The sequence below is a fragment of the Sphingobium sp. TomMM35A genome, from assembly GCF_054771735.1.
The window spans coordinates 1,867,271-1,917,958 of record NZ_BSRC01000001.1 but is presented as its reverse complement, the minus strand read 5'-3'; the positions used below and the strand labels follow the sequence as shown (position 1 = coordinate 1,917,958).

Sequence of the window (50,688 nt, the reverse complement as noted above, 5' to 3'; positions counted from 1 at the left end):
CTGGAGCGCCGTTGTTGAATGGAGAGGGAGTGCCGCTGGGCTCGCTCTGCGTCATCGATGACAAGCCAAGGGAGGACCTGACGCCGGTTCAGCGGCAGGGCCTGTTCCTGCTGGCACGCCAGGTGATGGTGGAGCTGGAGGGGCGGCGGCGCGATCAGGACATCATCGCCCGCCAGGTCAAGGATGCGGAGGCTGTGGCGGAAAGCGACCGGCTCTTCCGCACCCTGGCCGATACCATGCCGCAAATGGTCTGGTCGACGCTGCCGGACGGCTATCATGATTATTATAACGCCCGTTGGTATGAATATACCGGCGTGTCCGATGGCGCGACGGATGGCGATGGCTGGAACGGCACCTTCCACCCGGACGATCAGGAGCGGGCATGGCAGCGGTGGCGGCATTCGCTGAAAACCGGCGAGCCCTATGAGATAGAATATCGGCTGCTCCATCATAGCGGCGAATATCGGTGGACCTTGGGCCGGGCGCTGCCCATCCGCGATGGTGAAGGCAGGATCACGCGCTGGATCGGCACCTGCACCGAAATTCACGAACAAAAGCTGATGATGGAAGAGCGCGAGATCATCGCGCACGAACTTTCCCATCGGATCAAGAATATCTTTTCCGTGATCGCGGGCCTGATCGGTTTGTCGGCGCGTCAGAACCCCGCAATCCGGGTGGCGGCGGATGATCTGCGGGACCGGATCATGGCTCTTGGCCGGGCGCATGATTTCATCAGGCCGCACAGCATCGAAACCGGCGAAGACATGCAGCATGGGCGGCTGCACGGCATATTGGAGCAGATCTTCGCCCCTTATAATGACGCTGGCGGAAACCGCATCATCCTGTCCGGTGAGAATCCGGCGATCGATGATCGATCCGCTACGCCGCTTGCGCTCCTGTTCCACGAACTCGCGACCAATGCGGCCAAATATGGCGCGCTGTCGGTGTCGCAGGGGCAGGTGCGCATCGATGTCCAGCGCGAGGGCGCAGACATCTGCATCGAATGGCGGGAAGAAGGCGGTCCCCCGGTAAAGCCGTCAGACCGCGAGGGCTTTGGCAGCCGCCTCATGCAGCTAAGCGCTGAGCGGCAACTGGGCGGACGCATGGAGCGCGACTGGCGGCCCGAGGGCCTTCGTATCAGCCTGCGGATTCCATTCCGCTCCATGAGCCGGGCGAAAGTCGAAATGGCGTAAAGCCGAAAATCTCGGCTGTTTCGAGATCCCTTTGTCCCGACGCGGCAAGGCGTAACGTCTCGGCAATGCTATGCGCGCGGAAAGGCTTGGTTATCACGCCAAGGGCCGCTTCGGCAGCGGCGCCGATCTGAGCCGGATTGGCGGTGACGTAGATCACCTGGACGCCATATTGAGCGGCAAGTTCCAACCCGATGCCGGGGCCGGTCGGCCCGTCGCGCAGGTTGAGATCGACGAGCGCGATGTCGCAATCATTGGCGGCAATGAGCGCGCTTTCGCGATCAGCGGCAATCGCGCTGACCGCAAAACCTGCGTCTTCGACGATCTGCTCGATCTCGAGTGCGACGAAAATTTCGTCTTCGACGATTAAGACCTTCTTACTCATGCCTCAGCCCGCGGAACTGGAGCCGACAATGTCCAAACCGACATCTGGTTCCCAAAATCCGAAAATTTTCAGGCCGTCTCGTCAGGCTGATTGGTCCAGAGCGTCTCGAACTTGGTCCCCTGCATCAGCAGCACGCTGGCGGTATAGCCACCGTCGCCAGCCTTTCGCGCCGTATCGGTGGCGTTTTCGACTGCGGCTTCACGGGTGGCGAATGGGCCATAATAGCGGTTGTCGAGATTGATCTTCCAGACGCCCTGATGTTCCAGGACGATGTAGCGGGCATGGGGCAGGGACATGAGCTTAGAGAACCTCCGTATTATAATGATGCCAGGCCATGATCGCGGCAGCGCCCCTGTGGGGCCGCCACGCTTCGGCAAGAGCGCGGGTCTGTCGCTCGCTCGGCCGCTCGGGCAGGCCGAGGATGCGGCCCACCTCGATCTGCACGGCAAGATCGCCAGCGGGCCAGACATCGGGTCGCCCTTCGGCGAACAGCAGGTAGATTTCGGCTGACCAGCGCCCGATGCCCTTGACCTGAGTAAGGAGCGCGATCGCCTCCTCGTCATCCTCCGGCAGGGCATGCAGGTCGATCTGCCCGCTCGTGACCAGTTCAGCGAGGCTCCGGGCATAGCCCTGTTTCTGGCGCGACAGGCCGCAGGCGCGCAGTGCGTCGAAATCGCGGGAGAGCAGCTGGTCCGGCGCGCACCCCTCGCCAAGCTCCGCCTCCAGCTTGCGCCAGACGGCTGCCGCCGCCGCGACGCTCACCTGCTGGCCGACGATGGTGCGCAGCAGCGTCTCATAGCCGGGCTCCCGCACGCGGGGCAGGGGATAGCCGACGCGCGCCAGGGCAGCGGCAAAGCCGGGTTCGAGGACGGCGATCGCGTCCAGGCTGTCGCGCAGCTGCTCAGGGGTGGTGACCATGCTCTGCTTGTTTCCGGCTCTTGATTTATCGGCTCCCCCGCCTATGAGCGGCGGTGGAAATTTTAGGATCGAGGTACATGCCTAAACTGATAGTGGTCAACCGTGCGGGTGAAGAGCAGGCTGTCGAGGGCGACAGCGGCCTGTCCGTGATGGAAGTCATCCGCGACAATGGCTTTGACGAGCTGCTGGCGCTGTGCGGCGGTTGCTGCTCCTGCGCGACCTGCCATGTCTATGTCGATCCCGCCTTCGCGGACAAGCTGCCGGCGCTGAGCGAAGACGAAAACGACCTGCTCGACAGTTCGGATCATCGCAACGAAAGCAGCCGCCTGTCGTGCCAGCTGGTGATGAACGAGGATCTGGACGGTCTGCGCGTCACCATCGCGCCGGAAGACTGATCCTTCTCATCCGGGCGCCCATCACTGGTTGACGCGCAGCGTCGCCATGGGTGCCTCGCTGGTGAGCGGCGTGATCCGCCAGACGATCCGCCTGCCGCCTGCGATGGTCTGCGCGCCGTCTTCCTGATTCTGGCTGACGATTTCGGCGTCGGTGGTCAGCGTGAAGTGGCCGTCGAGCGCCTTTGCCGCATCCTCTCCAGGCCCGCTCTGCCCCATCGGCTCACGGCTCTTGTCGAAGCCGTTGGAATAGCCCGGAGCCTTCACCCGCACCCTGTCGCCGCCGCGCAGCTCGACCGCCACGAATGGCAGGACGATTTCCGCGTCGCTGTTGAAGGGGAAGAGGAAGCTGTGGGTCAGCCGCCCGCTGATCGTATAGTCGATCTCGAAGCGATGATTGCCCATATAGCGAGCGAAACGAAATCCCTTCTCCTTGGACAGGGCGGCGGCGATCGCCTGCATCTGCGCCTCGTCGCCGGATGCGCCGCCTGCGCCAAATCCTTCTTCACGGCCCTTCTGCATGGCAGTCTTGTGAAGGGCGCTATCCTTCTTTTCCGGCGCGCCATCGTCAATGGAATCCCCACTCGAGGAGCCGAACCCCTTCATGTCGGACGATATGATCTCGCCCTTATAGGTGAAGCTGAACTGCCGGTCCGCGCGGATGTCAAGGGTGGATTCGAACTTGCCCGGCGTGACCAGGCAGGCGCCCAGCATCAGGCAGCAGGCAAGTGCGCTGGCGGCGCGAAGAAAAACAGCCATGTCGTCCCCCCATTTCCGGCGCTGCCTCATCAGCGCAGCCTTGCCCTGCTACCGACTTGCGGCGGCGTACAGGGCGATGGCAGCCGCGTTGGAGACATTGAGGCTCTCCATGCGCGGGCTGATCGGCAGTTTAGCCAAAATATCGCAATGGGCCATGCTGTTATGACGCAGCCCTTCGCCCTCCGCACCGAGCACCAGCGCGACGCGCGATTCGCCGATCGCCTCGCCCAATATGGTATCCGCTTCGCCATCCAGGCCGATGCGCCAATATCCCGCCTCGGCAATCTCATCGAGCGCGCGGGCGAGGTTCACCACGCGCACCCACGGCACGATTTCCAGCGCGCCCGATGCAGACCGGGCCAACACACCCGATTCCGGCGGCGCATGCCTGTCCTGCGTTACGATGCAAAGCGCATCGAACGCCGCCGCCGACCGCAAGATCGCGCCGACATTATGGGGGTCGGTGACCTGATCGAGAACCAGCACCGGCCGCTTGTCGTCCTGTCCAGCCTCCAAGACATCGCCCAGCCACACATCGTCCAGCGGCTCGACTTCCGCGACGATGCCCTGGTGGGGTGCATCGGAGGGCACCATGCGGCCAAGGTCCGCCACATCGGCATAGACGATGGGCAGCACCGGCGGCAGTTCAAGCGCGTTCAGCGCGTCGCGCGTGCCCCAGATTTTCCGGACCACCCGGTTGGGATTGGCCAGGGCCGCGATGACGGCGTGCCGTCCGTAGAAGCGGGGAAAGTTGCCTTTGGGCTTAGCGCCGCGATGTCCTTTTTTCATGGAAGCGCTCTTTTCACATCCGGCCATTGACAGGCAAGCCTCCATTCGCCATTGAGCGCGCCTCCAGCGCGGTAAAAGGCAGTTTTGCCTGCCGCGTCAGGGCACTGGACAGGTGGCCGAGTGGTTAAAGGCAGCAGACTGTAAATCTGCCCGGGTTTCCCGTACGCTGGTTCGAATCCAGCCCTGTCCACCATATGTTCTTCCAGAACAGCCCAAGAACGTCTATAAGAACCCCGCACTTAGCGGGGTTTTTCATATGTGGGCTGTCTCGGACGTTCTCTCTTTGTTTACGGTCAGTAGGCGCGATTTTGGGGTATCCGTGGGGGTATCCCCCCAATACCCCCGCCACGATACCCCCAAACCGGAGTTTTCGGGGGTATGCTGACCGACGTTCAATGCCGCAAAGCCAAGGGCGCAGAGAAGCCCTACAAGCTGAGTGATTCTCAGGGCCTGTTCCTTTACGTCACCACGAACGGCTATCGCTCCTGGCGGCTGAAATATCGCACCATGGCCGGGAAGGAGAAGCTGCTGACGCTCGGGAGCTATCCCGAGGTGTCGCTCGTCGAGGCTCGAGATGCGCGCGACGAGGCACGAAAGGCGATCCGGTCCGGCCGAGACCCTGCGCTCGAGAAGAAGCAGGCAGCCGTGACAGCGCGCACCGACGCAGAGAACAGCTTCGAGGCTGTCGCTCGCGCATGGCACGCGCTGCATGTTCCGCGCTGGAGCAAGCACCACGCCAAGAATGTGATCGACAGCCTGGAGGATGACCTTTTTCCCGAGATCGGGAAAATGGCTATTCGCGACGTCACCGAGGCGCTGCTGCTCGATGCTCTGCGCAAGGTGGAGCGACGTGGCGCGATCGAGACTGCGCACCGCATCCGACAGCGCGCAGGAGAGGTTTTCGCATATGCCGCGGCGAACGGGATGCGGACGGGAGACCCAGCCGCGGTGATCAAAACGCTGCTGAAGCCGAAGCCGAAAGCGTCAAAGCAGCCGGCGCTGACCACGCTCGCGGAAGTGAAGGAGATGATGGGGGACATCGATAACGAGGAAGCCCAGCCGATCACGAAGCTGGCGAATCGTTTCCTTGCCCTGACAGCGGTCCGCTCGGCCGTGCAGCGCGGCGCGAAATGGTCGCAAATGGAGGATCTCGATGGAGATCAGCCGCTTTGGCGCATTCCGCCATCGGCCATGAAGCTGGCGCTGCGCCTGAAGGACGAAGAAGCCTATGAGCATCTTGTGCCCCTCTCCAAGCAGGCCGTGGATGTGCTGGAGGCCATCAGGCCGCTTACGGGCGCCCGGGAGCACATTTTTCCGAACGCGTGGCGCGGCACGCTGCCGATGTCAGAGAACGCCGTCCGCGCGCTGATCATCCGGGCCAACGGCGGGAAATATCATCGGCGGCATTGCCCGCACGGCTATCGCTCGTCCTTCTCCACCATCATGAACGAATGGCGGCGCGAGCACGGGCGGCCGGATGATCGGGAGGTAATCGATCTCATGCTGGGCCACGTCGCCGTCGACAAGGTGGAAGGGGCCTACAACCGCGCCTCGCATATGGAGCGCCGGCGCGAGCTGGGGCAGATCTGGGCGGACATGCTGCTGGAGGACACGATGCGGGCCAAAGATCTACTGTTCAGGGTGGCCGACTAGTTCATCAATTGGCGGGCGCGGTCGGCTGGGCTAAGCTGCCGCACCATATGGGGACCAGCCGGTCCGGAGTACTTATACCAGGTGAGGAGTACGTGTGCCCGATATACTTCTGAATTACTGCCGGAGCGCGCTAAACGCGCTTACATCTCAGTCAGCAGTCGCATCCTCCGTCACTCACGCTGTCTCGCTCGGTATGGTACGCGAGCAGTTGGTCCGTGAACTTCTCACGAACCATCTACCTGAGCTGGTCACCTTAGTTTCGGGTCAAATTTTCGACACCAACGATGCTCGATCAACCCAGCAAGACGCTGTGCTTGTTCTAAAATCGATGCCCCGACTTCCCTTCGCAAGCGGTATCGATCTCATCTATGCTGAGGGGGTCGTCGCTACGGCTGAGGTCAAAAGCCACTTAGCAGCAACGACAATAAGGAGCGTTGGCGAAGGCATTTCTTCCATTCGCAAGCTTCACATCCCCACGGCGTCCTATGCCGCGATGGGCGTTACACATAAGTGGCCGGTAACTAGGATCCTGAACACAGTAGTGGCCTTTGATGGATCGAGCCTTGCGAATATCGCTGCTGTTCTAGATACCATGCAGGAAGACCATCTCCCTGACATCGTCCTGACGCTTACAAAGGGAATGTTGGTTCGCAATGAGGGGCTACTGCTAAATGCGGGCACCTCGGGGCGCTACGTGCAGATAGATGATCCTGCTAAGGCGTTCATGTACTATCTTACCTTCCTCACCGAGATCACGGGCACTCTTTCGGCCAGAGGAATTAACTGGCGTGCCTACTGGTAAGTTGACGGCTGCCTACTGATTAAAAGTCAGTAGAAAACCCTTATTTTTCAATGCCTGTTTCGACATGTTACACGGTTTGTTCCCTGACGCAATACTGCGGCGTTGCGGAGATTGTCGAAATAGGACCAATGTCAGTATCCTGCCCATGAGCAACTGACAAAGCGGGGAGCGCGACGTGAAATTCGACTACTACAGAGAGATGGTGGAAGTTGTTGCGTCTCGCGACCCAGCCGACGCGCCGCGGCTCGAATGGGTCATGACCGAAGAGCACATCGCAGCGCTCCGCCAACACCTCGCTGAAGACGTAGGAGTGGACGACAGTGCCGACGAGATGTTCGGCATCCCTGTTGTCGTAGGGACCCCCAAGGATGGCGCACCGTTCGAATTGCGGGGTCGTGCTTAGCCAGCCGCTCGTGACGGAAAAATGCCGCAGAACTCATCGGCTGGCGGCCGGGGAGGCGGATCGCGGCGCGGCTTGGGCTTCGGCTCGGGCAGGACAGGGGTACTGCCGTCAAAGGTGATCCGCGCCACGGCCCCGAAGGTATCGGGCCGTTGAAATATAGCGCGAGCGATCGCAACCATGCCCGCGACACGATCAGCCTGGCTCGGCGACACGTACCCGATCTGAACTCCCCGTGGCGAATACACGCCGACTGCCCGCTTGCCACCTCGAGTCCCGCGCTCCCGCCGCAGTTCAAGAGTTTCTCCCGGCCGACACGCCGCAATCTCTGCCAGTCGCGCCGCGCCCCTTGCGGTAGGCAGGGCAGCGCCAACGACGGGAATGGATGCTACGGACGCGAACATTTGGAGAACATAGGATTGGTCTCGCCCTGACGCAACAGGCCCCAGAGTGACGCTCGGCCAGCTGTTCCTATCTGTTGAAATCCGGCAAGGGCGCGGGCATAGCTTCGGACCCTTCGATCGATATTGTCATTCAGGATGCCGATGCTGTTTCGTTTGCTCCCGCTGGTAGCCCTTCTGTCCGCGTGCAATGTCGCCACAGCGAAAGACGATATCTCCCGCAGCTTCAGCCTTTGCCACACCGGCGGCGGCACGAATTGCGTCGTCGATGGCGATACCATCTGGCTCGATGGCGAGAAGATCCGAGTTGCGGATATCGATACGCCCGAGACGCATGGCCCGAAATGCGCGGCCGAAGGTGAGCTCGGGGAAGAGGCAACCCGCCGCCTGCATCAGCTGGTCAACGCTGGACCGTTTTCTGTCAGCCCGATCGGCAACAAGGACGCCGATCGGTACGGGCGGAAGCTGCGGGTTCTCACGCGAGAGGGTCAATCTCTTGGTGATGTGCTGGTGAGCGAAGGGCTTGCCAGAACGTGGACGGGTCGGCGGGAGCCTTGGTGTTGAGGCGCGCCGTCTTCCTCATCGAAACAATCTTAATCGGCGCCATGCTGCTGATCAGCTTTGGTATGATGCTGTGGAATGCGGGGAAGTGGCTGGTGGGCGCCGGGAACTGAGGTTACGCTGGCGCGCTTGATGGCTATGGAAAGCGCACCGATGATAGCTGAGTTCACCCTCAACGACGGGAACCCCGTCAGCATCAACCTGGAGCACATCGACTATTTCCAGCCGAGTGACGATGGGACGTTGGTAGTGTTCGCCGACGGACGCCAGCTCGAGCTTCAGGAAAGCTACGATGCCGTGGCCGAGGTGATGAACCCGGAGCGGCAGGCGGGCTGCTAGAGCAGCGTTGGCCCCTCGATCGGAGCCGCCTTCCTCTGGAACCAGGGCGTGGCGGTATGCTCGACGCGCAGCCGATCGGCAGGACAGGGCCGGTCAAACCGGTATAGCTCCTCAAGCGGCGCGGTGAGCCAAAAATCCCAATCCTCTGGATCGATGATCACGGGCGAGCGATCGTGGATGTCGATCAGGTCGGGGGCGTTGTCCGTCATCACGCCGGTGAAGACGCTGCCCCACTCGTCGCTGTTTGCCCAAAGCCCGGCCCAGGCGAAGATGGGCTGATCCTTCACAGATAGCCAGGTCTCGGTCATGCAGCCGGGCTCGCCACAGGCTTCGCAATAGCGCGCCGTCGGAATGAGGCAGCGGTTCTCGGGCTTTTCGGCAGCCCACCTCCAGAAATAGGTATGCAGCTTGTCGAAGCGGGCGTTGTTCACAGGCTTGGGCTTCAGCGGCTTACCCGTCTTCTTGCTCTTCTGGATGAGCGGAAAGCCCCAGGTCATCTGCTCCAGCACCCGCTCTCCATTCTCGACGCGGATCACGGTACCGGGCTGGGCAGGATGCATCTGGAGAGGGCCTTCATTGAACCGCGCGCCACGCTTGGCCTTGAAAAGGTTCAGCACCTTCTGCGTGTCGCCGCGTTCCGCTCGATTGCACATGACCAGAAGGTGAGAAGCGGCGAGCCGAGAGTCAACCGGACTCCCGTTTGTTCTCATTTTGTTCTACAATCGGGCATCGAATCGGAGGACGGAAAATGCAGCAGGAACGGCAACCCCAATTCATCGGCTCATCGCATCCGGACGTGGATCTGGAGTTTGGCGACGGTAAATGGTTCGTGGCCGTGCGGCGGGCTGAGCCTCAATCCCACTCGACCCATGAGCGGCAAGGTGAGGGGTTTTTCTCGCACGTCGACGCTGCCCGCGCGGCGGTCGACCTCGCGATATCGCGCGGGCTGACCGTTCCTACCGAGGCCGAGATGATTGAGGCAGCGGAAGAGTTTCGCAGCTTCGTTGATGGCGAAGACCGCGCCTTTGTCATGTGAGGGCGCAAGCCGATGGACCAGATTGAGATCGCGCGGCGCGGCCGAGACCCTGTCCTGCGCGAATATAATGCCATGATGAAGCAGATCGAACGCGGAGATCCGATGCACCCTCGAGAAGTTCAGGACATGATCAATGACCTGGTCTCAGAGGGGTACAACACCCAAGCTGCCGCGCTCGCTCGGGCGAACGTGAATTGGGATCAGTGAGCGCCGAAGTTGGGTGCCAGCATGCAGAGTGGAGGGATGAGTGTCCCGCTATTTCGATGGCCTGAAGGTTCCCACCTGTCTGTTTGAAGCGGCAGCCTGGCGCTATGCCGTCAAGGTGGGGTGCGGCTGCGGTCATTTCGCTGCGTTCCAGCCGCACGGTATCTGGTGGCATTTTCACCGCAAGGGCTGGCCTGACGATTTCAGAAGTGCTCGATCGAGGATGTGGTGCTGCGTCTGCCGACAATACACTGGGAAAAAGGTGAGGCCGCGAAGGTTGGATGCGATCAGGCCGTACACGGGCAGGCTGATCGATCTGCCGATGCCCGACGAACGCGAATGGAAGCGGATCGTCAATCGCTTCCGGGGGTGATTGGCACCGGCTCCACCTTCACCGCCGCCTGCTCTTGGACCCATTTGCGCAGCGCGACCAGGTTCCAAGCCTGCCGCTCCGCTACTCGGAGCTTGGCAAGAAGTCCGTCACAATCTGTCCCTGCATAAGCTCGGCAGGTGGCGTCGCTGGCGATGGACACTGGAGCTGCGTCGGAACTGCGGAGATCGGTGCGGGCGGCGAGTTGCGCGCGCACGCGCTCATAGCGAGCATCAACAGCGGCAAGGCGAGCCTGATAGTCATTGACGGTCCTTTCGGTAATTGCGGCCTGGTCGGCCTTCACGCGGGCGACATTGGCCTGTGCCTGGCGCTGGGCTTCAGCGGAGGCGGCCCGATAGTTGGCGACGGTCTGCTTATGGGCACGTTCTTCAGCCGTAGCCCGATCTCGCCATTGATCGCGATCGGCGGTGCGGGAGTTCAACACCAGGAACAGGATGGAGTTGGCCGCAAGCAGCACGATGATGGGGATAGCCCACCAGTAGCGGCCGAGGAGTGACGTCTCGGTCATGCCTCGTTCCCCGACACTGGCACGCCAGAGGCGTTGAGATAGACCGGGCGACCAAGAACCGGCACGCCACGGGGCCAGCGGCGGGCAATGCAGCGCCCCTTCGCCAGCCGCATGACACTCACCTTGTCACCCTGATTGCCGCCAAGCACATGGTAGTGAGTGGCATCCTCTCCGACGTAGAAGGCAACGTGCCCGCCGCCCTCGCGATCGAAGACGAGGATTGCCCCAGGAGCGAGCACGCTGGCGCCGAGGTTCGCTCCCCAGGTCGCCCAAGCCTTCGCCCGCACCGCAACCTTCATATTCGACAGGTCGATGCCCGCGGCCTTCAAGCAGTGCGCAACGAACAGGCCGCACCAGGGCACGCTGTCGGCGTTGTAGGCGATGCCCAGCACCTTTAGGCCGAGCAGCTTTGCCCATCCAAGGATTGTGCCGTTGTTGGCTACCCCAGTCGCTTCACGCGTGCCAAGCAGCCGCCGCGCGGCAAGCAGCCACGCAGGTTCGGTCGAACCCATATCATTCTCCCATGAAAAAGGGCGCCCGCAAGCGCCCTGTCGATCGTCAATTCCCAGAAATGGGGATGGTCAGCGCTGAGCCGGTGGGCCCTTATCCCCGCCGCCGATCAGCGTTTCACCAAAGGCCTGCATCGCTGCCTTGATGCGCCCGGCTACAAAGCCCTTGGCCATGCCGATGATACTCGCCCCGATCGCCGCGATGCCGATGCCAGTGATCCCGGCCGCCAGCATGTCCAGTTGATGCGCCTGCACCCAAAGGACGGTGATCAGCAGGCAGAGCGCGGTAATGGAGAGATCCAGCGCCCATTGCGCTTTGCCCTTCGCCTGCAGGCCGATGACCACGCGCGTGATGATGACGGCACAGATGCAGACCACCATGGGTCCAGCCGGAAATGGATAGCCCGCGATCCACCAGACGACGGGCTGCTGCGAGAAAAGTGTGCCGGTCACGGCTGCCGAAGCCCCCCCATATCAGTCTCACCGGAGACATACTGCTGCCAGAGCGGCGATGAAGCTCAGCCCTATGATTGCCGTGGCCCGCGCAAGCGCTGGCCAGCGGGACCACATGTCCACCGGCAGCGGAGCCTTGCGCAGCTGATGCTCAATTCCCGGCTCACCAAGGATAGCGAGACCCATCCACAAGAAGCCGCATCCAACGCCGATCGGATCAAGCCAGCGCTTCGCCATCAGCACGCGGGCGGTGGTCGAAGGATCATCCGGGTTCCAGCCCCAAAGCTCCATCGCAGCGGCACCGCAGCGAATGGTGAGCCCGAACGCCGCCAGAAGGGTAATCGTGCGGAAGAGCGTCACGGGATCCAGCGGGTGATCGTGGAAGCGTTGCCCCCAGATGCGCCCCGCCTGCTTGCCCACCATCATCGCGCCAAGGAACGTCGCTGCCGTCATGATGAACAGGTTGAAGAGGAACAGCGACGGGTCTTCGTTGAAGCTGGGCGGGGCGGTCGTACCCGGTCCAGAGCGGACTGCCTCGGCGGCGGCGCTGGTCGCGGCCGACATGATGATGGTGCTGATCATAGGCTATGCCTCGGCCGGGGGGCTCGCCGCCTCGATACTAGCAATCTCGCGATCGAAATAATCAGTCACGCCCCGCATGATGCTGATGACGTTGTTGGCCTGACTGAAGCGCGAACCGATTTCATTCGCAGGCGCGAGCTGGGGTAACAACGCCTCCAGATCGGCGGCAAGCGTCCCCGCCTTACCAGACTTCAGCGCATCGCGGATGGCCTTCATGCCTGCGAGGTTGGCCTGGGCGATCTGACGATCGAGTTCCTGCCGCTGGACGAGCAGTTCGGAGGGTGTAGGGCTTGCAGTCGTCATGGTCATTCTCCCTGAGTGAGGACGGGCATTGCAACCGGCGTGGCGGGTTCAGCCTCCACCCCGTCCAATTCATCGAGCGTGTCAGCGATGCTGATCGCCGTCGGCTTGCCGAGCAGATCCACGAACAGCTTGGCGCAGATGCCGTTGGCGCTATCCTTCACCTCGCGCCGTCCGACGATCCGATCGCGCGAGAAGAACATGCGGCCTTCGCGATAGCCGACCTGCTCGCCATCGATCGCCACCAGCTCCAAGATGCGCACCTCGACCGGGTTCACCATCGCCTGCGCATCGTTCACCAGCTTCTTCACGAAGCCATATTGATCGCCCAGCTGATCGATCTGTGGGCCTTCGCCCATGTCGAAGATGATCGCGGACGGATTCACGCCATCGCAGGGCTTCATCACGGCGATGATGGCATAGGCAGGGACTTCCAACCGCTCGCCTGCGGCTGTTTTCAGATGCAGCATGTGCTTCTCCAGTTTTGAGTGATTATCGCCGCGCGAAGGGGCGCGGATTACCGTCGTCAGAGATTCGTGACGTCCAAGACCACCAGATTGTAGTCGCGTCGATCGATGAATGCGGTGGTGATGTAGTTCGCCCCGAAGCCGCCATCCTTATAAAGATTGGCTGTGGACAGCGCGCTGCCAGCGATCTTCACGCCGAGGCAGTAAGCTTCCCACCCCTGTCCCGTACCTTCGTTCCAGACGTAATGCGCGGTGCGAGAGCAAAGGACGCAATATGAGCGTCCCGCTGTCATGGTGAGGCTCGGTAAATTGCCGTCACCGTAAGGCGCACCATTAAAGGCCCCCGGAGGGTTCGCCGTCCCATAGCTTCCGGTGAGAACGCTGTGAACCTTCATATACTTAAAGCGGCTATCGAAAGTGACGCGGCCCGACGCGTCGCGCACCCTCATCCCCCAACCCGGAGCTACGGAGCCTTGGGGGCGACCGAACACATAAATGGTGAAGGTGCGATCTGGATATCCGGATGTGCCGCCCACGCCGATCCGAAATGTCCAGTCATTCCCTGACCTGGTCACACCATCGAAAAAGGCGAAATCATCCGAGCAACTGAATCCGACGACTGGCGCTTCGTCGTCGGGCATTGAAACCAAGAACGTGGCGACGCGCCCTATGCCGGAATAGCCAGCAGCATTGGTCGTAATTGTGAATTTGGAAAGCAGGCCGAGGTTTCGATAGCTATTGTCGATCTGGACAGACCCGGTCGAAGCATTGCTGACACGTGCGCCCCACGGCATTACCGCACTCCATAGAGGATGATGGTCGAAAGCCGGTTCCCGGCGGGTATGCCCGCTTCCCAGCTCCACGAGAGCGTGTTGCCTGAGATCGCGTGCTTAGGCGACACGAGACTGCTAAACATGAATCCTACGGGTATGGGCAGCGCAAATTTCACCCCCTGAGCCGACCAATCAGTAACTGTGATGCTGCCGTCGCTTGTTCCGGTAGACACCTGGCCAAGCGCGCGACCAAGATTGTCTGTCGTGTCCACCATCAGGTTACCGCTCGAGTCCCGAACGCGGATGCCATAGGGCATTAGCTTAGCCAGCCCAGCTCTACGACACGCACTGACCCGCTGCGGATGTACTGCGTCGTTCGATTGCTTCCGTCGATGTCGATATAGAAGCCGTCAGTAGTGCCGCTCGGCGGCAGGACACGGAAACGATCGGAGCGGATGGTGAAGCTGCCCACCGTCCCGTTATTGTTGATCTCGTACCCCGTGATGCGCCCGTTCACGTCCACGGTCAGCGCGGCCCGGCCGAACAGCGTCGTGATATTCCCGTTGATCGTGGTGATCGCCGTCTGCTGGCTGGTGATCGTGACGCCCTGCGTGCTGACGGTGCTGCTGAGCGAGGCATATTGGGTGGTTAGGGTGGAGAGAGCACTGAACGTCTGCGCAATACTGGCTTCCGACGAATAGAACGTCGGAGACCCGCCATATTCCAGCTTTACCTGACGCCAGAAGATGAGTGAAAGCGTCCCACTATCCTTCCGGCAAACAAGAGATGCACGAATATAAGCAGTGTTAGCCGGGCTGGTTGCCGTGACCTTCATTGCCGCTCGGCCTTCGCCGGTCACGTCAAAATCCTTGCTGAAGGATCGAATAGCTCCCTGCGCTTGCGAAATGAGATTGTCGCCGGAGTCATAGAAGTTGAGCTCGGTGTAGGCGATTGCCGAACCTCCAGAGAAGATCAGTGCACAGTCAGAAGCAAGCGTAAACTGTACACCAGCGAAGGCAGGCACGCGCGAAGACTGGAGGTAGATGTATGCGCCATTGGCCGGAGAAGTGACGGTCCCCGCCATGCTGCCCCATCCGCCATTAACAGTACTAAACCAGCCCGCGCCAACAGCACCCCAATCCGCCAAGCCGTTCTCAAAGGTTGGGTTTTTCAGAAGATTAGGCTGAATTCCCGCCGAAACTTTCGTCGTCAACGTTCCCAGGTTCCCCTGAAGGTCGGTGATGGCGGTCGCATTCGAGGTGATCGATGCGCCCTGCGTTGCGACGGTGCTTTGAAGGGCCGCGATATTGGCTTGCGCAGTCGTCATGGACGATTGCAGGGTCGTAATGCTCGATCCTTGCGTCGATACAGTGGTGGACAGCGTGGCGTACTGCCCCGCAACTGTTGTAACCGCTTGGGCCGTCTGCGCTACCTGGGCTTCTGGCGTGTATGCGGTTGCGGCGCCGCCCGCCTCGAACTTCACCTGACGCCATGCAATCAACGATAGGGTTCCGCTGTCTTTGCGGGCGACGAGATTGACCTTGGCGAAGCTTGCGCCTGATGGTGGAGAAGCGGTCAGCTTATGAAGCGAACGACCTTCGCCATGAAGTGTAAAATCATATCCTTGCGGGCGCGCCGGGCCAGAGCTTTGCCCCACAAGGGTAACGCCATCCGACCCAATCCAATTGATCTCGACGTACGCGACGCCAGCGCCGCCAGCGACGGAAAAGGCGCTGTCTGCAGTAAGTGTATGCTCCATCAACCATACCGGGATGTTGTTGCTCTGGAGCATGGTGTAAGAGCCATTGCCGATGTTAGTGGTCGAATAGGCTGTGCTCCCCCAGCTGTTGGAAAGATGCTTGGAATACACCCCATTCGAGCCAGTCCATCCAGCCAGGCCGTTTTCAAATCCGCCGTTCGGCAGGAGGTTGGGGCTCCCAGCTGAAACCAGCGTAGCCAGGCTGGCGACGCTCCCCTGCAGTGTCGTAATCGCGGTGCTGTTAAAGGTGATCGACGCGCTCTGCGTACTGACGGTGCTGGCGAGCGCTGCAAGTTGCCCCGCCTGATTGCTGGCGGTGGTTTGCAGGCTGGTAATTGCGGCGCCGTGCTGGCCAAGCGTCGTTTCGATCGTCTCTATATCTTCCCCGTTCGCGAGGATGTCTTCCTGCGCTGAGAGGATATCAGCATGAGCCTGGGTAAGCGCCGCCTGCACCGCAGCGGCGTCCGCCTGCATGTTCGTGATGGTGGTTTCAGCAGCGGCAATGGCGAGAGCGGCGGCGGCGGTGTCGACTTCTAGTTGCGCCAGTTCCGCGTCGATATCCGTCTGCTGCTGCTCGATGATCGTCAGCTTGCCTAGGCCGGTTATGACATTGGTGAAAATCGTCGTGTTGCCGTGGATTGTGCCGACACGGTAAGCGATCCGGACATCATAGGCGGTCTCGCTGGCCAAAGGCGCGATAGTGTGACTGACCGGCCCTACAGCTGAGAGGATAGCAGAGCTGATCCATGCCTCATCGCCAGTCTTGCGATAGCCGATGATGACGCTATCCGCCGACGGCATCTCGCTTTGCCCTGCAACCAGCAGGGCCGGAAAACCTTCACCTGACGTCGCCCCAGACACGCTCCAGTTTGCCACCTCGGGAGCGGCAGGCTTCAGGTCCGGCGCGGTCAGGCTGAACGGTGCTGGCGGTGTGGTGGACTGCCCCAGCGCATAGGCATGCTTGGAATAGGTTTCCGTCTCGCCAGCGAACGACACCTTGCCGGTCGCCGGATCTGGCGCGCGCCGGGTGATGAGAACCGGCTGATTCACCAGTCCTTCCTCGGGCACATTGAGATAGACGACGTCGCCCGTCTTCAGCCCAATCCATTCGGGCCCGGTCGTCCAGGTGAAGGGGCCTGCTTCGCGGCTGTTGACGATTGCATAGGCGGCGAGCTGGCCAGGCTGCGTAGCTTCCTCGCCGCTGAACACCTGCACCAGCGGGAAGTCGATTTCTTTGGTCCGCTGGCCACCGTCATCCGTGACATAGACGGGCTCGGTGACGGCGGTGCCGCTGATGACAGCCCAGTCGCTATCCTCATCGACATAGCGGGGAATGACGGTGTTGAAGCGGTCGCGGCGGCTCTTCGTCGCAGCGAGCGATAGGCCGTCGAGCAGATGGCGGCTTTCGATCGTCGCGATGGCGGTGCGCGGCGTAGACGTGAGGCAGCCGATCATCGCGCCGGTCTGGGTGGGGATTGCGCCGCCAGCCTGCAGGATGCGCTTCAGCGTGTCCCACTTGCTGTCCGTCGTCCACTCGGCACCGCCGACTTTCCAGCCATTGGCATCACAGACGTTGGCGCATTCGACGAACTCAGCCACCCGGATGTTGGCGACCGGCGCGCCGATACCGCAAACCCGCTTTCCATTCTGCCAACGGCCGAGCGCCCAGGTGAGGGCGTGCAGTCCGGGATTGTCGGACCACTCATAGGTTGCTTCGTTCAGCGCACGGTGAGGGCCGGAGCCGCCCGGATAGGTGCTGTCTTTGCGCGGGTCGTAGACTTTGACCCACTTCCCCACCCAGGCTGGTTCAGGTGCTCCGGCGCCGTATAGGTTGCCATCGGTGTCGAAGCGCAGTGCCCATTGCGCATGCGTGATTCCGTTCAGCCTGTGGTTTGCGCCCCATTCAGGGAAAGGTTTGCCGCCAAATTGCAGCGCTAAGGCGGAGCCTGGCGAATTGCCGAGGGACAGACTCTGCGCCATGTAGCGGTAGAACCGCCCGTTGGCATCACCGTTGGGCGCGAACGTCACCAGCTCATTGTCGGCCGTGAACTTCTCTATCGAATGGATCGGCCCAGCGATCGACAGCAGCGCGACGAAGGCGAGGATGTCATCCTTCGACTGCTGCTTGAACCCGTCATAGGTGCGGGCATAGACGCGCAGGCCCGACATGCGGGTGCGACCCATGGCATAGGGAAGGCCGGATTGCGGATTGGTTTGGAATGTGGTGGCGCTGCCTTCCGCGGAAAAGCCGGGCGCTGTAGCCTGGGCCGCCATGGACAGAACGCCGGCGGCGAGGCTGCCATATGTGCCGATGGCTGCCAAGGTAGCAGCAGAGACGCCCAGGACGCCGCCTGCGCTAGCTGCTGTAGTCGCAGTCGCCGCGACAGCTGGAGCAGCGAGTCCAGCGGTGGCCGCCACAAGGGCAACCGCGCCGACCACCATGCCGACGGTCCGAAGCGCCTTGCTCATAGAACGCTCCAGGCGCGCAGGATCTTGTTCGGCGTCATCGTCACCAGGCCTGGATGATCCTCATGGAAGCAGAAGAGGTTGCCGTTGCCCGCATAGAGGCCGATGGCGCCGATCGCGGTGTCGCCCTCGACTTCCGCGATGTCGCCCAGCAGCATGCGGGAATAGGGAATACGGGTGAGACCGATGCCATCCGCCATCTCTGCCAAGTTGGAATAGCCCAGACGTTTCAGGGCGCGGGCGGCACCCAAAGGCGACTGGTATGCGCCTGCCTTGCTGATGCTGATCTTGTGCCCGAGCTTCTTCAGGTGGAACGCGGCGACCTTGGCGCAGTCCACCTTGCCCCACTGGAACGGCTTGTCGCGGTACCGCGCCATGGTCGCCTCGATCGCGGCGTGGCGGCGCTCAAGCGGGGTCATCGCTGAAGCCTCGTTTGCGCCTTCTGCGCAGCGCCAAACCATCCAGCGATGCCGCTCTTCTGATTGCTGCCCTGGGGCGGCTTTGCGCCCCAGTACAAATTGACGTCGGTGCCGGTCATATGCTCGAGCCCGAGATCGCCGGGCCAGATTGATTGCAGCCACCCATTACTGGCGCGCTGCCCTTCCTCGACCTCAAACAGGCGCTCGAACACGCTGACGATGGTATATTCCACCTTGCGCGCACCGCTCGGCTCGATGCTGATGGTCGGCACGTCGATCTCGCCCAGGAACAGGACTTCGGGCGTGCCGATGGCGAGGCCTGAGATGGGATCGGCAGCCCCCACCATCAGCGTGGCGCGGCTGCCCTGCATGTTCGGGTGCGAGAGCGTGGCGGTTGCCGACACATCTGGCGGGTAGAGCGCGACGGTGATTTCCGGAGCATTGTCGCCGATCTCTTCGGTCATCTGCGACATTTCCGCGATGGTGCCGAAGGTCGCGTCCTGACCGACATAGGTTTCCCCGCCGATCACGATGGTGGCCGAGCCGTCGACCAGCCGTAGCGTGTAGCTGGGCAGTTCGATCTTGAGCGCGCCGAAGAGCAGCACGCTGGGCTGCGCCAGCGCACTTTTGAGTGCTGGATCCAAGGGAAACCCCCGATGTCAGAAAGGATTAAGCGCCCTCGGAGAGGGTAAAGGAAAAGGACGCCAGCCGATCGACAGAGATCTGCCACGACAGTTCGTCACCGGGCGATACGAGCCCTTCGATATTGGGCGAGGCGATCTCAACCACATCATTGTTGGAAAGCGGCGTCCGGAGCATGGGCCAGATCGATGCAGAGGCGGTGCCGCCGCCCGCAACGGTAACGTCCGCAGCGATCATATGCATGTAGCGTCGCCCGCCATGGACGATCGCGAGCATCTGCCCCTCTTTCAGAGCATAGCCTGCGGTCATCCCCTTCAGTGGCAGCGCTGTTCCCGATGCCACTGCCGCCGAAACCAGCGGAGCCCCCGGTGACCCTGGGTCGAAATCCGGCTGCGGCCATTCCATGCGCAGGCGATCCTCGCGCGCACGCAAAAGGCGGGATTGAATCAGCAACGCTTTGTCACGGGTGGGCATGGCGGGCAGCGTGATGCGAAGGCCGAACCTTGTACCCAATCGGTTGATACGCTGTTCCGGCCCTCCGAGGAAGGGCGTCAGGACCGCGCCGAAGTCACGCAGAAAAGGCTCCGCACCATTCGGCACGACCCAATCGGGCAGGGCGATGACGGCCATTACGGCAGCACGCCCATGAGCGCCAGAAAGGCCCCGCTGCCGAACGCAATTACAGATCCGATCGCTGCGACGATGCCGGTAGCATAAACCTTTCCGCCCGCGATGATCTCAGCTCGTTCCCGTTCGGCCGCACCCTCCATCTCATAGTGGCAGGCGAGCGTATAATGGTGCTGCGAGAGGAACGCGCAGGCGAAGGCTGACAGCGCCGCGACTAGTCCGATGATGAAGGCTGCAAAACTCCACCAAACGCGGGCCGTGTCGATGGTGAGTGTGTCGCCTGCGTTGCCGATGAAGGTGAACAGGCCGACAATGGCGCCGCCATTCACCAGCATAAGCGCAGCGAGTAGCTTTTCGGCAATGAGAGCCTGCACCCGGATGCGCTCGATATACTCAGCTTCGGCCTTGGTGTTCATATCATCTCCCCGGAATGCGACGGCGAGCGGATCGTGCCGCATCCGCACCGGCTGCGCTACGGGCCTGCACTCCCGAGGCGACGGCCATGGGAGCGGCGATGCCAGCTGCGCGTTGCTCGACGATCACGTCGAAATAAGGCGAAGGCACAATTTCAAAGCGACTGCGCCCACCGTTGTCGTTCGTGCCATTCGGGTGGATGTAGCCAGAACGAGACGCCGTGAAGAGTTCAGGCCCTCGCTCGCCCACAATGTAGGATTTACCGCCGCTCACCGGACCGCCATTTGCCCGGAAGCCAGAGATCGGCGTGAAGTTCTTGAAGCTGTTGCCCAAGCCCTTGCCCAGCACCCCTGTACCAGCGATGGCTCCGAACGCGTTGAAGGCACTGGAGAGGATATCCAGTACCCCGCCGCCCTTGATGGCGCTGGCGAGATTAGACAGGGCGTTGAGCGACTTGTTCGCCATGTCCACGAATGCCTCGCCGGCCGCTGCCGTACTTACGGCTATGCGGGAGGCAGCATCTGCTGTTGTCGCCTTCACGGCTTCCCATGCCTCATCAAGCGCGCCCGGCACTTGCTGCAGTTGCGGGAACATCTCGTCGGTCGCCGCCTGACGAGCATCATTGACCCGCGCAGATTGGCGAGAAATGGCGATGGTGCGGAGTTCAGGCGACAGGGTGGTGTCTGCTTCAAGCGCGGCGAGCTTGGCCAATTCCTCACGCAGCGCTGCAGCTTTGGGGAATAGTTCGTCAAGAATGCCGCCGATCCGCTGCGCCATGGCGCTGAACTGGTCGCCGGTCGATTGCGTCGTGGACCGTGCCGGATCAACCATCAGCTTTTGCAGCCGAGCCATATTCTCCCCGATCTCGTCCACCATGTCGGGAACATATGAATGGCCGACTACAGCATCGTAGAGTTCGAAGAACCACTGACCGACAGCCTTGATCTTGCCTTGGAGCCAATCCCAAACTCGGCCGAGCTTATCGACGAGCCATGTCTTTACTCCATTGTAGAGGCGCGCGAGGATCGGACCGATGGTGTCCCAATTTTTCCAGACATAGTAGACGGCTCCTACCGCAGCCGCGACCGCCGCAAGCGGGATAAGGATGGGCGAGAGCGCTACGGCAATACTGGCGAGAGCAGGTATAAGGGACGCCACGACGAAGCCAGCAATGGTTGTGAGAATGGGCAGTAGGGCAGCAAAGCCAGACATGATTCCGCCGATGCCGAGAGCGATAGGGCCAACCACTGCGGCTATGGCGCCCACTGCAAGCGCTGTGTTCTGAACTGGCTGGGGCAGGGTGGTGAACCAATTAAGCGCTTCGGCCAGCTTCGTGATTAGCGGCGTTAGGACTGGCAGAAGTTTCGTGCCAACCGTGACCTGAAGTTCCTCAAACGCCGCTTGAGCCGCCCGCATCTGGTTTGCCGTGCCGTCGCTGGTTCGGGCCACGTCGCCCTGCGCGTTCTTCGTGGCCTCCAAGATCAACTGGTAGCGGGCAAGGATCTTCTCTTGTTCCGTCAGTTCATTGCCGACGCCGGTCAGACCCATCTCCATAGCCTTGGCCTGGACAGTTGCCTCGGTCAGGAAGACGCCAAAATCGCGCAGCGGCTCGCTTTCGCCTGACAGGCCCGAACGCAGCTTCTCAATCGCCGTTTCCGTGTCCGTATTGTAGAAGCTGCCGAGGTCCTGTGCGAGCTTGGCGAACTCCTGCGACATGGCGGCCGCCTTCGATGGGTCAGCCGTGTTGAAGAATATGCCGAAGGTGTTCGCTGCCTTCTGCATCTCCTGCGTGGACCGACCCATCGCGTCGCCAGTTTGTTCGGCCCACTTGTTCATGGACTCTGCCATCTTGCCGAACGTCTGGTCGAAAGCGGATTGGAGCTCCACCGCATCGGTTGCAGCGCTGAACGACTTGGCGGCGAAGGCTGCCAGGGGAGCAGTCACCGCTAGCGACAGCTTAGCGCCAATGTTCTTGAAGCCGTCCGCCGTCTTGCTGATCGACTTCTGCGCTGCCTTCAGCCGCTTTTCAGCATCGCCAACACCTTCCTGAAAGGCGAGGCTGTCGAAGCCCAGCACATAGCGAAGATAGCCGAGAACGACGCCTTGGCCTTGACCTGAAGCCATGAAGCCTCCCAATAAAAAAGGCGGCCCGAAGACCGCCCTGTAACTTTAGATGTGCCGCTTTTCAGCTATTGCCCTCGTTCGCCAGTATTGTGGCGTCGCAAGTTTCCGGGTTCACCATTGCCACAGTGCGCCCCACGTTCATTCCACCAAAGCCGTTCTGAGCGCGGTACTCCATGGTGAGAGGGTGCTTTCCATCCTTGTTGGCGGGAGCGATTCTCGTCTCCACATGCTCAAAAGAATCGGGGTTCCGAAGATTGCGGGTGATCTGCTCGACAGTGCTGCGGTTTGAACCATCCCAGGAGCTGAGGCAATGGAAGCCTTTGCGCCGTTCGTCCGCCTTCTTCGTCTCTTCCGCCTTAGCTTCCGCCGCCTGCTTGGCTTTGTCTTCCTCGCTTGGAGCGAGCGCGCATTTTCCAAGGGCGAAAAGCGCCACGACCAGCACGATGCAACCGATGGTGCCGTTGCGTTTCGCGTCGGCATCCGCTTTTTTATAGCCATTGATTTCGGCGGACGAAAATTCATGCCCGCAGTGCTTACAAACCTGCGCTTCCTTCTTTACGATCTCAGCGCACTTCGAGCACTTTCGCTCGTCGGACTTCATGACAGACACTATCCCCCTGATATCGCGCCCATCTTAGCGCCATACCAGATCGCACCATAGCGCAGGAGAGGTCAACACCCCGCACCGTCTTGCACCATGCGGCCGTCCGCGAACCGCGCCCATTACCTTCAGAGAGGCAACTAAGCGGTGCAGCCTTTACCAGGACATGGCCTTCCGGCCGTCTGCCGATCGGCTTACCAATCAGAGACGCAAGGTGATTCCTTGCTTCTACCGCGCCTGCCTTCGGGCAGGGCTGGTTAGATCGACAGGTGCCGTCCATCTCCCGCGCGGCGATGCCCGCCAGCCGTATCTTCGGTCCCTCCGCGCACCAGATCGGTCCATCGCCGTCATAAATAGCGGTGGGCGTGCAGGTGAAGGAGACGCCAGAGGCCACGACGGCGGCAAGAAAGGAAATCATTCCTACGGCTTAGCACCGCTCTGCTGTTCCTGCATCCTTTTCATCATCGCCAGCACGGCCGATGCCCCGTTTCGCTTCGTCGCTTCCTGCGACTTGGGCAGATAGTGCTTCACGGGCCGCAGGCTCTTCTGGCGCGCCATGATTTCGATCTGGTGCGCCAGAACGATGATGCGCTCCTGGTTTCCTTTCGCGCGGCCGCGCATGACGTTGCTGTAGCTTCGAAAGGTTTGGCGCCAGAAAGCGCATGGCTCTAGCCTTTCTGCCGACCAGTCCTGCTGGGCTTCGTCCCAGTCCCAGGGCCTAGCACTTCCGCCTTTCCCTCCGCACTCGCATCCGCCTTCGGCATCGCACCGTTCAGAGCCTTGGCGATCGCCTCACCTACTGCCTCGCCGCCGTCGTTCATGAGGTTGATAGCGTCGGGAAGGCTGATGTTGGGCTGATGAGCTTTCAGCGCTCCGTAAAGAATGGCGCCCATGTGCTTGATGCGCGGCTTCTTCGTGACGTTGCCTTCGCCGTCCACCTCGGGAGTGATGGCCTTCAGCAGGTCATCAACGCCCATATCGGCTGCATCTTCCGCCTCAGCGAAGGCGTTGAAGTCCATCACCAGCCGGTAGACTTTGCCGCCGGCGGTGAAGGATGCCTCACCTTTTTGGATGTTTGCCATCAGGGCGTCGGCTCCACATAGGCTTCGATCGCCTCGATCGTGACGACGCGAAAAGTGGCGGTCGCCTCCATCAGGCCGTCAGGCGTGACTTCGCCGCGGTCATAATTGATGCACTTCGCAGTCAGGCTGATCTGAGCCACCGGTTCGCCGTTCTCCGGCAGCACCACCAGCATCTCGCGCGTGTCATTCGCGGCGCGAGCAGCTTCCAGTAGCGTGTCCGTCGTCGACAGCGGTCGACTGTTGAGGGTCACTTCGAAGTCGCTGTCAGCGTAGAAGGTGCTTACATATTCGCGGCGCCAGCCGGGAGACTTCAGGTGTGTCGTTTCGACCTGGTCGCGCTCGCCACCGCCGGGGATCTGGAACGACTTGACCTGGTTCAATTCATAGAGGGCGGTGCCGTTGTAGAGCCAGACCTCCCCCATGTAGCCAACGGTGGCTTCCTGCGTTTCCGCCATCTTAGTCTCCTACGTGCCAGATGATGAGATCCACCGACTGACGGTGAATGGTTGAGCCGTCAGCGACGGGTTCCGAGAGGTCACGCTGGCCTTCCACCAGTGCGTTGCCAAATTTCTTGCCTAAGATCGCAGCCGGGCCGGCAAGCGCTGCTATGGCCGCGCGAGCGAGCTGAAGTGCGGCGCCGTAAGACGTGGCCCAGCAATCCATCTGCACGCGAGTGCTGCGCGCTCCGTCAAACCCTTTGAGGTGCGAAGACCGAGGGTCGCTGATGACCTGCAACGTGATTGCAGGATAAGCGGATCCTTTTGTCCGTTCGACCCAGTAGACGCGCGCAGCGGCGATTGCGGCGACCGCCTCGTCTGCGATCAGCCGCGCCCGAAGGGCAGTCTGGAAATCCATATCTAACCCCTGCCGAGCTTCCGCGCGTCGCGCGCCGCCTTGCGGATCACAGCGTCATTCGTCTCAATCATGAGCGCATCAGCGAACGCCTGGTCGCGCCCGGCTCGCCCAGCATCCACTTCCGGCCGGAAGAAGGGTGTGGCCGCCTGATCGCTGTTGCCGAACTCCAGCTGCACGGAAGCAATATCTTCAACGACCACCTGGACTGCGACGCCCTTGCGTTGCTTGGCAGGCAACACGTCGACGCTCTCATAGGTGTCGCCGCTGAGTACGGGCACCCGGCGGCGCACACCGCGCGCCAGCAGTTCGGCCGGCACCATCAAAGACTTGCGCCCAACGCCGCGGGCCATGGCCTTGCTCATCTCGTTAAGCTGACGCGACGTTTCCCTGAAGCCTTCCAGCCGAGATCCGCCGCGAGCCATCACGCTGCAGCCCTAATCGCAGTGATCCGCCGGCCGCCGTTGTCCAGGTCGTGCACGCCCGTGATGTTCCAGATGCCGCCGTCGAACGCGATCCGGTGATCGGTCACGCTGATGGCGCGGGTCTTGCTGTTGCTCAGCACCTCGAACGATGCCGCCTGCGATCCACCTTGCTGCGCGGCCTCCCGCTGCTCCGAACCGCTGCCATAATAGACTGCGGCATATTCGGGCGCGAACGGTGCCCATGTTTCCTGTTCACCGCCGTACCCATCTTCAACGGTGGTGCGCGCCTCGATCACGATGCGCTCGTTGCGTGGGCCGGCCTTCATACCAGATGAGCCCGATAAGGATCAGCGAGGACGGTCGATCCGAACGGGATTTCGGATAGCGGGGAACCGGGTGCCACCGTTTCGCGGTTGGCGTATAGATGCCCCACCAGCAGGAGGATCGCTGCCTGCAGGTCCTCTGGCAGATCGTCATCCTCATAGCCTGCGGTGAGCGTGACAGTGATGCCGGCTGGGCTGCCGACAGCGGGCCAGCTCGCGCCCACCGCCGGCAGCACGACAGGATTCTGCATCGCCACCAAGCGATAGTCGCTCCACGTCTGCGAGAGCCCAGCCGCATCGAGGTAAGAGATCGACGAGACGTCGGGATCAGGACCATCAAGGATGGCAATCCCGCGCCCGAACGCGGCAAAGTGCCGGACGACTTCGCGCCGGTCGATCAGCTGCCCAGTATAGTTCTCCGCCCAACGCTTTGCAGCATCCAGGTAGGTCTGGATCAGATCATCGTCATCGCTGTGCAACACGCGCAGGTGCTGCTTGGCGCGGGCGAGATCGAGCATGGTTTACTCGGCAGCCTTGTTCTTCGGCGCGGGTGCCCGCTTGTTCGACGGAGCGGGTTCCTTCTTCTCTTCAGGCGCTTTCTCGGCAGGTGCCGCCGTGACAGCGCCTAGCCGCTCCAGCCGGTCAAAATCTGCTTGGTTGAATTCGCGCTCCGTGCCTTCCGGCTCTCCGTCGAGCGGCTTCGTGAGGATTGCTTTCACCATCGTGCTTCTCCTTCGCTTTCAAGAGAGCCGCGGGCGGCGCTCATGAAAACGGGGCAGCCGAAGCCGCCCCGAGACCATTCATCAGGCTACGCGGCCAAGATCGCCATAGACCAGGGCTTCCGGGCGGTAGATGGCGAGTGCAAGGCGCTCTTCCGCACGGATGGTGACCTTGTTCTTGACGAAATTGTCCTGATCTTCGGTCGACACTTCAACGGTGGCGTCCTGCCGGTCGAAGATCTGCGCGGCCAAGTTGAACGCGCCGACCAGCGACTTATCGACGCCCATCGCCTGGGTTTCGACAACGGGCAGGCCCCACAGGCGCTTGTCGATGGTGCCCTGCGGATTGCCGATCAGGTAACGGCCGTCGCCGTCCTTCTCCATCTCGATCGCCGCCATGTCGATCGGGTTCAGGACGATGCCGTTCGCTGGGTATTCAGCGAGGGCAACCTGAAGGATCATCAGGCGAATGATGTCGATCGGGCTGGTGGCCGTCAGGCCGCCCGGAGCGGCGTACGGCGTTGCCTCCGTCACCATGCCTGGCAGGTTCTGACCGGTGCCGGAGCCGTTGAGCAACTGAAGCTCTTCGGCATAGGACAGGCCATAACGCAGCCGCTGGTCGATCATCGAACGCAGCCCGGCGGCATCCGCCAGCACCTGCACGCTCGCACGCATCCAGTGCGCGATTGTGCGTACGACAGCAGTGGCTTCTTCAAACTGGATTTCCGACTGCGGCTTCAGGGCACCTTCGGCCACCGGGGCGGCATTATTGGTGAAGCCCTTCTCCTTGTCGTATTCGATCGAGTTCGAAGTCGTCTGCCCGGGCGCGATCAGGGCGCGGATCGTCATGCGCCGCTGGGGCAGCATGACGGGCGATGCACGGTCCGGCTGGATCAGTGTACCGACAGAGCCAGCGGCGTCGGTGGTCAGCGATGTGATGTCCTTCACGTCGATAATCACGCGGCCGCGGGGGCGGGTTTCGCCGGCGAAGGACTTGAACCGCTCGTCAGAGACAAAGCGTTCACCGGCTGTCATCGGGGCGTCATCGCCCTGCTGCATGCCGTCCATCTTCTGTTCGATGTCGGTCAGCCGCTGCTTGGCTTCGTTCATCGCCGTGATGGCTTCGTCCGCCAGTTCCTTGACGGTTCCGGTCATTTCGACGCCCTTCTGGGCTTCGGCTAGCGCCTTTTCGGCGATCTCCTTCACTGCGTCATGCTTCTGCTCGAAGGCACTCTTCAGTTCGGTCGCCATTTCGGAAACGCTCTTGCCCTGCGGGTGCCCGTCCGGCGCGCGGAGGTAGCGACCCTTGCGCCTTTCGGTTGGGGTCATGGCACCAAGCCCGACCATGCCGAGGGCAGCCGCACTGCTGATATCGCCCAGGTTCGCGGGTGCGTGGAAGGAGAGGAGGGTGGCCGCGTGCGCGGCGTCGGGAAGCACCATGGTGACGCACAGCGCAAGCGCCATGAGCCCCATCATGAGATAGGATCGCTGCATTGTTTGCCCTTTCTAGGCAGAGAGGAAAGATCAGCCCCGGAGAGCTTGAAGGAACTCCACGAGCTCTTCATTCGCCTTGCCCTCGGGCTCCCCCCGAAGATGCGGCGCGCAGGACGATGCCAGAGCAGTCGCCTTGCTGTTCGAGAAGCCGCCTACATCCCGCAGGAACTTCTCAAATTCTCTAACCGAAGGCACTTCGCCATCGGCCCATGATTTCACTGAGGTAACCAGCGAGCGACGGTTCGCCGGAAAATTCACGACGCTTACCTCCCAAAGGTCCACAGCTTTGAGGAATTGCACACCGGAGCGCTTCGGATCCGGTTCGCTGGAAAGCGTCTGATACCCGATGGAGAGACCACGGACCGCGCGGCGCTTAAGCGCACGATGGACCCGTTGGCCGACAGGATCATCCAGATCCAGTTGCCCCTTCATCCAAAGACCCTTGCCATCCTCGGCCATGTCTTCCCAGTTGCCGATCGGCAATTCGTTGGACTGGTGGCCCCAAAGCATGAGCGGCATCGTGCCCTCACGCTTGTGCTTCACGAGCGTGTCTGCGAAGCATCCGGCGACCATGATGTCACCGTAGCTGTCAGGCTGTCCGCCAAAGGTGCTGCCATATCCTTCGAAGGATCCGGCGTCGGACACATCCTTCACGTCCAGCGCGAATTCGCTCTTGTTCATGGCGTCACTTCCTGCGTGATCGGGACATTTTGCATCTGCATGCGGGGCACATCGCCGCCCGTAACCGGCGGCAGGTTCTCCAAGGCGCGAACCTCGTTGATTGTCATCGCGCCAATGCCGGTCATTTCGCGGTAGAACTGGGCCCGCGCCGCGCTGTCACCGCGCAGCAGCCCTTCCAGGTTGAACTCAATCGTCACCCCCGCCGCGCGGTCTTGGGGTGTTAACAGTTGCTTGGCGAGGGCCTGTTCGATGCGCTCTAGCCGCGGTCGCAGAGCAAACTTCTGAAAACCCAGCGTTTGCTGCTCGAGGCCAGTTCCCCAGCTGGTGCTGCTCTCGGTGTGTCCTACCATGTGGGGAGGCACGCCAAAGATGCGGCAAATCTCCTCAACTGAGAATCGGCGGCTCTCCAGCATCTGCGCATCGTGCGGGTTGATCGCCAACTGCTCCCACTTCATGCCGTTATCCAGCAGCATCGGGCGGCCGTCGTTCATGGCGCCAACGAATTTTTCCTGCAGCAAGGTTTCCGCGAGCAGGCGCTGATCCTTCGTGAGCGGCTTGTCGATTGAGAGAACGCCAGATGGGCGTGCGCCGTTGCGGAACATCGAACTGGCAGAACCCTCGACATTCAAACCGGCGCTGAATGCGCGGCCGCAAACAGCAAGTGTCGACGCGCCACCTAGTGGACCGCCACCAAAACCCCTGATGTGCAAAACGCGACTTTCGTCAGCGATGGAGCGGATACCATTATCCATCCACTCATATTCGAGACCCTCGCGAGAGATGCGCCGGACGGTCATGGCCTCTGGCGGGATAGGAATTAGGGAGCTGATCCCGGTGCCCAGCGTCCGCTTCTCCGCATATGCGTTTCCGTAAAGCTCGAGCGAGCCCTGAATGAAGCCCCAGAAGTCGACGGCAGTTTGCCACCGGTTCGGTGTGTCGTGAAGGATCGGGTAGAGCCGATGCCCCTTGTCAACTTCGCGCCGGCCGTTCCGTTCACGGTAGACCATGAGCGGCAGAGAGCCGATGGTCCCTGCGAGCAAGTTTACGCACGCCCAAGTGGCGGAGATGCCCAGCGCCGCATTGCCGCACCTGGCATCATTCCAGTCCGCCACTGTGACGCGGTTCGTCACGAAATTATCGCGGTCGTGAAAGCCCGAGCGCCCAGTGTCAGGCGTCCACGTTTTCCGCAGCGTGGCAAGCACGCGCTGGACGACGTTCACGCGGCGAGCCCCTCAATCCAGCCATCCAAGTTCACCGAAGAATCTGGCAGTAGCATCGGGGCAGTTGCGTTGATCATGCCGTCCACCCCGTCGATCTTGTTAGGACTGTTGGCCGTCTCCTTCTTCGGAAGGAGGCTCCCATCGGTTCGGCGATCGACAACGGCGTTGCCGATCATCCAGGTCATCACCGGATTATCGTCATGCTGCAGGCGGTGCGGCCCTGCCTTCACGCGTGCCTCGATCGCCTTCGCCGGATCCGTCGCGTTGCGCGCGTTCTTCGCAAGCTGGACGGCGAAAGGCTGATCGGGTTCGCCGAAATCTTCGTTGAGGCGGCTCGCCATCGCGAGACCGCTGTTCCACTGGTCGAAGGTCGCCTTCTTGGCGGCCAGCCGTTCCTTAAGTTCGCGGATCAGATCCTCAATCCGGCGATGGTCGATGAAGTCACCCTCGGTCGTCGTGAGGTGGCCTTCCTTCGCCCAGCGCCGATACAACTCGGTGATTTGCTTGACGTTCGTGTCTTCGCTCTTCAGCCGCGCTTCCGGCACGAAGAACCATGTCTTCACGAGCAGCCGATCCTCGCCATCGACAGCGGCAAGCACTACCGCCGAAAGGTCATCGACGTTGGAAAGGTCGGCACCGATCCAGCAATCCAGCCCCTCGAAGTCGTCCAGAGACAGGTTCGAATCGCCGCACTTCTGCCATTGTGTTACATTCAGCCAGGCGGAGAGCGCGCCGGTCCATACGTTCAGACGCTTTGTCTTGAATTCCCCTTCCGCTGCCGGGTTGTTCTTCGCCTCGATCGCATAGGCCCGAAGCTCTTCCAGTTGCACGGCAGCCCCGAGCAGGGGGTTTGCCTTGCACCAGTTTCGCTCGTCGAAGGGGTCGTCTCCCTCCTTGCGATCGTCGCCATAGTCCTCAGCCCGGTCGAGCGTGAAGATGATGGCGAAATAGTGCTCGGCGATAACGCTGCCGTTCAGCACCTTCGCCGCGAATGTCCGCTCCTCATAGCAGGGGCCGTTGATGTCTGACCCGGCCGTGGTGATCGCCCACATCAGCGGCTGCTTGCGAGCGCCGAAAGCGGAGCGCAGCACGTTGAAAAGGTCGCGATCCTTGTGCGCGTGGAACTCGTCGAGCGTGACAAGGTGCGGGTTGTGCCCGTCCTGGCTCTTCGACTTCGCGTGAAGCGGTTGCATGTAACCGCCGTTGTCCGCGCAGGTGATTGACTTCGCCCAAGGCGTGACGCCGAACGCCTCCTGAAGCGCAGGCTGCTTTTCGACCATGCGCTTGGCCGGATGGAAAACCTTCTTTGCCTGATCGAACGTCGTCGCCGCTGTCAGTACCTGCGGGCCGACCTCATTCTCGCAGCAGAGGCAGTAGAGCGAAACGCCAGCCGTCTTGGTCGACTTGGCATTCTTTCTCGCCACCTCCTCATAGACCATCGTGAACCGACGGAGGCCGTTACCCTTGCGCCGCCAGCCGAAAACCGTCGAGAGAATGAAGATCTGGGCCGGTTCAAGGTCGATCAGGCCGCAGCGATCGTCGTGAAATCCGTCCTCCGCCCCAAGGCACTTGCACCAGTTGCCCTCAATATGAGGCAGCTTCTCGATAAAATTGAAACCTTGTAAATTCAGCAGCTTACGACGCCATGCGCAAGCCTTGCGCAACGGAAGAGGGAAGCGCGAGGGGGGAAGGGCTGGATATGAGGCGGTCGGCCATCTGCTGCATCCTATCGACGGCGGCACCAGCCGGCCGGATCGAATGGACATACACCTGCAGCGTGGTGTCGAATTTGGCATGGCCAAGCGCGCCAGCCACCTCGGGCAGCGACCAGCCGTTTTCGACCATCCAGCTACCGGCGAAGTGGCGCAGGGCGTGGAAGTGCAGGCGCTCTCCTTTTGTGTCGAGGCCAGCCGACACCAGCAACGGCCCCCAGTATGCATAATGAAAGCTGTTCGTGTTGATGATCGCCCCATTGCGACTGCGGAAGATCAGCGACCGGTTGTTCGGAATATAGTAGCGTTTCATCCATTGAGCGATCAGCGCGGCGACGTGTGAAGGCATTGGCACGTCGCGGTTTCCCGCCTTAGTTTTCGGCCCTTTCAACTCGTCATAGCGGGTGAGGTTGTGCCGGACGCGGATCATGCACTGCTCTAGGTCCACGTTCTCGACAGTGAGCCCGCCAATCTCGCCGAAGCGCAGGCCACAGAAGGCAGCGAGGTGAACCGAGCATCGCAAGAACAAATGCGCGCGCTCCTGCCCCCTCCATTTCTTTGTCTCAGCCGCCTCAAGCAGCGCCTTAACGTCCTCGATCGAGAACGTCCGTATTTTGGCAGGCTGGATGCCCCGAAGCTCCTGGAGCGCCTCGATCACGGGATTTTCCCGCACCAGCCGCCGCCGCATCCCGAAATCAAAGGCGCGCTTCATCACCGCGATGCGAGACCGGGCGGTTTGCGGCGACAGCTTTCCCTTGCGCGTCATATCTCGGTACATTTCAGCGATATGGTGAGGCGTGAGTTCTGTCACTCGGTAGTGGCCCACTCGGGGGACGATATGCACCCGGATGGCATTGTCGAGGAAGACCCGGGCTCCCCGGCCTATCCGGCCGTCCCTGATGCGATCCTCCTGATATTTCATAAACTCGTTGGAAAGTTCGGCGACCGTCAGGGTTTCGGACCAAGCGATATGCCGCCCGCTCTCGATCTCCGTTTCCACTTTCCGGCAATAGGCGTCCGCTTCCTTTTTGCGCTCGAAGGTGCGCTGACGATGCTTTCCACCTTCCTTGTAGCGGACAACCCACGCTGATTTTGCCTCTCCTTTATGGTTCCATTCCCTTTTCGATACACTCGCCATCTCGGGCACTCCTTGCGCAATGCGCGTTTAGAAAATCTCTGGAAAGGCGCAGAAAACCGTCGAATTTTGGCGGTGTCCATGCGCAAGTGAACCCCGCCCAGCCGCGCCGGGCGGGGAAGTGTGGTCAATCTTTGGTGACGTTGTCGGTCATTCGCTCGATGTCGGACGAGATCCGGCTGAGGTAATCAGCGATACCGCGCAGCCCTCCTTCGCAGGGGTCTCCAGTGCTGAGGCCAGCCGACATTGCCCGCGCTATCTCGGCAATCTGATCAAGCTCGAACTCGATCTTGCCGAGCGCAAACGCTTCCGGGCCGGTCATGCCGCGTAACCTTCGCAAAGCATGCCGTGCCGGCTGGCGTCGAACGCTCCCAAGCTATCGAGATGCCTCCTCCAGCGCGCCGCGCACCAAGCATCGCCCGCCTCTTCGGACATCGCCACGGCTTCGGCCGCCTTATGAAAATCCTCAGCGTGTCGGTAGTTGATCGGGCCAGCCGATTGGTCAGGGCCATATTGGGGCAGGAGGGGCGCATTCTCGCCCTCCGGCAAATCGTCGATGCCGATTTCCTCCTCGGACTCGAGGTCGCAGTCGCCTGCCAGCACGTCGAGTTGTGAGATCAGCGCCTCGATCATGTCGCCCAGCTCGCGGTAAGCGCGGCGCGCGCCAAGGATGGAGGGGAGGTCGCCGGGCGTCACGACGCGCCCGCCTGTGTCGATCTTCATCTGAAGCATGTTTCGTTCTCACTGGTTTTGGCCTGTCACAGCCGCTTGCCAAGGGACCGCCTTGGCGCCGGGAGGGTGACAGCCTGCCAGTGAGACAGGTGGAACGTTTTCCCCTCCGAAAAGGGTCTTGTATGTGCGTCCCACTCCCGACATAAGGGGTCGGTGAGCGGTGGACGCCAATCCACGCTCTTCGAGCAGACGCCAATCTGCTCAACCAGACGGCACCCTCGCCAAAGGGCTCCGTCTGTTCACTGGTCCGGGCTGTCACACCCAATCACCACATTAGAACGATGATCCCCCGACGCGCAAGCGCCGGGTGCATCGTCGTGTCTTATTGACCGGGGATGCGGCGCGATGCCTTCCGCTGCATTGCGATCTGCGCGGCCTGCGATCCGAAGTTCCCGGCCGCTACCGCCATCGGCCGGGCCACTGCTAATGCCTGGTTCCTCACATGCGCATCGAAGTAGGGGCTCGGCACAACATCGACCACCACCCGCGCGGGAGCCATATTCTGATGATTGAGCCCCGGCATTTCACGAAGCCAATCGGATCGATCGGGCAGACGCGGCGGGTTGAAGTCGATGTTGGGGATGATGGTGCCAGACTGCCTGGCTGTGAACAGCTCGGGGCCGTTCTCCCCCACCACATAGGTCTTGCCAGCCGACACCGGACCACCAGCCGCGCGGAAGCCCGCGATAGGCGTGAAGCTCTTGAAGCTGTTCTGGAGGCCTTTGCCAAAGGCGCCAGTGCCCGCCACTGAGCCGAAGGCGTTGAAGGCGCTGGAGAGTATGTCGAGGATGCCGCCGCCCTTTATCGCATTGGCAAGGTTCGACAGGGCGTTGAGCGCCTGGTTCGCCATATTCACGAACGCTTCGCCTGCGGTGCTGGTGCTGACTGCGATCTTCTCTGCCATGCTGGCCGTCGTCGCCTGCACGCTCGCCCACGCCTCATCCAGCGCGCCGGGCACGTTTTCCAGTTCGCCGCCCAACTGCTCCAGCCGTGATTTCTCTGCCGCGTCTGCGACAAGCTGCCGCTGGCGCATAAGCGCAGGGAATGCCGTGTTTGGATCCGCTTCGAGCGCCGCAAGCGCCTCCAGCTCCTTCCGCAAGCCCGCAGTCTCCGGGTACATGGCGTCCATGATCCTGGAGATCTTCTCGGCCATCTCCTTCTGCCTTTTAAGCGCCTTCTCCTGCTCGGTCTCGCCAGCGCGCGGCTTACTTGCGCCACCCTTTTTGCTTCCGCCTCCAGATGCGACCACTGGAGCGGGCCGGTAGCCTGCACCTTTGCGGTTCCCCATCACGTCATAGCCCGACGTCATCTGATCGAAGCGACGCTGCGCCGATTCTCCCTGCAACTTTTGCTCGGTGGTTACGCGCGCGTTCTCGTATGTGCCGCCCCCAAGGACGAACCGGCTGACTGAGTTGAGGGGGTTAAACCAGCCGGCGATATAGTTGAGCTTGGTGATGACGCCGCCCAGCTTGCTATCCACCGTCTGGAACATGGAGCCGATCGACGAAACGGTATCGATCAATTGTTGCGCTACGGCAGTGATGCCAGCCAACTCCGATCGGATGGTGATACCCATCTGCTCAGCAGCGCTGGCCATATTACCGAAGCCGGTGGACCCTTGCAGCACAAAGGACGACAGGGCGGTCGAGAACTGCCCCCCCTGATCGAACGCGCCGAAGGCTGTCACCGCGGCATTGTGGACTTGATCCATGGCCTCGCCGAATGTCACCGGCATCTGCTTGAATTCAGCGTCGATGCCATCCGTGAACTTGCGGTCGGTGAGGGCGCGGAAGAGCCGGTCGGCTGTCAGCTGCCCCTCTTCGGCCATCTTGCGCAGGCTGCCAATAGGAACGCCCAAGCTGTCGGCAAGCAGGCGGGCGAGGCGCGGGGATGCCTCCATGATGCTGTTAAACTCGTCGCCGCGCAGGACGCCCGAAGCAAGCGCCTGGCCAAACTGAAGTGTCGCCGACGCCGCCTCGCTCGCATCGGCGCCGCTGATCTTGAGCGTTTTGGAGAATGTCTCGGTGGCGCGGGCAGCCTGTTGCTGAGTTCCGCCGATCTCGCGGGTCGCCCTCATGAAGTTGGCATAGAGGGAGCCCGTTTCGGTGAGCCCATTACGGGTTTCAGCCGCGATCCGGTTAACGTCCTTTTGCGCCTGGCCGAAGCTGCCGAATTGTGCCGTTGCTAGTTGCAGCTGCGCGGATAGCTGCTTTGCCTGGTCGGCCAGCTTCAGATATGCGCCGCCAGCCGCTACGATCGATGTGGTAGCGAAGGCAGCGGCGAGGCCCTGCGACAGCCTCGCGCCCATTGCGGACATCTTGCTTCCGAATGTTTCGAAATTCTTGCCGGCGCCGTTGAGCTTGCGCTGCACATTCGACATCGCCTTGTCGAATTGAGCGCTGTCCGCCCCAATGTCGATGCGCATCGCGCCGATCTTGGTAGATGCCATGTCCTATTTGCCTTTCGCAGCCAGCCGGGCAGTCCTGCGCGCCTCCCGCGCCGCAGTCTTGTCCAGTTCAGATTTCAATGTTTCGACGAACCGGCGGATCGTGGGCTCGGCCTGGCTGTCGAAAGCGGGGCGCATGAAGGGGTGGGCGATCTGGTTCACAGAGCCAAATTCCTCGAGATGCGCCATCGGGTCGCGAGTGCCGACATAAACCTCGGCAAAGTGCTTCCCCTGCTTTCGGGCCTGCGCAGCTTGGCGCGGCGTGAGCCGCTTGCCGATCTGCACCAGTGCTTTCATCGTGCCCGGTAGCCGGACCCTTCGACTTTCGCCCTTGCCATAGGTGATGACCTCGCCGGGATCGGTGCGGCCGGGGGCCATGTCCTGCGCCATTTGATGCATGGGAGCGGCGGCGCTCAATAGCGCGCGCTCGACCGTGCCCTTGGCAATTGCTTTGGTGCGCAACTGGCCAAGGGCTTGATCCAGTTCCCTAAGGCCCTGGACCTTGATCTTCATTCCGCTGCCGCGCTTTCTTCGCTCGGGGGGACCGCCTCGCTGAAGTACGGACTTGTCTCGAACGCATCCCCAATCAGGTCCGAGGTTCGGCCGAGCCCCACGGCATCCATGATGCGATTGGCTAACTGCTGCTGAAGCGGCCAGATGACCTGAACAACCGGCGAAAGGCCCAGCGCCTTGGACAAGCCAGCCGCAACGCTGGTGTCGCTGGTGGTTTGCGGATGATGCTCTACCAGGCAGGCCGCCAGCATGTCCCGCACCGTCTCAAGGCCCGGCGTGGCGAGTTTGTCTTTCATCTCTGCCAGCGGGACGCCTAGCGCCTTTTCCATGTGCAGCAGCGCCGCCGTTCCCATCAGCAGCGTGTATGTTTCACCCAGCGCCGCGACAGTGACGGCGCGCTTGGTCTTCGTTGTCGGCTTCTTTGCCATGATCTTCTCCAGAAACGAGAGGGGGTGGCCCCGGCGATGGGGAGCAAAGCCGGGGCCGGTGGACAGGCGGAGAAAGGGCTGACCGCCTGTCCTAAAAAGGGCCGTGATGCGCGATTGAGCTGCCATGGATGCCGCCCCAGCATCGCGCTTTCCGTTGTTGGTCGCACGGCATCGACCTCGCTCACCGGGCGGGAAGCTGCTTAGGTGACGTTTCCAAAGTCGCCGTAGATCAGCGCGCCTGGCTGCTTGATTGCTTGCGCCAGCCGCCGCTCCGCCAAGATTGCGACCATATTGCGAACGAAGAAGTCGGCGTGTTCGGTCGAGACCTCGATGCGCGTGCTCCAGCGGTCGTAGATCGTGGCAGCAGCCTGGAAGTCGCCGATCAGGAACTTGTCTGTCGCCATGCTTGCGGTCGGCACCACTGGCAGGCCGAATAGGCGCGGCTCGATCTGTGCCCCTGGCTCGCCAAGTAGGTATTTGCCATCGCCATCCTTCAGCAACCGAATGCGCATCCAGTCGCTCGGATGCATGATGATGCCAGACGGCACGAAGTCAGCAAGGGTGCCCTGCAGAATCGCAACGCCAATCGTGTCGATCATCGTCGGCGAGGACAGGTCGATCGGATCATTGAAGGCGGTTGCGTTCGTAACGAGGCCATCCAGGTTCTCGCCGGTGCCCGAACCATTGACCAGCTGCTCATCCTCTTTGAGATCGAGCCCATGCACCAGTTCGGTATCGATGATACCGCGCAGCTGCGGGCCGTCTTCCAAGGCCTGTTTGGAGGCAGGCACCCAATGCGCGATGACCTTCGGCACGGCTGTTTCCATCGTGAAGCCGTAGGCGCTCTCCGGCTTGATAGTCGTTTCCGGCACCATCGCCGCATTGTTGGTACGCGTGGTCTGCTTCGGATATTCCACAGCGCCGCTGGTGATCCCGATGACCGGGATCAGATTGCGCACCCGCAACTGCCGGCGGGGCATCATCACAGCACCGTCACGGTAGGGCGCCGCGCCGATCGGGCCGCCTGATTCAGCGCCTGTCGTCACTGTAGCCTTGATTTCCATGCCCCAGCTAGCGCGGCGACCCTGCGCCGACGCCCGACCCACTTCCTCAAGCTGATCCAGGCTCTTGACGAACTGATCGCCCCAGCTTTCCTCGTGGCGCGAGGTGCCTGGGCGGTTATCGCCGTCAACCTTCTGCGCAAGCTCCAGTGCGATCGCATCCGCTGCCTTCGCTTGGCGCAACGCGTCCTCAACCTTGTCATCCAGCTTGGCAAATTGCGCCTCGATCGCCTCCGTGAATTCCTTCGTGAGGGCGGGGTGACCATCAGGCGCGCGCAGATAGCGACCCTTGCGCCGCTCAGCTGCGGTCATCGGTCCTAGTCCGACCATCCCCACGGCGGCCGCGCAGGCGATGTCGCCCGCACTGCCGAAAGCGTGAGGCGATAGAACGGTGGCAGCTTGCGCCACATCGGGGAGGAACAGGCTCGCGCACAAAGCGACGGCCATCAGGCTCATCATCACAAAATTACGATGCATCGGTTCAACCTTTCTGCTGTTCATTGTTCAGGGGCGCTTCCCACCGATGGCGCGGATGCGCGCGGCGGAGGCGTTGAAAATGGCTTGGGCCTGCGCCTCTGCCTCATCGTCGTCATTGCTGGTGTTGATGGCCTTCCATGCGGCGGACGCCGCAGCTTTGGCCTGCCGGTGAGACAAACCGCCTTCACGCAGCATGTCCTCGATGTCCCGCGCTCCGGATATGCCCTTCACGTCGGTCACATGAGTGATTGGGTTGGCTGGTATGGTAACCAGGCTTCCTTCAAGCAGGTCAACTTCGATCAACTCGCGCCCGCCTGTCGTCGTGATCGGGTTTCCCTTCTTCTCACGATAGCCGATGGATAACCCGGTGATCGCTCCAGCCGTAGCCAGCGCGTGAGCTTCTTGGGCATCGCGCACCTCCAGGGTGAAGCGGCCTTTTACGAAGAGGCCCTCGGAGGTCTCCTTCGCCTCGCTCCAGACGCCCACCGGCTTGGTCATGTCGTGATGCAGGAGCATCGGCAGCGGTCGTCCGCTGCGAGCCGCAAGTGACTTCGTAAACGCGCCGGGGCGCACAACATCGCCATAGCTATCGATATTGTTGAAGCCGGACAGCAGGCCTTCGATGCGGCCCGTGTCGTTGAGAGATTTAATTTCGAAGGGGGATGCCGCGTATTTCATTCAGGCGCACCTTAGCTGTCATGGGAATTGTCCCGGTTCAGCCAATCGGCGCCCATCGCAGGCGGGATGATTGGTGTCTCGCGTCCATCGCAGACGGTCGACTTCGGGAACATTAGGTGAACTGCGGTGGCTGGTCAATCCGGCTTCGACTGCGCCAGCGACATCGTCAGCGCCGATTGCATTGCGAACCACTCGGACACCTTGGCCGGGCCTGCGCTCACCATGATCGATTGCGCGAGCGCGGCGGACGCGCCGGACAGGATAGAGCGGTAATCGAAGCCCTCTTTCACCAGACGGTCCAGCACGGCGCAAAATTCCTCATGCGCGATAGCCGATTGCTGGATCTGGCTCTCTGTCGGATTGGGATTGATGGGCATATCATTCTCCTTCGTGGGGGTGCGATCTGGCACGCGCACGCGCCCTCTCGGCCCGCTTGCGGCAGGTTTCGGAACAGTAGCGCTGCCCGCGAGCCCGGCTGAAAATGGGCACGGTGAACCAATGGCAGCAGCGCTGGCAGACGCGCTTTCGCATCGGCGGGCCTCCTGCAGGGGTGGGGGTCAGGGGTGGGGGGCTGCGAAATTCGCGGGGGGCCGAAAGTTTAATTTGAGCGCGCGAAAAAAGACCCAGAGGCCGGTTCTCAGGCGCGCCGGCTCTGCACTTTCGACCCGCCCCCGGGGGCTCAGATGCGCCCGGAATTGCGCCTGCGTGCCCGCTGGGCCTCTTTTGCCGTCTTCGCCGCGTGGCAGTCGCGGCAGATCGGCTGCATGTTCTCACGCTCCTTGCTGCCGCCCTCAGCGAGGGGCGTGATATGGTCCAGTATCGTCGCTGCCGTGACGCGTCCGGCTTCTTGGCATGGCCTGCACAACGGCTCCTCGTTCAGCACGATGGAGCGCATCCTCTCATGCTCGCGCCCATAGCCGCGCGCCTGCTTGCTCTTGCGTGTCGTAGCCCATGCCTTGCGCTTGGTCGCGGGCTTCAGTGATGGTGGCTTACTCGGCATTAAGCGCCCGCCTTCAGTTCAGCCAGCCGGGCGAGGCCTTTGGGCGTGACCATTACCTGCTGCACCCACTTGTCAGGATGGCCGCGCCGCTGGATCGTCGTGCCCTTATGCTCCAGCACCTTGGCGTCGAGCCTGTTGCCGAACGCCACGAGGCTGCCCGCGTCGGCCCGGCGATAGACCCACTTGTTCGCTTCCATCCATGCGACCAGCCGACGGGGAGGGACGCCAAGCACCTTGGCCGCGTCCGTCATGCACATCGCGCCACGGGCGTCTGTGAGCCGGTCCAACGCCTCCGCCTTGGGCTCCAGCTTGGCGATGCGTTCGCTGGCATCCAGAGTCTTGCCAGTCAGGTCGATCAGCAAATTCTGCAGCGTGGCCGGATCGGACAGGTCAAGCGCTGGTGCGGGCGCGCCATAGCTACCCGTGCGGCGGATGGTTGGTAGGACAATCGATGTCAGCCACTTGGTGAAGCGCTTGGCGGCTGGCTTGCGGCTGCGCAAAATCAGTTTGTACAGGCCGCTTTCATTGATGACGGTCATCTGCTGCACCTGGGGCGCGGCCATACCCTCCGTATTAGTTAGGGTATCGCGCTCGTCATCATCCAGTCCGGCCGCTGCCTTCGAAGGATTGGAAAGCTCGAGGATGCGGCATAGGTCAGCCAGAACGAACCATGGCTCTCCGTTGCGATCGTCGATCCGAACCGGCTGGTTCTCAAAGCTGAAGGGGATGATGTCATTCATCGTCTTCTCCGGGATGAGCGCGCGTCACGGGAGATCACGAGATGTCACGTGACATGTCACGCGTGACGGGCCGTGCGGGCGCAGATGCAGAAATTTTCGACGGGCTCAATTTTTGAGCCAGGGTGGCTCAATTTTTGAGCCAGATGGGCCGTTTCGAGGGGGTTGGCTGGCTCAATTTTTGAGCCACAACTGACGGAAAACCGCCGTTTTTCACGGCTGGGGGTGGCCCGATTTTGAGCCACTATATAGATATACCATAGGGCTACGCAGAAACAGGCGGCTTCCAGTATCGATAATCATGGGTGGGCGCGTCATGTCCGGCAGGCTGGAATGTCAGCCTCCAGGTGGGTGCAACTCGCACCTTGCAGCTGAAGCCAGCGCCAGCCGTCATGGCGACGAAGCCGTGCTCCTGTAACTCCTTCAGCGCGGTCATCACCGTGTTTCGGGCGAGGCCGACAGCATCAGCAGCCATCCGGCCGCTCATGACGATCTCGCCATTGTTGATGCCGTTGCTCAGCTTCACCATGTGGACCAGCAGCTTGACCGCGTTGCCGCTAAGGTCGAGCCAGGCGGGCGTCCCCGTCATGCTGTGGTAGAGCATGACGAAGGGCGGCGATTTACGGCGGCGGCTCACCCACGGCGCGTCCTGGGCGCCTGTTCGGTTGCAGTGTGGCGCTTGACAACGAGGCCAAAGCGATCGGCGAGGCGCTGGGCGTAAGCCATGGCATCCCCCATCTCTGCAAATGTCCATTCGGAGCATCCAGGCACCATGTGGGGTGGGCTGGTGAAAACCGTGAAGCCGTTGTTGCTCGGCCTCACCCAAGCCGTGGGGAGCGCGATCGGCGCGGCGCGCTTACCCATTGGCTTGATCCCGCGCCGCCCGCTCCTGTGCCTCAAAATGCTTCGCCAGCGTCGAGCGCCGGGCGCAGACTTTTCCCCCGATCTTGAAGGTAGGGATCGTCTTCGTTTCATGCTGGTGGATGACCTGCCTTTCGGTCCATCCGAGATGCGCGGCTATGGCCGCTATCCCGGTCAAAAGGTCGGGGGTGTCATGTGTCACACGATGCTCCTTTCTGCGCAATCCATGCGAAAAATATGCGCAACCGGGCTGCCGTTATTGCTTCTCAAGGCCCGGAAATGCTTGGGTTTTTCTGTTGCTGGTTGGTAGTGCTGAAAACGGCAAGACAGAGGGGCAATTAACCCCTAAGTCACGGAATTTGTGAGGTTTTTGGCAACCTGTCGTGTTGCCTTCTCGATAAAATCACACACGTCATTGCCGTGCCAGGGCGAATAAACGTAGGGGAAATCCTTGGTTTTCGACCGCTTTAAGTCATTCAGATGGCGCTGGGCTGCCTGCCGCACCATCTTGCAATGTCGTTTCTGCTTCTTGTCGGCGACCGCTGCCTTCGCATAAGCCAGCGCGATTGCCGTATAGTCTCTAGCGTGCCCCGTGTCCGTTCCGCGCGAACGGGTTTGCACTCTTCGTGGGGCCATCGTTCACCTTGCCGACGCGGCTCTTCCGGCCAGCGATGCCGAGCAACTCAGCATGTTGGCGGAGCATCGTGAGCACCGCGGCCGGGGGAGGTTCCCCGCCTGCTTTGAAGGCTTGGCGGACCAGCGCCTCCATTGAGCAGTACCGGGCGAACATGGAGCTATCCACCTCCGTTACGCCGGCGGACATGACGCGCCCGATTTCCTCCTGCCAAACGATCTGCGCCTCGGGCGTGAGGTAATCGGGCATCAGCGGCGGATCGCCCGCCACTATGATCTCTGTTTTCAGGCCGTCGCGGACCGGCTGGAATGTTCCGCGTGCCAGCTTCGACGACGGCGGCTCAGCCTTGGGGCCTCGCTTCATGGCCGTCTCCAAAATTTATTACGCACCCAAAAGTTTAATCCGCACGCGCAAAAAAAGACTTCCGCCATCGGTCCCGTAGCCGTCGGCCCGGGAGTTTTGACCCACCCCCACCGGTCAGCGACGCCGTGCCCGTGCGCGCTGCGCCTCGGCGGCGGTCTTGGCCTGATGGCAGGGATGGCAGATGCCCTGATAGTTGTCCCGGTCGCCCGTGCCGCCTTCGGACAGGGGGGTGATGTGGTCGGCGATGACCGACGGTGTCACGCGCCCTGCTTCCTGGCAAGGCCTGCATAGCGGCTCCTCGTTGAGCACCTGCCTGCGCATAAGATCATGCGCACGGCCATAACCTCGCTCCTGCCTGCTCTTCCTTGTGCTGCTCCACGCCTTTGCGCGTGGCTTAACCTTCAGTGCTGGTGGTCGGCTGGGCATCACATGGCAGCCTCCAACGAGAAAGGGCCGCCGAATGGCAGCCCTCGCAAGTCGCAATGCGCGACGTTGATGTTTTAACTATCTGAGTTTTCCGCAATCCTCAAGAGCAAATGCGCATGTAGGATGCCAGTTGATCTAGCGTGTCCCGGATCTGCGCAAGCGTGCGATAATGCTTCCGTCCACCATAGCGTGGCAGGTCATCATGGATCAGCAGCCGGTCCATGAAGCCGCGCATTTCGAACGGGATCTGCTCACGGCACTGACGCACAAACTGCCGCGCGCGAACCTGCGCTTCAGTACGGGCAAGGCCGTAGCTGCATTCGCCGACAGTCGTCCGTTCACCATACGCCGCAACGACGTTAGGCGACATGGCGGCGCGGGCATGCGCGTTACGGTACTGATCTCCAGCGTAGAATTGCGGCCAAGTCAGCTTGCCTGCCATGTGCAGGCGATCCAGTGTGGATGATCGGAAGCGCCGCACGCGATTGATCGCCTGCTCGGCTGGGTCAATTTCAGCAGCGTTTACAAACTCACTATCGTCTCCCTTCGCCAAGCGCTCGGGCGTCGCATCCACATGCGGCACATAGGCGATCGCAGCCCGCATTTTCTTCGCTCTGATCTTGTTCTTCCGTGCCATGCCCCGAAATGCTCCGTTCTCTACTTGTTCTATATTACTGCTGCGAGCAGTTCGCCACCGCATCCGACAGGATGCTAGGCAGCAGTTTCGCCTCGCCCGCAGTCAGCATCTCCTGCGGCTCAGCCCATTCGCGCTCATGCTTCAGCAGAACCATCCGAGCGGCGCTTTCCCTGCGCGTGCGACGGCCCCTGATCGGGGCGATGATCTCTTCGATCTCGGCAATGGTAGGGAAGAAGCGACACTTGCGCAGGATCGCGTCAAAGGCGGCATGCAGATCCGGCAACGCGTGAACGCTGAGGGCGCGGCGGTACAACGCCATCCGCTCCTCCGCTTCGTCGTTGCTCAGCTTCGGGCTTGGCATCATCGTGGCAATGCGGGTCAGCATGCGGTTGACCTGCTGCTCGGAAGCGCGAGGCGGCTGACAGGCGGCCACATACTGGCGCAGATGCTCGGCACTCTTGGGCCCGACGACAGGAAGGTCATTGAAGGTCAGATGCTGATCCAGGAGTGTGTCCAGCTTCGAAGGCAATTCCGGCTCTGACCAGCGGATTGGCTGGTTCGTCTCGGTGCGGTTGGCGATTGCGGTTTGTACGGTCATGTCGGCTGTCCTGGCGGGGGTCGTAGATCGCGGCCCATCCCATGGCCGCAGCGTGCTCGATGAGGCGGCCGGGCGGCCATTCCTCGTCCGAGAAACGGGCAATGTCTGCCATCAGCCGCTTGTGGGCCGTCGGCGTGTTGGGGAGGTTCTTTCGCTTCCGGTTCGCCAGCAGGTCCCTCCAGTGCTCCGGAGCAGCCCCTTCCGGCATGGGGAAAGGGTCGGCCTTACGCGTGCGCGGAATATCACCCTCGGGGGTATGGGTGGGGGTGGGGTTAGTTTGGGGGTCTGGGGGAAAGGAAGGGGCGGGGGCGGGAAAGGGGGCACTGTCCGTGACATCACGTGCTGTCACGTGATCACACGTGTCGTCACGTGACTTCGCGTGACGACGGGAGGATCGCTGCCGATCGTTGGAGCGGCGGCTTTCGATGGCGGCTCGGTCTGCCTGAGCCTGGGCGGCCAGCATCGCTACTTCAGCGACCAGCTCGGCGGGCGTGCCAGCGGCAATCAAGCGTGCAAGCAGGTCGGCGTTCACTTAATCCACCCCCATTCACGAACAGCATCCAGCGCCTCTTCCGGCTGCCGGATCATCGCCCAAGGAAAGCCCCACGCGATCAGATCGTCGCGCCAGTTTTCCTGATCGCCGGACAGATCGTTCCCGATCTCACGCTTGACCTCGAGAAAGCCGACCTGAAGCTGCACCTTGCGGTTGAACAGGATCAGGTCGGGAAAGCCGGGCCGCAGCCCATCCTTGCGAAGAGCAGCCATCTGCTTGATGCGCGCCAGCTTATCACCCGCCAGATGCGTGCCGTTGGGGACGTGCACGGCTTCGATGCCCTGCATGGCGAGAAGGCGAATCGCGCCTCGCTGCACCGGTCGCTCCGCCATGCCGCTCACACGCGGACCGCCAGCCTGTTTTTGGGCGGACGCGCGCTTGCGCGGCTCTTTCATAAACCAGGCGGCCGCCATCAGATCATCCCTGAGGCGACGCCGCCAAGCGTGAAGGGGCCGGTGTCGGCCTTTGGCGTGAACTTCTGCACGATCGTTGCCTCGCCGCGGCGGAGGCGATGCAGCTGCTTATCGAATGCAGACATGTTTGCCTCATCAGACTTGATCTGCTGCTCGACGATCGCTCTGGCGTCAGCAGCCCGCACCCGCTTCGAGTAAACGAGGTGGCGATACTGCTCGAGATATTCAGCCGGGCACCAGCCGAGCATGGTACGCAGGCGGCTCTCGACAGCCTTCCTGCGCGCAGCGCCAGCCGCGGGCATATGCTTGTGCCCGATCAGCGACTTGCCCAGCGCACGGCCACGCTCGACCATCTCGGCGCGCGCCTGAGGATCTTCCGCCATCTTCTTGCGGAGACCATCATGGCAGCGGCGCAGCGTCTCCGCCTTGATCTTCGGATCAGCCATGCGCCGCCGCATGTTGGCGCGGCTCTTCGCGATCTTATCCGGGTGCCGACCATTGGCGCTGCGGCAGCACGCGAGGCAAAGCCGCGTCTTGCGCCGGGGGGAATGCTTGTAGACGGCGCCACAAGCATTGGCGCAGGGAAGCATCTCGCTCATTCCATCCCCAAAGCGCTGAGGTAGGTCTGGAGGATCGCTTCCATTTCCTGCCGATCATGCTGGGGCATCTTCCGCAAGCGGATGATCTGGCGCATGATCTTCGGGTCATACCCGTTGGCTTTGGCCTCAAGATAGACGTCTTTGACATCGTCACCGATGCCCTTCTTTTCCTCTTCCAGCCTCTCGATACGTTCGACGAATAATCTCAGCTGGTCGGCAGCGACGTTTCCCTCAGACATGATCGATTTTCTCCAGTAGCGAACCCTGTGGGTTCGGATTGTCGATGTGCCATTGCGCTAAGCGATCGCGCGCACGGGCCTCCGCAGCTTTCGCGTCGGCGAGCTCCTGCCCGGCTATGGCCTTCTTGTGCGCCGCGCGGCGGGTCCGCTTTTCGCAGCAGGCAATGATGGCCTCTAGGCGGTCGCGTTCGGGGCAGGGCTCCGGCGGTTCAATGGCCATGTACCGGAGCCTCCAAAGCGACGATGTGCAGGCCCTGCTCGACCTGCTCGACAAAGGCTTCCAGCCGAACGCTGAGCAGGGATGCGCTTTCAGCGTCCACCTTCCCGGCAGCGACTAGGTTGGCAACGGCAGCGATCTGCCATCGGCCGAACTGGGCAACCTGGGCGCGCTCGGCGCTACGGGCCTGGGCGCTCACTTCGGCGAAGGTGCGGCGGCGGTAGCGGCGGCTCACTTCGACACCTCCAGACCTTGTGCTGCAGCCAGCCGCGCGCAGGCGGTCGCGAAATGCTTCGGGTTCTTCTCAATGCCGATGAACTGACGGCCAGCTTTCACCGCCGCGACGCCAGTCGAACCGGTGCCCATGAAGGGATCGCAGATCAGGCCGGGCGCGCAGTTGGTGATGATCTTGTCCATCACCGCGTCCGGCTTCACAGTCGGATGGCCGAACTTGGCGTCTCCCCGCGGGGACATCGCGATGATCTCGCGATCGAGCTCAAGCAGCGTGCCGCGCGGATGAAAATCGCGGTTCCACGCATGGATGTAGAACTCCATCACCGGCCGATAATGCTTGTTCGCCACCGGCTGGGGGTTCTTCTTCCGCCAGATGCAGACGGCTTGCCGGTCGAAGCTGCCATCGAGATAAGGCAGCAGTTTGGGCAGCTGGTCGTTGTGGCAGAACACCACGACGGACCCGCACAGTAGAGGGTTGATGATACTGTGGTCGAACCCATCGGCCAAGTCTTCGGCAAGTATCTGGTCCATGCCCTGCCGAGCCTCCCGGTAATGGCCGCCACCTTCTGCCCGAAATTCGTACGGCGGATCAGTGACTAGGTTCGGCAACCAGCCGAGACGCGGAAGGATCTCGTAGCAGTCGCCAAGGTAGAGGGTTGCCGCGCCGACGATCACAGCGGTCGGTGCAGCAGGCAAAGTAAGGGCGTTCGCGGAACCGGCCTCTGCCAGCGCCGCGCTAGTTGCGCAGGTCATGGTTCACTCCAGGGCGATCAGCGCCCGCTCAGTTCAGTCCTTGTTGATGACGATCGCCGTTAGCACAGGCATCAGTGCTTCAGCGCGCTGGGCCAGCAAGGCCCGCTCGCGGGGCGTGACGATCCCGTCTTCCAGATATTCGTTGCCATCGGCGACCAGCCGCGAGGCCTCTGCCATCGCGCGGCGCAGTGTCGCGCCGTTGTCCTGCTCAGCAAGGGCAGGTGCGGTGTAGCCCATGAAGGCGTTGATCCGACCCCAGGCCTCCGGCGGCAGTGCGCAGAAGACCTTCATAAACGTCGGCAGCGGCATCATCGAGGGGTCGCTCTCGACGTAGCTGCGGAGCGTCCGCTCTTTCTCACCGGTCGCAAGCGCCAGATCCGCCCAGCTCATCGGCTTATTGTATCCGCCTACGAACATCCGCAGTGTGGTAGCGATCTGCTGTTTGACATTGCCGTCGTCAAAAGCTGGCATCATTTCCATGGTGAAACTTTCCGAAGAGCGGCATTCAAGCCGTTATGAACAGGGGCAAGAAAAATCAGAGTGCTTCCGCCTGGGGCACTAGAGCAGTTGGCTTCGCATCTTCCGACCGGCGGTCAGGAGTGCGCTTTCGAGCAATCACGGGCCAAGGCTTGCGCGCCTTCTTCGCGGCGAGCTTCATGTGATCCAGGCGCGCATCGGGGATCCCGTTTTTGCGCCAGCTGTGGACGGTGGATGTGGGGGACTTCACCATCTTTGCGACGGCGCTAGTTCCACCCAAGCCGTCGATGATTATATCGGCGTCGGTGAGCATGCAGATGTATATGCGATAATCGGAAGTTTACCGCAACAAGAAACTTCCGAAAATCGCGATTGCGATAGTCGCAAGTTCCGGCTCAATAGCCATATGAATTCTTACGAGAACCTTCGTCCAGAAACGGCGGATATCTTTCGCCAGTTGGACATCCTGAACCTGAGACAGCGCGATCTTGCGCGCGCCTTGGGGCTCGAGGAGAACAAGGTCTCTAAAATCAAGACCGGAGAACGACAGTTCAAATATCCTGAACTGTTGCGCGCCAGGGAGTGGCTTCAGTCTCAAAACGCCGATCTCCTCTATCAAGCCGGAGATGGCAACGGCATCGTTGTCGAAGCCAAGAGGACCGGTCAGCGCACCCCTGCTGAAGAAGGTCAGCTTGAATCTGACGTTGACGAGGTTGAAATTCAGCAGTGGGATGTTGCTTACGGGATGGGGGGCGGCACCTACTTGGACCTCCCAGTGACCGGAGAGACCCATAAGTTCTCGCGAAGCTGGCTTCGGCAGTTCACTCACGCACCGCCGAACCAGATTTTCCTGGCCACCGGCACGGGCGACTCCATGATGCCGACCATCCTCGACGCCGACATCGTGATCGTCGACACGTCTCAGCGCGAAGTGCGTCTCGCAGACAAGATCTGGGCAGCAGCATATGGCCAAACCGGGATCATAAAGCGGCTCCGGCCAATGCCAGATGGCAGCGTCAAGATATTGTCAGACAACCCTAACGTGCCGCCGGAGACCGCCTATGACGGCGAACTGTCGGTGGTAGGCCGCGTCGTCGCCGTCGTGCGGAAGATGTGAATGCATGGCAGTCGACTGGATCCCCGTTGTCGAGATTATGCGCCCCGCCGACAGCGGCGAAACGAGGCCGTTCCAATGCCGATTGGAAGACGAGCAAATGTACGCGGTGAAAGGCAAGGCCGCGTTCGCTCACGGACTGGCAGCCGAACTTGTGGCTGCCTACTTGGCCAGAGAAATCGGCTTGCCGGTGCCGGATTTCGTCATCGCAGACGTGCCGCGCCCGCTACTGGACTTTTCAATGATCGCGGGAGTTTGGCACGGCTTAGGATCTGGACCAGCATTTGGGTCGAAATGGCAGGACGGGGCTGAGCTTGTATCCCCGACCATCCGAGATAGGGCCGACGCCCGCACGTTAGCAACGATCTACGCCTTCGATCATTGGATATGCAACGGAGACCGGACCCTAGGCGACACTGCTGGAAACCCAAATTTGATGTATAATTTGGCTGATCAATCGTTGATCGTGTTTGATCACAATCTGGCCTTTTTCGACACCACCTATAGCGCGGGAGACCTCGTGTTTCACGCAGGTGTGCGTGCCTGGGCTGCCTTCAAATCGGACACTAACTTTAGAAATCAGCTGGTTATAGATTTTGCCCGGGCTTTCCATCAGTTTGACCAGATTATGGATTGTTTACCAGAAGAATGGCTAGACGAGAATCCGGATATACCGCATCATATGCATAGAACGCTGGACCGTATGAACACGGCTGAATTTTGGGACGATCTCGGATGACCACCGTATTCCGATATTCCATAGTTCGCTTCCAGCCCTTCGCTGACCTGGGCGAATTCGCGAACATTGGCGTTCTAGCCATCAACCCCCAGAACGGACAGGCCGCGTTCAAGCTTGCGAGAAAGCGCTTTGCGCGACTGCATGACTTCTTTGGAGATGATGCATACCGCGCGTACGCGCCGGCGATCGAGTATCTGCGAGCTGAATTTGGGCGTCTAGAAATTCTTGGTCGGCTTGGTCAGGAAAAAGAAGCTTTAATGATGTTTGATCACCTGACTAGGCGCCACGAATCCACTATCACGTTCAGCGAAGTACGCGCCGTGATGTCCGCAACCGGCATCGACAATGTGGTGGAAAATCTATTTGCGCGCTTGGTTATGAGGCAGCTGCAAGAAGGAAACGACCTCACCTTGATAGGAGAGATCAAACATGTTCTTCGCCTAGAAGGCATCAAGGGTTTCAAGGCTATTAGGATTGATGATGAGGTCCTCCCAGTCATGTTTCCTCTGGCTCACATGAACGGAGATTTTAGCGCTATCCATCCGCTGTCTTTCACTCAGAAGACGCCGATGGCGGTATTTGACCATGGAGCACTCTGGAGAAAGCGCCTTGGCTATCTTCTTAATCGCGGGAAGATTGGCGAAGATGCGGTTCTTCTCGCTGTCGAAGAGCCGGAAAGGGATGCGGCTGAAGATGTTCAAATGGCTTACAACGAGGCCATGCGTGAATTAAGCGATCTTCCTTTTGAGAGAGTTATCGGTGAGCAACACGGCAAAATAAACCACAGGATTATCGAGTTTGCTGAGGCTGCGACCCACAAAAGATATAGACCCACTTTTCAGTGAAACACCTCTCCCTAGCCGTCGTCGGCGTGGGCTTCGATAACAAGACCGGCCCGGCACGACGTTTCGAAATCGAGATGTGCGAACCAGGGGAGCCGGTAGAGCTTCGCCCGGAGCCAAAGAACCCGGCCGATCGGAACGCGATCGCGGTCTATTCGGCTCGCGGAATCCAGATCGGGTATGTCCGCGCCGAACGCGCGCCGCTGATTGGCACGGCGATGCGGCGCGGCGTTGTTGAGGCTATTTTCCAAGATTCTGAGCAGTGGGGGGCAACAATCCGGGTTCATTTGGACGGGACGACGCCGACGCTTCCCGCGAAAGGTAGCTCCTACGAGGAGGAAGAGCATTCCGCGTTAGCTGATGATCAAGACTGGTGGCCCGACGAGGAGTGGCCGGAATAATCCGATAAT

At 61.2% G+C, this 50,688-nt stretch carries 72 protein-coding genes and 1 tRNA gene (1 of these 73 running past the window's edge); 16 read left to right on the top strand and 57 right to left on the bottom strand.

Going from position 1 to position 50,688, the window contains the following annotated elements:
• A protein-coding gene (locus ACYU8T_RS09605) for a sensor histidine kinase (RefSeq protein WP_461159282.1) crosses the window boundary here: on the top strand, positions 1–1,193 show its 3' portion. 331 nt of this gene lie to the left of the window's left edge; only the last 1,193 of its 1,524 coding nucleotides appear in the window; the start codon falls outside the window, past its left edge; its stop codon occupies positions 1,191–1,193.
• On the opposite strand, the gene ACYU8T_RS09600 is transcribed toward ACYU8T_RS09605, so the two are convergent.
• The 3 genes from ACYU8T_RS09600 to ACYU8T_RS09590 form a co-directional block, all read right to left on the bottom strand.
• Positions 1,138–1,575: a response regulator gene (locus ACYU8T_RS09600; RefSeq protein ID WP_097092336.1), complete on the bottom strand. Its 438-nt coding sequence runs from the start codon at positions 1,573–1,575 to the stop codon at positions 1,138–1,140. The two genes, ACYU8T_RS09605 and ACYU8T_RS09600, sit on opposite strands and share 56 nt — an antisense overlap.
• 68 nt (positions 1,576–1,643) lie before the next feature.
• On the bottom strand, positions 1,644–1,871 hold the full coding sequence (locus ACYU8T_RS09595; protein ID WP_461159281.1) for a DUF2188 domain-containing protein: 228 nt from the start codon (positions 1,869–1,871) through the stop codon (positions 1,644–1,646).
• Positions 1,872–1,875: 4 nt separating this feature from the next.
• The gene (locus ACYU8T_RS09590) at positions 1,876–2,493 is read right to left on the bottom strand and encodes a DNA-3-methyladenine glycosylase family protein (RefSeq protein WP_201515618.1); all 618 of its coding nucleotides are present in this window, start codon (positions 2,491–2,493) and stop codon (positions 1,876–1,878) included.
• Between the two features lie 77 nt (positions 2,494–2,570).
• On the opposite strand from ACYU8T_RS09590, the gene ACYU8T_RS09585 reads away from it, so the two are divergent.
• Positions 2,571–2,888 carry a 2Fe-2S iron-sulfur cluster-binding protein gene (locus ACYU8T_RS09585; protein WP_097092333.1) on the top strand — a complete coding sequence of 106 codons (318 nt, stop codon included), beginning with the start codon at positions 2,571–2,573 and terminating at the stop codon, positions 2,886–2,888.
• Between the two features lie 21 nt (positions 2,889–2,909).
• On the opposite strand, the gene ACYU8T_RS09580 is transcribed toward ACYU8T_RS09585, so the two are convergent.
• Both ACYU8T_RS09580 and rlmB read right to left on the bottom strand, forming a co-directional pair.
• Positions 2,910–3,644, bottom strand: a complete 735-nt coding sequence (locus ACYU8T_RS09580) for a hypothetical protein (RefSeq protein WP_461159280.1) — start codon at positions 3,642–3,644, stop codon at positions 2,910–2,912.
• Positions 3,645–3,692: 48 nt separating this feature from the next.
• On the bottom strand, positions 3,693–4,433 hold the full coding sequence (gene rlmB / locus ACYU8T_RS09575; protein ID WP_461159279.1) for a 23S rRNA (guanosine(2251)-2'-O)-methyltransferase RlmB: 741 nt from the start codon (positions 4,431–4,433) through the stop codon (positions 3,693–3,695).
• A 106-nt stretch (positions 4,434–4,539) separates the two neighbouring features.
• Here rlmB and ACYU8T_RS09570 point away from each other — a divergent pair.
• The 4 genes from ACYU8T_RS09570 (at position 4,540) to ACYU8T_RS09555 (ending at position 7,291) form a co-directional block, all read left to right on the top strand.
• A tRNA-Tyr gene (locus ACYU8T_RS09570) sits at positions 4,540–4,626 on the top strand.
• Positions 4,627–4,811: 185 nt separating this feature from the next.
• A complete protein-coding gene (locus ACYU8T_RS09565; RefSeq protein WP_461159278.1) occupies positions 4,812–6,086 on the top strand; it encodes a tyrosine-type recombinase/integrase in 1,275 nt (424 codons plus the stop codon).
• 94 nt (positions 6,087–6,180) lie between these two features.
• The gene (locus tag ACYU8T_RS09560) at positions 6,181–6,888 is read left to right on the top strand and encodes a DUF6602 domain-containing protein (RefSeq protein WP_461159277.1); all 708 of its coding nucleotides are present in this window, start codon (positions 6,181–6,183) and stop codon (positions 6,886–6,888) included.
• A gap of 175 nt (positions 6,889–7,063) precedes the next feature.
• Complete coding sequence (locus ACYU8T_RS09555) at positions 7,064–7,291, top strand: hypothetical protein (RefSeq protein WP_461159276.1); 228 nt, start codon at positions 7,064–7,066, stop codon at positions 7,289–7,291.
• On the opposite strand, the gene ACYU8T_RS09550 is transcribed toward ACYU8T_RS09555, so the two are convergent.
• Entirely contained in the window at positions 7,288–7,692 is a 405-nt protein-coding gene (locus tag ACYU8T_RS09550) for an HIRAN domain-containing protein (RefSeq protein ID WP_461159275.1), read from the bottom strand. The two genes, ACYU8T_RS09555 and ACYU8T_RS09550, sit on opposite strands and share 4 nt — an antisense overlap.
• A gap of 141 nt (positions 7,693–7,833) precedes the next feature.
• On the opposite strand from ACYU8T_RS09550, the gene ACYU8T_RS09545 reads away from it, so the two are divergent.
• Together ACYU8T_RS09545 and ACYU8T_RS09540 are read left to right on the top strand one after the other, a co-directional pair.
• Positions 7,834–8,253, top strand: a complete 420-nt coding sequence (locus tag ACYU8T_RS09545) for a thermonuclease family protein (protein WP_461159785.1) — start codon at positions 7,834–7,836, stop codon at positions 8,251–8,253.
• Positions 8,254–8,403: 150 nt separating this feature from the next.
• Positions 8,404–8,589, top strand: coding sequence for a hypothetical protein (locus ACYU8T_RS09540; RefSeq protein ID WP_461159274.1), 186 nt, complete (start codon positions 8,404–8,406; stop codon positions 8,587–8,589).
• Here ACYU8T_RS09540 and ACYU8T_RS09535 read toward each other — a convergent pair.
• Positions 8,586–9,242: an SOS response-associated peptidase family protein gene (locus tag ACYU8T_RS09535; RefSeq protein WP_461159273.1), complete on the bottom strand. Its 657-nt coding sequence runs from the start codon at positions 9,240–9,242 to the stop codon at positions 8,586–8,588. The two genes, ACYU8T_RS09540 and ACYU8T_RS09535, sit on opposite strands and share 4 nt — an antisense overlap.
• Before the next feature lie 95 nt (positions 9,243–9,337).
• Between ACYU8T_RS09535 and ACYU8T_RS09530 the strand changes: the two genes are divergently transcribed.
• The 3 genes from ACYU8T_RS09530 to ACYU8T_RS09520 are packed head-to-tail and all read left to right on the top strand — an operon-like array spanning position 9,338 to position 10,202.
• Positions 9,338–9,625, top strand: coding sequence for a hypothetical protein (locus tag ACYU8T_RS09530; protein WP_461159272.1), 288 nt, complete (start codon positions 9,338–9,340; stop codon positions 9,623–9,625).
• 12 nt (positions 9,626–9,637) lie between these two features.
• On the top strand, positions 9,638–9,832 hold the full coding sequence (locus ACYU8T_RS09525) for a hypothetical protein (protein WP_247231054.1): 195 nt from the start codon (positions 9,638–9,640) through the stop codon (positions 9,830–9,832).
• A 40-nt stretch (positions 9,833–9,872) separates the two neighbouring features.
• Entirely contained in the window at positions 9,873–10,202 is a 330-nt protein-coding gene (locus tag ACYU8T_RS09520) for a hypothetical protein (protein WP_461159271.1), read from the top strand.
• Here the strand turns inward: ACYU8T_RS09520 and ACYU8T_RS09515 are convergent.
• The 38 genes from ACYU8T_RS09515 to ACYU8T_RS09330 form a co-directional block, all read right to left on the bottom strand.
• Positions 10,183–10,728, bottom strand: a complete 546-nt coding sequence (locus ACYU8T_RS09515) for a hypothetical protein (protein ID WP_461159270.1) — start codon at positions 10,726–10,728, stop codon at positions 10,183–10,185. The two genes, ACYU8T_RS09520 and ACYU8T_RS09515, sit on opposite strands and share 20 nt — an antisense overlap.
• The gene (locus tag ACYU8T_RS09510) at positions 10,725–11,240 is read right to left on the bottom strand and encodes a TIGR02594 family protein (protein ID WP_461159269.1); all 516 of its coding nucleotides are present in this window, start codon (positions 11,238–11,240) and stop codon (positions 10,725–10,727) included. The genes ACYU8T_RS09515 and ACYU8T_RS09510 overlap by 4 nt, the downstream gene beginning before the upstream one ends.
• Before the next feature lie 69 nt (positions 11,241–11,309).
• Positions 11,310–11,690, bottom strand: a complete 381-nt coding sequence (locus ACYU8T_RS09505) for a hypothetical protein (RefSeq protein ID WP_461159268.1) — start codon at positions 11,688–11,690, stop codon at positions 11,310–11,312.
• Positions 11,691–11,717: 27 nt separating this feature from the next.
• Positions 11,718–12,272, bottom strand: a complete 555-nt coding sequence (locus tag ACYU8T_RS09500) for a hypothetical protein (RefSeq protein WP_461159267.1) — start codon at positions 12,270–12,272, stop codon at positions 11,718–11,720.
• A gap of 3 nt (positions 12,273–12,275) precedes the next feature.
• Complete coding sequence (locus tag ACYU8T_RS09495) at positions 12,276–12,575, bottom strand: hypothetical protein (protein ID WP_461159266.1); 300 nt, start codon at positions 12,573–12,575, stop codon at positions 12,276–12,278.
• Between the two features lie 2 nt (positions 12,576–12,577).
• On the bottom strand, positions 12,578–13,042 hold the full coding sequence (locus ACYU8T_RS09490; protein WP_461159265.1) for a hypothetical protein: 465 nt from the start codon (positions 13,040–13,042) through the stop codon (positions 12,578–12,580).
• 56 nt (positions 13,043–13,098) lie between these two features.
• Positions 13,099–13,833 carry a hypothetical protein gene (locus ACYU8T_RS09485; RefSeq protein WP_461159264.1) on the bottom strand — a complete coding sequence of 245 codons (735 nt, stop codon included), beginning with the start codon at positions 13,831–13,833 and terminating at the stop codon, positions 13,099–13,101.
• A 295-nt stretch (positions 13,834–14,128) separates the two neighbouring features.
• Positions 14,129–18,040 (bottom strand): hypothetical protein, encoded by a 3,912-nt coding sequence (locus ACYU8T_RS09480; RefSeq protein WP_461159263.1) that lies wholly within the window; start codon positions 18,038–18,040, stop codon positions 14,129–14,131.
• Positions 18,037–18,456, bottom strand: a complete 420-nt coding sequence (locus tag ACYU8T_RS09475) for a DUF6950 family protein (RefSeq protein WP_461159262.1) — start codon at positions 18,454–18,456, stop codon at positions 18,037–18,039. The genes ACYU8T_RS09480 and ACYU8T_RS09475 overlap by 4 nt, the downstream gene beginning before the upstream one ends.
• Positions 18,453–19,100, bottom strand: coding sequence for a hypothetical protein (locus tag ACYU8T_RS09470; RefSeq protein ID WP_461159261.1), 648 nt, complete (start codon positions 19,098–19,100; stop codon positions 18,453–18,455). The genes ACYU8T_RS09475 and ACYU8T_RS09470 overlap by 4 nt, the downstream gene beginning before the upstream one ends.
• 25 nt (positions 19,101–19,125) lie before the next feature.
• Complete coding sequence (locus ACYU8T_RS09465) at positions 19,126–19,728, bottom strand: hypothetical protein (protein WP_461159260.1); 603 nt, start codon at positions 19,726–19,728, stop codon at positions 19,126–19,128.
• Positions 19,728–20,141 (bottom strand): hypothetical protein, encoded by a 414-nt coding sequence (locus tag ACYU8T_RS09460; RefSeq protein ID WP_461159259.1) that lies wholly within the window; start codon positions 20,139–20,141, stop codon positions 19,728–19,730. The genes ACYU8T_RS09465 and ACYU8T_RS09460 overlap by 1 nt, the downstream gene beginning before the upstream one ends.
• 1 nt (position 20,142) lies before the next feature.
• Positions 20,143–22,263: a phage tail tape measure protein gene (locus ACYU8T_RS09455; protein ID WP_461159258.1), complete on the bottom strand. Its 2,121-nt coding sequence runs from the start codon at positions 22,261–22,263 to the stop codon at positions 20,143–20,145.
• Between the two features lie 61 nt (positions 22,264–22,324).
• Positions 22,325–22,864, bottom strand: a complete 540-nt coding sequence (locus ACYU8T_RS09450; RefSeq protein ID WP_461159257.1) for a zinc ribbon domain-containing protein — start codon at positions 22,862–22,864, stop codon at positions 22,325–22,327.
• A gap of 420 nt (positions 22,865–23,284) precedes the next feature.
• Entirely contained in the window at positions 23,285–23,485 is a 201-nt protein-coding gene (locus ACYU8T_RS09445; RefSeq protein ID WP_461159256.1) for a hypothetical protein, read from the bottom strand.
• Between the two features lie 47 nt (positions 23,486–23,532).
• Complete coding sequence (locus ACYU8T_RS09440) at positions 23,533–23,946, bottom strand: hypothetical protein (protein WP_461159255.1); 414 nt, start codon at positions 23,944–23,946, stop codon at positions 23,533–23,535.
• Positions 23,946–24,401 carry a phage tail protein gene (locus ACYU8T_RS09435; RefSeq protein ID WP_461159254.1) on the bottom strand — a complete coding sequence of 152 codons (456 nt, stop codon included), beginning with the start codon at positions 24,399–24,401 and terminating at the stop codon, positions 23,946–23,948. Before ACYU8T_RS09435 ends, ACYU8T_RS09440 begins: the two co-directional genes overlap by 1 nt.
• Position 24,402: 1 nt before the next feature.
• Complete coding sequence (gp17, locus tag ACYU8T_RS09430) at positions 24,403–24,801, bottom strand: tail completion protein gp17 (RefSeq protein ID WP_461159253.1); 399 nt, start codon at positions 24,799–24,801, stop codon at positions 24,403–24,405.
• A gap of 2 nt (positions 24,802–24,803) precedes the next feature.
• The gene (locus ACYU8T_RS09425) at positions 24,804–25,163 is read right to left on the bottom strand and encodes an HK97-gp10 family putative phage morphogenesis protein (RefSeq protein ID WP_461159252.1); all 360 of its coding nucleotides are present in this window, start codon (positions 25,161–25,163) and stop codon (positions 24,804–24,806) included.
• Between the two features lie 59 nt (positions 25,164–25,222).
• Positions 25,223–25,549, bottom strand: coding sequence for a head-tail adaptor protein (locus ACYU8T_RS09420; RefSeq protein ID WP_461159251.1), 327 nt, complete (start codon positions 25,547–25,549; stop codon positions 25,223–25,225).
• Positions 25,546–26,064, bottom strand: a complete 519-nt coding sequence (locus ACYU8T_RS09415) for a head-tail connector protein (protein WP_461159250.1) — start codon at positions 26,062–26,064, stop codon at positions 25,546–25,548. Before ACYU8T_RS09415 ends, ACYU8T_RS09420 begins: the two co-directional genes overlap by 4 nt.
• 3 nt (positions 26,065–26,067) lie before the next feature.
• Entirely contained in the window at positions 26,068–26,268 is a 201-nt protein-coding gene (locus tag ACYU8T_RS09410; protein WP_461159249.1) for a hypothetical protein, read from the bottom strand.
• Between the two features lie 81 nt (positions 26,269–26,349).
• Positions 26,350–27,759 (bottom strand): phage major capsid protein, encoded by a 1,410-nt coding sequence (locus ACYU8T_RS09405; protein WP_461159248.1) that lies wholly within the window; start codon positions 27,757–27,759, stop codon positions 26,350–26,352.
• Positions 27,760–27,789: 30 nt separating this feature from the next.
• A complete protein-coding gene (locus tag ACYU8T_RS09400; protein ID WP_461159247.1) occupies positions 27,790–28,440 on the bottom strand; it encodes an HK97 family phage prohead protease in 651 nt (216 codons plus the stop codon).
• The gene (locus ACYU8T_RS09395) at positions 28,437–29,660 is read right to left on the bottom strand and encodes a phage portal protein (RefSeq protein ID WP_461159246.1); all 1,224 of its coding nucleotides are present in this window, start codon (positions 29,658–29,660) and stop codon (positions 28,437–28,439) included. Before ACYU8T_RS09395 ends, ACYU8T_RS09400 begins: the two co-directional genes overlap by 4 nt.
• Entirely contained in the window at positions 29,657–31,324 is a 1,668-nt protein-coding gene (locus ACYU8T_RS09390) for a terminase large subunit (RefSeq protein ID WP_461159245.1), read from the bottom strand. The genes ACYU8T_RS09395 and ACYU8T_RS09390 overlap by 4 nt, the downstream gene beginning before the upstream one ends.
• Positions 31,296–32,510, bottom strand: coding sequence for a tyrosine-type recombinase/integrase (locus tag ACYU8T_RS09385; protein WP_461159244.1), 1,215 nt, complete (start codon positions 32,508–32,510; stop codon positions 31,296–31,298). Before ACYU8T_RS09385 ends, ACYU8T_RS09390 begins: the two co-directional genes overlap by 29 nt.
• Before the next feature lie 124 nt (positions 32,511–32,634).
• Positions 32,635–32,829, bottom strand: coding sequence for a hypothetical protein (locus ACYU8T_RS09380; protein WP_461159243.1), 195 nt, complete (start codon positions 32,827–32,829; stop codon positions 32,635–32,637).
• Positions 32,826–33,230, bottom strand: a complete 405-nt coding sequence (locus tag ACYU8T_RS09375; protein ID WP_461159242.1) for a hypothetical protein — start codon at positions 33,228–33,230, stop codon at positions 32,826–32,828. The genes ACYU8T_RS09380 and ACYU8T_RS09375 overlap by 4 nt, the downstream gene beginning before the upstream one ends.
• Before the next feature lie 331 nt (positions 33,231–33,561).
• Positions 33,562–35,688 (bottom strand): tape measure protein, encoded by a 2,127-nt coding sequence (locus ACYU8T_RS09370; RefSeq protein WP_461159241.1) that lies wholly within the window; start codon positions 35,686–35,688, stop codon positions 33,562–33,564.
• A 3-nt stretch (positions 35,689–35,691) separates the two neighbouring features.
• Positions 35,692–36,198, bottom strand: coding sequence for an HK97-gp10 family putative phage morphogenesis protein (locus tag ACYU8T_RS09365; protein ID WP_461159240.1), 507 nt, complete (start codon positions 36,196–36,198; stop codon positions 35,692–35,694).
• The gene (locus ACYU8T_RS09360; protein ID WP_461159239.1) at positions 36,195–36,626 is read right to left on the bottom strand and encodes a hypothetical protein; all 432 of its coding nucleotides are present in this window, start codon (positions 36,624–36,626) and stop codon (positions 36,195–36,197) included. Before ACYU8T_RS09360 ends, ACYU8T_RS09365 begins: the two co-directional genes overlap by 4 nt.
• Positions 36,627–36,826: 200 nt before the next feature.
• On the bottom strand, positions 36,827–38,164 hold the full coding sequence (locus ACYU8T_RS09355) for a phage major capsid protein (protein ID WP_461159238.1): 1,338 nt from the start codon (positions 38,162–38,164) through the stop codon (positions 36,827–36,829).
• 27 nt (positions 38,165–38,191) lie between these two features.
• On the bottom strand, positions 38,192–38,842 hold the full coding sequence (locus tag ACYU8T_RS09350; RefSeq protein ID WP_461159237.1) for an HK97 family phage prohead protease: 651 nt from the start codon (positions 38,840–38,842) through the stop codon (positions 38,192–38,194).
• 134 nt (positions 38,843–38,976) lie between these two features.
• A complete protein-coding gene (locus tag ACYU8T_RS09345) occupies positions 38,977–39,219 on the bottom strand; it encodes a hypothetical protein (protein WP_461159236.1) in 243 nt (80 codons plus the stop codon).
• A gap of 302 nt (positions 39,220–39,521) precedes the next feature.
• Positions 39,522–39,842, bottom strand: coding sequence for an HNH endonuclease (locus tag ACYU8T_RS09340; RefSeq protein ID WP_461159235.1), 321 nt, complete (start codon positions 39,840–39,842; stop codon positions 39,522–39,524).
• Entirely contained in the window at positions 39,842–40,582 is a 741-nt protein-coding gene (locus ACYU8T_RS09335; RefSeq protein ID WP_461159234.1) for a phage antirepressor, read from the bottom strand. The genes ACYU8T_RS09340 and ACYU8T_RS09335 overlap by 1 nt, the downstream gene beginning before the upstream one ends.
• Before the next feature lie 262 nt (positions 40,583–40,844).
• Positions 40,845–41,216 carry a replication/maintenance protein RepL gene (locus ACYU8T_RS09330; protein WP_461159233.1) on the bottom strand — a complete coding sequence of 124 codons (372 nt, stop codon included), beginning with the start codon at positions 41,214–41,216 and terminating at the stop codon, positions 40,845–40,847.
• A gap of 87 nt (positions 41,217–41,303) precedes the next feature.
• On the opposite strand from ACYU8T_RS09330, the gene ACYU8T_RS09325 reads away from it, so the two are divergent.
• A complete protein-coding gene (locus ACYU8T_RS09325; RefSeq protein WP_461159232.1) occupies positions 41,304–41,750 on the top strand; it encodes a hypothetical protein in 447 nt (148 codons plus the stop codon).
• 270 nt (positions 41,751–42,020) lie between these two features.
• On the opposite strand, the gene ACYU8T_RS09320 is transcribed toward ACYU8T_RS09325, so the two are convergent.
• From ACYU8T_RS09320 to ACYU8T_RS09265, 12 genes are all read right to left on the bottom strand, one after another.
• Positions 42,021–42,437 (bottom strand): hypothetical protein, encoded by a 417-nt coding sequence (locus ACYU8T_RS09320; protein WP_461159231.1) that lies wholly within the window; start codon positions 42,435–42,437, stop codon positions 42,021–42,023.
• Positions 42,438–42,551: 114 nt separating this feature from the next.
• Positions 42,552–42,758 carry an HNH endonuclease gene (locus ACYU8T_RS09315; RefSeq protein ID WP_461159230.1) on the bottom strand — a complete coding sequence of 69 codons (207 nt, stop codon included), beginning with the start codon at positions 42,756–42,758 and terminating at the stop codon, positions 42,552–42,554.
• 205 nt (positions 42,759–42,963) lie between these two features.
• A complete protein-coding gene (locus tag ACYU8T_RS09310) occupies positions 42,964–43,500 on the bottom strand; it encodes a hypothetical protein (RefSeq protein WP_461159229.1) in 537 nt (178 codons plus the stop codon).
• A 34-nt stretch (positions 43,501–43,534) separates the two neighbouring features.
• Positions 43,535–44,098: a hypothetical protein gene (locus ACYU8T_RS09305; RefSeq protein WP_461159228.1), complete on the bottom strand. Its 564-nt coding sequence runs from the start codon at positions 44,096–44,098 to the stop codon at positions 43,535–43,537.
• Between the two features lie 528 nt (positions 44,099–44,626).
• On the bottom strand, positions 44,627–45,064 hold the full coding sequence (locus tag ACYU8T_RS09300; RefSeq protein WP_461159227.1) for a VRR-NUC domain-containing protein: 438 nt from the start codon (positions 45,062–45,064) through the stop codon (positions 44,627–44,629).
• A complete protein-coding gene (locus ACYU8T_RS09295) occupies positions 45,064–45,663 on the bottom strand; it encodes a hypothetical protein (protein WP_461159226.1) in 600 nt (199 codons plus the stop codon). The genes ACYU8T_RS09300 and ACYU8T_RS09295 overlap by 1 nt, the downstream gene beginning before the upstream one ends.
• Positions 45,660–45,902 carry a DUF2312 domain-containing protein gene (locus ACYU8T_RS09290; RefSeq protein ID WP_461159225.1) on the bottom strand — a complete coding sequence of 81 codons (243 nt, stop codon included), beginning with the start codon at positions 45,900–45,902 and terminating at the stop codon, positions 45,660–45,662. Before ACYU8T_RS09290 ends, ACYU8T_RS09295 begins: the two co-directional genes overlap by 4 nt.
• On the bottom strand, positions 45,895–46,122 hold the full coding sequence (locus ACYU8T_RS09285; RefSeq protein WP_461159224.1) for a hypothetical protein: 228 nt from the start codon (positions 46,120–46,122) through the stop codon (positions 45,895–45,897). Before ACYU8T_RS09285 ends, ACYU8T_RS09290 begins: the two co-directional genes overlap by 8 nt.
• Positions 46,112–46,354, bottom strand: coding sequence for a hypothetical protein (locus ACYU8T_RS09280; protein ID WP_461159223.1), 243 nt, complete (start codon positions 46,352–46,354; stop codon positions 46,112–46,114). Before ACYU8T_RS09280 ends, ACYU8T_RS09285 begins: the two co-directional genes overlap by 11 nt.
• Entirely contained in the window at positions 46,351–47,106 is a 756-nt protein-coding gene (locus ACYU8T_RS09275) for a DNA-methyltransferase (RefSeq protein ID WP_461159222.1), read from the bottom strand. The genes ACYU8T_RS09280 and ACYU8T_RS09275 overlap by 4 nt, the downstream gene beginning before the upstream one ends.
• A 33-nt stretch (positions 47,107–47,139) precedes the next feature.
• Positions 47,140–47,586, bottom strand: a complete 447-nt coding sequence (locus ACYU8T_RS09270; RefSeq protein ID WP_461159221.1) for a hypothetical protein — start codon at positions 47,584–47,586, stop codon at positions 47,140–47,142.
• A 55-nt stretch (positions 47,587–47,641) separates the two neighbouring features.
• Complete coding sequence (locus ACYU8T_RS09265) at positions 47,642–47,896, bottom strand: carph-isopro domain-containing protein (protein WP_461159220.1); 255 nt, start codon at positions 47,894–47,896, stop codon at positions 47,642–47,644.
• Between the two features lie 93 nt (positions 47,897–47,989).
• Between ACYU8T_RS09265 and ACYU8T_RS09260 the strand changes: the two genes are divergently transcribed.
• The 4 genes from ACYU8T_RS09260 to ACYU8T_RS09245 are packed head-to-tail and all read left to right on the top strand — an operon-like array spanning position 47,990 to position 50,679.
• Complete coding sequence (locus ACYU8T_RS09260) at positions 47,990–48,700, top strand: S24 family peptidase (protein ID WP_461159219.1); 711 nt, start codon at positions 47,990–47,992, stop codon at positions 48,698–48,700.
• A 4-nt stretch (positions 48,701–48,704) separates the two neighbouring features.
• Positions 48,705–49,436 (top strand): HipA family kinase, encoded by a 732-nt coding sequence (locus ACYU8T_RS09255; protein ID WP_461159218.1) that lies wholly within the window; start codon positions 48,705–48,707, stop codon positions 49,434–49,436.
• Entirely contained in the window at positions 49,433–50,281 is an 849-nt protein-coding gene (locus ACYU8T_RS09250) for a DUF3037 domain-containing protein (RefSeq protein WP_461159217.1), read from the top strand. Before ACYU8T_RS09255 ends, ACYU8T_RS09250 begins: the two co-directional genes overlap by 4 nt.
• Positions 50,278–50,679, top strand: coding sequence for an HIRAN domain-containing protein (locus ACYU8T_RS09245; protein ID WP_461159216.1), 402 nt, complete (start codon positions 50,278–50,280; stop codon positions 50,677–50,679). The genes ACYU8T_RS09250 and ACYU8T_RS09245 overlap by 4 nt, the downstream gene beginning before the upstream one ends.
• The last annotated feature ends 9 nt before the right edge of the window (positions 50,680–50,688 follow it).

What these genes read in the sequence shown, in the direction of transcription:
- ACYU8T_RS09250 (WP_461159217.1), top strand. Translation starts at nt 49,433, where the DNA reads ATGACCACCGTATTCCGATATTCCATAGTTCGCTTCCAGCCCTTCGCT.
- ACYU8T_RS09510 (WP_461159269.1), bottom strand. Translation starts at nt 11,240, where the DNA reads ATGGGTTCGACCGAACCTGCGTGGCTGCTTGCCGCGCGGCGGCTGCTT.
- ACYU8T_RS09350 (WP_461159237.1), bottom strand. Translation starts at nt 38,842, where the DNA reads ATGAAATACGCGGCATCCCCCTTCGAAATTAAATCTCTCAACGACACG.
- ACYU8T_RS09375 (WP_461159242.1), bottom strand. Translation starts at nt 33,230, where the DNA reads ATGAAGATCGACACAGGCGGGCGCGTCGTGACGCCCGGCGACCTCCCC.
- ACYU8T_RS09345 (WP_461159236.1), bottom strand. Translation starts at nt 39,219, where the DNA reads ATGCCCATCAATCCCAATCCGACAGAGAGCCAGATCCAGCAATCGGCT.
- ACYU8T_RS09305 (WP_461159228.1), bottom strand. Translation starts at nt 44,098, where the DNA reads ATGACCGTACAAACCGCAATCGCCAACCGCACCGAGACGAACCAGCCA.
- ACYU8T_RS09340 (WP_461159235.1), bottom strand. Translation starts at nt 39,842, where the DNA reads ATGCCGAGTAAGCCACCATCACTGAAGCCCGCGACCAAGCGCAAGGCA.
- ACYU8T_RS09580 (WP_461159280.1), bottom strand. Translation starts at nt 3,644, where the DNA reads ATGGCTGTTTTTCTTCGCGCCGCCAGCGCACTTGCCTGCTGCCTGATG.
- ACYU8T_RS09260 (WP_461159219.1), top strand. Translation starts at nt 47,990, where the DNA reads ATGAATTCTTACGAGAACCTTCGTCCAGAAACGGCGGATATCTTTCGC.
- ACYU8T_RS09535 (WP_461159273.1), bottom strand. Translation starts at nt 9,242, where the DNA reads ATGTGCAATCGAGCGGAACGCGGCGACACGCAGAAGGTGCTGAACCTT.
- rlmB (WP_461159279.1), bottom strand. Translation starts at nt 4,433, where the DNA reads ATGAAAAAAGGACATCGCGGCGCTAAGCCCAAAGGCAACTTTCCCCGC.
- ACYU8T_RS09460 (WP_461159259.1), bottom strand. Translation starts at nt 20,141, where the DNA reads ATGAACACCAAGGCCGAAGCTGAGTATATCGAGCGCATCCGGGTGCAG.
- ACYU8T_RS09300 (WP_461159227.1), bottom strand. Translation starts at nt 45,064, where the DNA reads ATGGCGGCCGCCTGGTTTATGAAAGAGCCGCGCAAGCGCGCGTCCGCC.
- ACYU8T_RS09545 (WP_461159785.1), top strand. Translation starts at nt 7,834, where the DNA reads ATGCTGTTTCGTTTGCTCCCGCTGGTAGCCCTTCTGTCCGCGTGCAAT.
- ACYU8T_RS09590 (WP_201515618.1), bottom strand. Translation starts at nt 2,493, where the DNA reads ATGGTCACCACCCCTGAGCAGCTGCGCGACAGCCTGGACGCGATCGCC.
- ACYU8T_RS09465 (WP_461159260.1), bottom strand. Translation starts at nt 19,728, where the DNA reads ATGGCCGTCATCGCCCTGCCCGATTGGGTCGTGCCGAATGGTGCGGAG.
- ACYU8T_RS09530 (WP_461159272.1), top strand. Translation starts at nt 9,338, where the DNA reads ATGCAGCAGGAACGGCAACCCCAATTCATCGGCTCATCGCATCCGGAC.
- ACYU8T_RS09420 (WP_461159251.1), bottom strand. Translation starts at nt 25,549, where the DNA reads ATGAAGGCCGGCCCACGCAACGAGCGCATCGTGATCGAGGCGCGCACC.
- ACYU8T_RS09325 (WP_461159232.1), top strand. Translation starts at nt 41,304, where the DNA reads ATGGCATCCCCCATCTCTGCAAATGTCCATTCGGAGCATCCAGGCACC.
- ACYU8T_RS09315 (WP_461159230.1), bottom strand. Translation starts at nt 42,758, where the DNA reads ATGCGCAGGCAGGTGCTCAACGAGGAGCCGCTATGCAGGCCTTGCCAG.
- ACYU8T_RS09310 (WP_461159229.1), bottom strand. Translation starts at nt 43,500, where the DNA reads ATGGCACGGAAGAACAAGATCAGAGCGAAGAAAATGCGGGCTGCGATC.
- ACYU8T_RS09550 (WP_461159275.1), bottom strand. Translation starts at nt 7,692, where the DNA reads ATGTTCGCGTCCGTAGCATCCATTCCCGTCGTTGGCGCTGCCCTGCCT.
- ACYU8T_RS09365 (WP_461159240.1), bottom strand. Translation starts at nt 36,198, where the DNA reads ATGAAGATCAAGGTCCAGGGCCTTAGGGAACTGGATCAAGCCCTTGGC.
- ACYU8T_RS09380 (WP_461159243.1), bottom strand. Translation starts at nt 32,829, where the DNA reads ATGACCGGCCCGGAAGCGTTTGCGCTCGGCAAGATCGAGTTCGAGCTT.
- ACYU8T_RS09355 (WP_461159238.1), bottom strand. Translation starts at nt 38,164, where the DNA reads ATGCATCGTAATTTTGTGATGATGAGCCTGATGGCCGTCGCTTTGTGC.
- ACYU8T_RS09400 (WP_461159247.1), bottom strand. Translation starts at nt 28,440, where the DNA reads ATGAACAAGAGCGAATTCGCGCTGGACGTGAAGGATGTGTCCGACGCC.
- ACYU8T_RS09410 (WP_461159249.1), bottom strand. Translation starts at nt 26,268, where the DNA reads ATGGTGAAAGCAATCCTCACGAAGCCGCTCGACGGAGAGCCGGAAGGC.
- ACYU8T_RS09540 (WP_461159274.1), top strand. Translation starts at nt 8,404, where the DNA reads ATGATAGCTGAGTTCACCCTCAACGACGGGAACCCCGTCAGCATCAAC.
- ACYU8T_RS09265 (WP_461159220.1), bottom strand. Translation starts at nt 47,896, where the DNA reads ATGCTCACCGACGCCGATATAATCATCGACGGCTTGGGTGGAACTAGC.
- ACYU8T_RS09515 (WP_461159270.1), bottom strand. Translation starts at nt 10,728, where the DNA reads ATGACCGAGACGTCACTCCTCGGCCGCTACTGGTGGGCTATCCCCATC.
- ACYU8T_RS09435 (WP_461159254.1), bottom strand. Translation starts at nt 24,401, where the DNA reads ATGGCGGAAACGCAGGAAGCCACCGTTGGCTACATGGGGGAGGTCTGG.
- ACYU8T_RS09595 (WP_461159281.1), bottom strand. Translation starts at nt 1,871, where the DNA reads ATGTCCCTGCCCCATGCCCGCTACATCGTCCTGGAACATCAGGGCGTC.
- ACYU8T_RS09275 (WP_461159222.1), bottom strand. Translation starts at nt 47,106, where the DNA reads ATGACCTGCGCAACTAGCGCGGCGCTGGCAGAGGCCGGTTCCGCGAAC.
- ACYU8T_RS09335 (WP_461159234.1), bottom strand. Translation starts at nt 40,582, where the DNA reads ATGAATGACATCATCCCCTTCAGCTTTGAGAACCAGCCGGTTCGGATC.
- ACYU8T_RS09455 (WP_461159258.1), bottom strand. Translation starts at nt 22,263, where the DNA reads ATGGCTTCAGGTCAAGGCCAAGGCGTCGTTCTCGGCTATCTTCGCTAT.
- gp17 (WP_461159253.1), bottom strand. Translation starts at nt 24,801, where the DNA reads ATGGATTTCCAGACTGCCCTTCGGGCGCGGCTGATCGCAGACGAGGCG.
- ACYU8T_RS09415 (WP_461159250.1), bottom strand. Translation starts at nt 26,064, where the DNA reads ATGCTCGATCTCGCCCGCGCCAAGCAGCACCTGCGCGTGTTGCACAGC.
- ACYU8T_RS09385 (WP_461159244.1), bottom strand. Translation starts at nt 32,510, where the DNA reads ATGGCGAGTGTATCGAAAAGGGAATGGAACCATAAAGGAGAGGCAAAA.
- ACYU8T_RS09425 (WP_461159252.1), bottom strand. Translation starts at nt 25,163, where the DNA reads ATGAGCAAGGCCATGGCCCGCGGCGTTGGGCGCAAGTCTTTGATGGTG.
- ACYU8T_RS09405 (WP_461159248.1), bottom strand. Translation starts at nt 27,759, where the DNA reads ATGCAGCGATCCTATCTCATGATGGGGCTCATGGCGCTTGCGCTGTGC.
- ACYU8T_RS09485 (WP_461159264.1), bottom strand. Translation starts at nt 13,833, where the DNA reads ATGCCGTGGGGCGCACGTGTCAGCAATGCTTCGACCGGGTCTGTCCAG.
- ACYU8T_RS09440 (WP_461159255.1), bottom strand. Translation starts at nt 23,946, where the DNA reads ATGGCAAACATCCAAAAAGGTGAGGCATCCTTCACCGCCGGCGGCAAA.
- ACYU8T_RS09320 (WP_461159231.1), bottom strand. Translation starts at nt 42,437, where the DNA reads ATGAAGCGAGGCCCCAAGGCTGAGCCGCCGTCGTCGAAGCTGGCACGC.
- ACYU8T_RS09525 (WP_247231054.1), top strand. Translation starts at nt 9,638, where the DNA reads ATGGACCAGATTGAGATCGCGCGGCGCGGCCGAGACCCTGTCCTGCGC.
- ACYU8T_RS09445 (WP_461159256.1), bottom strand. Translation starts at nt 23,485, where the DNA reads ATGCGCGGCCGCGCGAAAGGAAACCAGGAGCGCATCATCGTTCTGGCG.
- ACYU8T_RS09585 (WP_097092333.1), top strand. Translation starts at nt 2,571, where the DNA reads ATGCCTAAACTGATAGTGGTCAACCGTGCGGGTGAAGAGCAGGCTGTC.
- ACYU8T_RS09480 (WP_461159263.1), bottom strand. Translation starts at nt 18,040, where the DNA reads ATGAGCAAGGCGCTTCGGACCGTCGGCATGGTGGTCGGCGCGGTTGCC.
- ACYU8T_RS09490 (WP_461159265.1), bottom strand. Translation starts at nt 13,042, where the DNA reads ATGCTGCATCTGAAAACAGCCGCAGGCGAGCGGTTGGAAGTCCCTGCC.
- ACYU8T_RS09285 (WP_461159224.1), bottom strand. Translation starts at nt 46,122, where the DNA reads ATGGCCATTGAACCGCCGGAGCCCTGCCCCGAACGCGACCGCCTAGAG.
- ACYU8T_RS09450 (WP_461159257.1), bottom strand. Translation starts at nt 22,864, where the DNA reads ATGAAGTCCGACGAGCGAAAGTGCTCGAAGTGCGCTGAGATCGTAAAG.
- ACYU8T_RS09360 (WP_461159239.1), bottom strand. Translation starts at nt 36,626, where the DNA reads ATGGCAAAGAAGCCGACAACGAAGACCAAGCGCGCCGTCACTGTCGCG.
- ACYU8T_RS09475 (WP_461159262.1), bottom strand. Translation starts at nt 18,456, where the DNA reads ATGACCCCGCTTGAGCGCCGCCACGCCGCGATCGAGGCGACCATGGCG.
- ACYU8T_RS09255 (WP_461159218.1), top strand. Translation starts at nt 48,705, where the DNA reads ATGGCAGTCGACTGGATCCCCGTTGTCGAGATTATGCGCCCCGCCGAC.
- ACYU8T_RS09495 (WP_461159266.1), bottom strand. Translation starts at nt 12,575, where the DNA reads ATGACGACTGCAAGCCCTACACCCTCCGAACTGCTCGTCCAGCGGCAG.
- ACYU8T_RS09370 (WP_461159241.1), bottom strand. Translation starts at nt 35,688, where the DNA reads ATGGCATCTACCAAGATCGGCGCGATGCGCATCGACATTGGGGCGGAC.
- ACYU8T_RS09290 (WP_461159225.1), bottom strand. Translation starts at nt 45,902, where the DNA reads ATGTCTGAGGGAAACGTCGCTGCCGACCAGCTGAGATTATTCGTCGAA.
- ACYU8T_RS09500 (WP_461159267.1), bottom strand. Translation starts at nt 12,272, where the DNA reads ATGATCAGCACCATCATCATGTCGGCCGCGACCAGCGCCGCCGCCGAG.
- ACYU8T_RS09565 (WP_461159278.1), top strand. Translation starts at nt 4,812, where the DNA reads ATGCTGACCGACGTTCAATGCCGCAAAGCCAAGGGCGCAGAGAAGCCC.
- ACYU8T_RS09600 (WP_097092336.1), bottom strand. Translation starts at nt 1,575, where the DNA reads ATGAGTAAGAAGGTCTTAATCGTCGAAGACGAAATTTTCGTCGCACTC.
- ACYU8T_RS09270 (WP_461159221.1), bottom strand. Translation starts at nt 47,586, where the DNA reads ATGGAAATGATGCCAGCTTTTGACGACGGCAATGTCAAACAGCAGATC.
- ACYU8T_RS09295 (WP_461159226.1), bottom strand. Translation starts at nt 45,663, where the DNA reads ATGAGCGAGATGCTTCCCTGCGCCAATGCTTGTGGCGCCGTCTACAAG.